This is a genomic window from Pseudonocardia endophytica (genome assembly GCF_004339565.1).
Lineage (GTDB): Bacteria > Actinomycetota > Actinomycetes > Mycobacteriales > Pseudonocardiaceae > Pseudonocardia > Pseudonocardia endophytica.
This window is the reverse complement of record NZ_SMFZ01000002.1, coordinates 682258-739928: the sequence shown is the minus strand read 5'-3', so window position 1 is coordinate 739928 and position 57671 is coordinate 682258. Positions and strand designations below refer to the sequence as shown.

Annotated in this window: 57 protein-coding genes; 34 read left to right on the top strand and 23 right to left on the bottom strand. The window is 73.9% G+C overall.

The features are described 5' to 3' along the window. Positions 1-12: 12 nt before the first annotated feature. Positions 13-366: a DUF3499 domain-containing protein gene (locus EV378_RS22350; protein WP_132429328.1), complete on the bottom strand. Its 354-nt coding sequence runs from the start codon at positions 364-366 to the stop codon at positions 13-15. A gap of 110 nt (positions 367-476) precedes the next feature. Between EV378_RS22350 and EV378_RS22345 the strand changes: the two genes are divergently transcribed. After that, positions 477-953 carry a metallopeptidase family protein gene (locus tag EV378_RS22345; RefSeq protein ID WP_243653712.1) on the top strand — a complete coding sequence of 159 codons (477 nt, stop codon included), beginning with the start codon at positions 477-479 and terminating at the stop codon, positions 951-953. A gap of 78 nt (positions 954-1031) precedes the next feature. Here the strand turns inward: EV378_RS22345 and EV378_RS22340 are convergent, their stop codons facing one another. After that, complete coding sequence (locus tag EV378_RS22340) at positions 1032-1292, bottom strand: WhiB family transcriptional regulator (RefSeq protein ID WP_165922637.1); 261 nt, start codon at positions 1290-1292, stop codon at positions 1032-1034. 236 nt (positions 1293-1528) lie between these two features. Here EV378_RS22340 and EV378_RS22335 point away from each other — a divergent pair, with 236 nt between their 5' ends. Then, positions 1529-2293 (top strand): site-2 protease family protein, encoded by a 765-nt coding sequence (locus EV378_RS22335; protein WP_132429326.1) that lies wholly within the window; start codon positions 1529-1531, stop codon positions 2291-2293. Positions 2294-2297: 4 nt separating this feature from the next. Here the strand turns inward: EV378_RS22335 and EV378_RS22330 are convergent, their stop codons facing one another. From EV378_RS22330 to EV378_RS22295, 9 genes are all read right to left on the bottom strand, one after another. Further along, positions 2298-2810 (bottom strand): NUDIX hydrolase, encoded by a 513-nt coding sequence (locus EV378_RS22330; RefSeq protein WP_132432552.1) that lies wholly within the window; start codon positions 2808-2810, stop codon positions 2298-2300. A gap of 14 nt (positions 2811-2824) precedes the next feature. Continuing rightward, on the bottom strand, positions 2825-4219 hold the full coding sequence (locus EV378_RS22325) for a coenzyme F420-0:L-glutamate ligase (protein WP_243653711.1): 1395 nt from the start codon (positions 4217-4219) through the stop codon (positions 2825-2827). After that, positions 4216-5223: a 2-phospho-L-lactate transferase gene (cofD, locus tag EV378_RS22320; protein WP_132429324.1), complete on the bottom strand. Its 1008-nt coding sequence runs from the start codon at positions 5221-5223 to the stop codon at positions 4216-4218. The genes EV378_RS22325 and cofD overlap by 4 nt, the downstream gene beginning before the upstream one ends. A 105-nt stretch (positions 5224-5328) precedes the next feature. After that, positions 5329-5493, bottom strand: coding sequence for a hypothetical protein (locus EV378_RS36450; RefSeq protein ID WP_243653710.1), 165 nt, complete (start codon positions 5491-5493; stop codon positions 5329-5331). A 66-nt stretch (positions 5494-5559) separates the two neighbouring features. After that, the gene (locus tag EV378_RS36445) at positions 5560-5883 is read right to left on the bottom strand and encodes a PIN domain-containing protein (protein ID WP_243653709.1); all 324 of its coding nucleotides are present in this window, start codon (positions 5881-5883) and stop codon (positions 5560-5562) included. Then, complete coding sequence (locus EV378_RS22310; protein WP_132429322.1) at positions 5880-7022, bottom strand: helix-turn-helix domain-containing protein; 1143 nt, start codon at positions 7020-7022, stop codon at positions 5880-5882. The genes EV378_RS36445 and EV378_RS22310 overlap by 4 nt, the downstream gene beginning before the upstream one ends. A gap of 41 nt (positions 7023-7063) precedes the next feature. Then, on the bottom strand, positions 7064-8005 hold the full coding sequence (locus EV378_RS22305) for a DNA-3-methyladenine glycosylase family protein (protein WP_243653708.1): 942 nt from the start codon (positions 8003-8005) through the stop codon (positions 7064-7066). Then, positions 8006-9076, bottom strand: a complete 1071-nt coding sequence (gene manB / locus EV378_RS22300; RefSeq protein WP_243653707.1) for a mannose-1-phosphate guanylyltransferase — start codon at positions 9074-9076, stop codon at positions 8006-8008. 62 nt (positions 9077-9138) lie between these two features. Continuing rightward, a complete protein-coding gene (locus EV378_RS22295) occupies positions 9139-10017 on the bottom strand; it encodes a glycosyltransferase family 2 protein (RefSeq protein WP_243653706.1) in 879 nt (292 codons plus the stop codon). Positions 10018-10351: 334 nt separating this feature from the next. Here EV378_RS22295 and EV378_RS22290 point away from each other — a divergent pair, with 334 nt between their 5' ends. The 5 genes from EV378_RS22290 to EV378_RS22270 all read left to right on the top strand — a co-directional run bounded on the left by EV378_RS22290 (position 10352) and on the right by EV378_RS22270 (position 15054). After that, positions 10352-11926: an LCP family protein gene (locus tag EV378_RS22290; RefSeq protein WP_243653705.1), complete on the top strand. Its 1575-nt coding sequence runs from the start codon at positions 10352-10354 to the stop codon at positions 11924-11926. 31 nt (positions 11927-11957) lie between these two features. After that, positions 11958-12665 (top strand): TIGR03089 family protein, encoded by a 708-nt coding sequence (locus EV378_RS22285; protein ID WP_132429320.1) that lies wholly within the window; start codon positions 11958-11960, stop codon positions 12663-12665. Positions 12666-12822: 157 nt separating this feature from the next. Further along, the gene (gene ilvA / locus EV378_RS22280; RefSeq protein ID WP_132432537.1) at positions 12823-14058 is read left to right on the top strand and encodes a threonine ammonia-lyase IlvA; all 1236 of its coding nucleotides are present in this window, start codon (positions 12823-12825) and stop codon (positions 14056-14058) included. A gap of 192 nt (positions 14059-14250) precedes the next feature. Further along, on the top strand, positions 14251-14775 hold the full coding sequence (locus EV378_RS22275) for a DUF1097 domain-containing protein (RefSeq protein WP_165922427.1): 525 nt from the start codon (positions 14251-14253) through the stop codon (positions 14773-14775). Between the two features lie 30 nt (positions 14776-14805). Beyond that, the gene (locus EV378_RS22270) at positions 14806-15054 is read left to right on the top strand and encodes a helix-turn-helix domain-containing protein (protein ID WP_132429316.1); all 249 of its coding nucleotides are present in this window, start codon (positions 14806-14808) and stop codon (positions 15052-15054) included. 18 nt (positions 15055-15072) lie between these two features. Here EV378_RS22270 and EV378_RS22265 read toward each other — a convergent pair whose 3' ends face one another. Continuing rightward, positions 15073-16227 (bottom strand): acyl-CoA dehydrogenase family protein, encoded by a 1155-nt coding sequence (locus EV378_RS22265; RefSeq protein WP_132429314.1) that lies wholly within the window; start codon positions 16225-16227, stop codon positions 15073-15075. Between the two features lie 84 nt (positions 16228-16311). On the opposite strand from EV378_RS22265, the gene EV378_RS22260 reads away from it, so the two are divergent. Continuing rightward, positions 16312-16977 carry a TetR family transcriptional regulator gene (locus tag EV378_RS22260; RefSeq protein ID WP_132429312.1) on the top strand — a complete coding sequence of 222 codons (666 nt, stop codon included), beginning with the start codon at positions 16312-16314 and terminating at the stop codon, positions 16975-16977. Between the two features lie 279 nt (positions 16978-17256). Here the strand turns inward: EV378_RS22260 and purE are convergent, their stop codons facing one another. Together purE and EV378_RS22250 are read right to left on the bottom strand one after the other, a co-directional pair. After that, a complete protein-coding gene (purE, locus tag EV378_RS22255) occupies positions 17257-17754 on the bottom strand; it encodes a 5-(carboxyamino)imidazole ribonucleotide mutase (protein ID WP_132429310.1) in 498 nt (165 codons plus the stop codon). After that, positions 17751-18974, bottom strand: a complete 1224-nt coding sequence (locus EV378_RS22250; RefSeq protein ID WP_132432535.1) for a 5-(carboxyamino)imidazole ribonucleotide synthase — start codon at positions 18972-18974, stop codon at positions 17751-17753. The genes purE and EV378_RS22250 overlap by 4 nt, the downstream gene beginning before the upstream one ends. A gap of 129 nt (positions 18975-19103) precedes the next feature. Here EV378_RS22250 and EV378_RS22245 point away from each other — a divergent pair, with 129 nt between their 5' ends. Beyond that, positions 19104-19613 (top strand): GtrA family protein, encoded by a 510-nt coding sequence (locus tag EV378_RS22245; RefSeq protein ID WP_132429308.1) that lies wholly within the window; start codon positions 19104-19106, stop codon positions 19611-19613. Here EV378_RS22245 and EV378_RS22240 read toward each other — a convergent pair. Then, positions 19610-20878 carry a sensor histidine kinase gene (locus tag EV378_RS22240; protein ID WP_132429306.1) on the bottom strand — a complete coding sequence of 423 codons (1269 nt, stop codon included), beginning with the start codon at positions 20876-20878 and terminating at the stop codon, positions 19610-19612. The genes EV378_RS22245 and EV378_RS22240 overlap by 4 nt on opposite strands. A 7-nt stretch (positions 20879-20885) precedes the next feature. Continuing rightward, positions 20886-21545 carry a response regulator transcription factor gene (locus tag EV378_RS22235; RefSeq protein WP_132429304.1) on the bottom strand — a complete coding sequence of 220 codons (660 nt, stop codon included), beginning with the start codon at positions 21543-21545 and terminating at the stop codon, positions 20886-20888. Positions 21546-21590: 45 nt separating this feature from the next. Between EV378_RS22235 and EV378_RS22230 the strand changes: the two genes are divergently transcribed. Both EV378_RS22230 and EV378_RS22225 read left to right on the top strand, forming a co-directional pair. After that, positions 21591-22403, top strand: coding sequence for an inositol monophosphatase family protein (locus EV378_RS22230; protein ID WP_243653704.1), 813 nt, complete (start codon positions 21591-21593; stop codon positions 22401-22403). 10 nt (positions 22404-22413) lie between these two features. Further along, on the top strand, positions 22414-22860 hold the full coding sequence (locus tag EV378_RS22225) for a MaoC family dehydratase (protein WP_132429300.1): 447 nt from the start codon (positions 22414-22416) through the stop codon (positions 22858-22860). Here EV378_RS22225 and EV378_RS22220 read toward each other — a convergent pair whose 3' ends face one another. Next, the gene (locus EV378_RS22220) at positions 22861-24045 is read right to left on the bottom strand and encodes a PucR family transcriptional regulator (protein ID WP_243653703.1); all 1185 of its coding nucleotides are present in this window, start codon (positions 24043-24045) and stop codon (positions 22861-22863) included. A 129-nt stretch (positions 24046-24174) separates the two neighbouring features. Here EV378_RS22220 and hpnC point away from each other — a divergent pair, with 129 nt between their 5' ends. From hpnC to EV378_RS22190, 8 genes are all read left to right on the top strand, one after another. Continuing rightward, complete coding sequence (gene hpnC / locus EV378_RS35980) at positions 24175-25089, top strand: squalene synthase HpnC (protein ID WP_207908829.1); 915 nt, start codon at positions 24175-24177, stop codon at positions 25087-25089. After that, positions 25086-25997, top strand: coding sequence for a phytoene/squalene synthase family protein (locus tag EV378_RS35975; protein WP_207908828.1), 912 nt, complete (start codon positions 25086-25088; stop codon positions 25995-25997). Before hpnC ends, EV378_RS35975 begins: the two co-directional genes overlap by 4 nt. Next, on the top strand, positions 25994-27373 hold the full coding sequence (gene hpnE / locus EV378_RS35970) for a hydroxysqualene dehydroxylase HpnE (protein WP_207908827.1): 1380 nt from the start codon (positions 25994-25996) through the stop codon (positions 27371-27373). The genes EV378_RS35975 and hpnE overlap by 4 nt, the downstream gene beginning before the upstream one ends. After that, entirely contained in the window at positions 27370-28485 is a 1116-nt protein-coding gene (locus EV378_RS22210; protein ID WP_243653702.1) for a polyprenyl synthetase family protein, read from the top strand. The genes hpnE and EV378_RS22210 overlap by 4 nt, the downstream gene beginning before the upstream one ends. A gap of 34 nt (positions 28486-28519) precedes the next feature. Continuing rightward, entirely contained in the window at positions 28520-30424 is a 1905-nt protein-coding gene (shc, locus tag EV378_RS22205) for a squalene--hopene cyclase (RefSeq protein ID WP_132429294.1), read from the top strand. Beyond that, on the top strand, positions 30421-31956 hold the full coding sequence (gene ispH, locus EV378_RS22200) for a 4-hydroxy-3-methylbut-2-enyl diphosphate reductase (protein ID WP_243653701.1): 1536 nt from the start codon (positions 30421-30423) through the stop codon (positions 31954-31956). The genes shc and ispH overlap by 4 nt, the downstream gene beginning before the upstream one ends. 2 nt (positions 31957-31958) lie before the next feature. Next, positions 31959-32963: an adenosyl-hopene transferase HpnH gene (gene hpnH / locus EV378_RS22195; protein WP_132429292.1), complete on the top strand. Its 1005-nt coding sequence runs from the start codon at positions 31959-31961 to the stop codon at positions 32961-32963. A 134-nt stretch (positions 32964-33097) separates the two neighbouring features. Continuing rightward, positions 33098-33787 carry a VC0807 family protein gene (locus EV378_RS22190; protein WP_132429290.1) on the top strand — a complete coding sequence of 230 codons (690 nt, stop codon included), beginning with the start codon at positions 33098-33100 and terminating at the stop codon, positions 33785-33787. Here EV378_RS22190 and EV378_RS22185 read toward each other — a convergent pair. Then, positions 33784-34908 carry an MGDG synthase family glycosyltransferase gene (locus EV378_RS22185; RefSeq protein ID WP_243653700.1) on the bottom strand — a complete coding sequence of 375 codons (1125 nt, stop codon included), beginning with the start codon at positions 34906-34908 and terminating at the stop codon, positions 33784-33786. The genes EV378_RS22190 and EV378_RS22185 overlap by 4 nt on opposite strands. Before the next feature lie 41 nt (positions 34909-34949). Here EV378_RS22185 and EV378_RS22180 point away from each other — a divergent pair, with 41 nt between their 5' ends. Genes EV378_RS22180 through EV378_RS22170 form a run of 3 tightly spaced genes read left to right on the top strand, consistent with a single transcriptional unit; the run spans position 34950 to position 39288 of the window. Beyond that, complete coding sequence (locus tag EV378_RS22180) at positions 34950-37319, top strand: MGDG synthase family glycosyltransferase (RefSeq protein WP_165922426.1); 2370 nt, start codon at positions 34950-34952, stop codon at positions 37317-37319. Between the two features lie 30 nt (positions 37320-37349). Continuing rightward, positions 37350-38264 (top strand): DMT family transporter, encoded by a 915-nt coding sequence (locus EV378_RS22175; RefSeq protein ID WP_132429286.1) that lies wholly within the window; start codon positions 37350-37352, stop codon positions 38262-38264. Positions 38265-38307: 43 nt separating this feature from the next. Then, complete coding sequence (locus EV378_RS22170; protein WP_132429284.1) at positions 38308-39288, top strand: aldo/keto reductase; 981 nt, start codon at positions 38308-38310, stop codon at positions 39286-39288. 10 nt (positions 39289-39298) lie between these two features. Here EV378_RS22170 and EV378_RS22165 read toward each other — a convergent pair whose 3' ends face one another. The 4 genes from EV378_RS22165 to EV378_RS22150 all read right to left on the bottom strand — a co-directional run bounded on the left by EV378_RS22165 (position 39299) and on the right by EV378_RS22150 (position 42446). Then, positions 39299-39916 carry a TetR/AcrR family transcriptional regulator gene (locus tag EV378_RS22165; protein ID WP_165922425.1) on the bottom strand — a complete coding sequence of 206 codons (618 nt, stop codon included), beginning with the start codon at positions 39914-39916 and terminating at the stop codon, positions 39299-39301. 67 nt (positions 39917-39983) lie between these two features. After that, entirely contained in the window at positions 39984-40904 is a 921-nt protein-coding gene (locus EV378_RS22160; RefSeq protein WP_132432526.1) for a hydroxymethylglutaryl-CoA lyase, read from the bottom strand. Positions 40905-40918: 14 nt separating this feature from the next. Further along, positions 40919-41461, bottom strand: coding sequence for a PH domain-containing protein (locus EV378_RS22155; RefSeq protein WP_165922424.1), 543 nt, complete (start codon positions 41459-41461; stop codon positions 40919-40921). A gap of 145 nt (positions 41462-41606) precedes the next feature. After that, positions 41607-42446 carry a biotin--[acetyl-CoA-carboxylase] ligase gene (locus tag EV378_RS22150; RefSeq protein WP_132429278.1) on the bottom strand — a complete coding sequence of 280 codons (840 nt, stop codon included), beginning with the start codon at positions 42444-42446 and terminating at the stop codon, positions 41607-41609. Positions 42447-42578: 132 nt separating this feature from the next. Between EV378_RS22150 and EV378_RS22145 the strand changes: the two genes are divergently transcribed. From EV378_RS22145 to EV378_RS22115, 8 genes are all read left to right on the top strand, one after another. After that, the gene (locus tag EV378_RS22145) at positions 42579-44213 is read left to right on the top strand and encodes an acyl-CoA carboxylase subunit beta (protein ID WP_132429276.1); all 1635 of its coding nucleotides are present in this window, start codon (positions 42579-42581) and stop codon (positions 44211-44213) included. Next, on the top strand, positions 44210-44467 hold the full coding sequence (locus EV378_RS36440; protein ID WP_243653699.1) for an acyl-CoA carboxylase epsilon subunit: 258 nt from the start codon (positions 44210-44212) through the stop codon (positions 44465-44467). The genes EV378_RS22145 and EV378_RS36440 overlap by 4 nt, the downstream gene beginning before the upstream one ends. Positions 44468-44666: 199 nt before the next feature. Then, positions 44667-45308, top strand: coding sequence for a DUF1326 domain-containing protein (locus EV378_RS35465; protein WP_165922423.1), 642 nt, complete (start codon positions 44667-44669; stop codon positions 45306-45308). Positions 45309-45318: 10 nt separating this feature from the next. Further along, positions 45319-46092, top strand: a complete 774-nt coding sequence (locus tag EV378_RS22135) for a DUF2182 domain-containing protein (RefSeq protein WP_132429274.1) — start codon at positions 45319-45321, stop codon at positions 46090-46092. Between the two features lie 17 nt (positions 46093-46109). Then, positions 46110-50720, top strand: coding sequence for a multicopper oxidase domain-containing protein (locus EV378_RS22130; protein ID WP_132429272.1), 4611 nt, complete (start codon positions 46110-46112; stop codon positions 50718-50720). Positions 50721-50818: 98 nt separating this feature from the next. Continuing rightward, positions 50819-51322 carry a DUF1453 family protein gene (locus tag EV378_RS22125; RefSeq protein WP_132429270.1) on the top strand — a complete coding sequence of 168 codons (504 nt, stop codon included), beginning with the start codon at positions 50819-50821 and terminating at the stop codon, positions 51320-51322. 35 nt (positions 51323-51357) lie between these two features. After that, entirely contained in the window at positions 51358-52527 is a 1170-nt protein-coding gene (locus EV378_RS22120) for a sensor histidine kinase (RefSeq protein WP_132429268.1), read from the top strand. 73 nt (positions 52528-52600) lie between these two features. Beyond that, positions 52601-53254: a response regulator gene (locus tag EV378_RS22115; RefSeq protein WP_132429266.1), complete on the top strand. Its 654-nt coding sequence runs from the start codon at positions 52601-52603 to the stop codon at positions 53252-53254. 212 nt (positions 53255-53466) lie between these two features. On the opposite strand, the gene EV378_RS22110 is transcribed toward EV378_RS22115, so the two are convergent. Then, positions 53467-54393, bottom strand: a complete 927-nt coding sequence (locus tag EV378_RS22110) for an endonuclease domain-containing protein (RefSeq protein ID WP_165922422.1) — start codon at positions 54391-54393, stop codon at positions 53467-53469. 156 nt (positions 54394-54549) lie between these two features. Between EV378_RS22110 and EV378_RS22105 the strand changes: the two genes are divergently transcribed. The 4 genes from EV378_RS22105 to EV378_RS22090 all read left to right on the top strand — a co-directional run bounded on the left by EV378_RS22105 (position 54550) and on the right by EV378_RS22090 (position 57617). After that, complete coding sequence (locus EV378_RS22105) at positions 54550-55173, top strand: Maf family protein (protein ID WP_132429262.1); 624 nt, start codon at positions 54550-54552, stop codon at positions 55171-55173. Between the two features lie 96 nt (positions 55174-55269). After that, positions 55270-56160 carry a sulfurtransferase gene (locus EV378_RS22100; RefSeq protein WP_132429260.1) on the top strand — a complete coding sequence of 297 codons (891 nt, stop codon included), beginning with the start codon at positions 55270-55272 and terminating at the stop codon, positions 56158-56160. Next, entirely contained in the window at positions 56157-56594 is a 438-nt protein-coding gene (locus EV378_RS22095) for a SufE family protein (RefSeq protein WP_132429258.1), read from the top strand. The genes EV378_RS22100 and EV378_RS22095 overlap by 4 nt, the downstream gene beginning before the upstream one ends. A gap of 108 nt (positions 56595-56702) precedes the next feature. Then, positions 56703-57617, top strand: coding sequence for a TIGR04222 domain-containing membrane protein (locus tag EV378_RS22090; protein WP_132429256.1), 915 nt, complete (start codon positions 56703-56705; stop codon positions 57615-57617). The last annotated feature ends 54 nt before the right edge of the window (positions 57618-57671 follow it).

Genomic DNA, 57671 nt, shown 5'->3' with positions numbered 1-57671 from the left:
GGCGCTGCTCGGTCAGCCCTCCGTGGGAGGCGCCGGCAGCACCCTCAGGTGACCGCGGCGACCCGTCGTCGCATTCCCGGCGACGATCTCCACCGGGCGGTCGACCCGCCCGGCCTCGCGGACGGCGTCGGCGAGCGCGGTGAGGTCCTCGGCCGCGTGCTGCGGCGGTGTGAACTCGCCCTCGAACCGGACGACCTCCCACCCGCGGGGGGCGGTCAGGTTGTGCGCGTGGCCGGTGCACAGGTCGTAGGAGTGCGGCTCCGCCTGCGTGGCAAGCGGTCCGACGACGGCCGTCGAGTCCGCGTAGACGTACGTGAGCGTGGCGACGGCGAGCTCGGTGCAGCCCGTCCGTGAACATCTCCGCACACTCAGCACGGGGGCGACGATAGCCCCTCGGTGCCCGCGTCCCGTGCTGCGACGCGCACGCGTCCGTGGCACGGAGCCCTCCGGGCGGGCCCCGGTCGTAGACTGCCCGGGTGTCGACTGCACACCGCGTGCTGCGCCGTGCCCCTCGCCGCCGGGACCGCCGGGGCCGGGGCCTGCGCGGGATGATGTTCCCGGTCACCACGCCCGCGTTCCGGACAAGGGCCGAGCGGTTCGACGCGAAGGTCCTCGAGGCGCTGGAGCCCATCGAGTCGCGCTGGGGCCCGGAGCTCACCGAGCTGGACCTCGCCGTCGACGACGTGCCCGCCGTGGACCGGACGTCGCCGGACGACGTCGTGTGGGGCCAGGGCGTGCTGGCCGACGCGCGGGTGCCGCTCGCCCAGCTGGTACCGGCCGGGGTCGACCAGTCCGGGATGCCGACGCGGGCGCGGATCGTGCTCTACCGCCGCCCGCTCGAGGCGCGGGCGCGGGACGGCGAGGATCTGGCGGACCTGGTCCACGAAGTGCTGGTCGAGCAGGTCGCGGAGTACCTCAACATCGAGCCGGACGCGGTCGACGGCGGCGACTGAGCCGCTGCCGCGACCGCCCGGCCGCCGGGTACGGAGGCGTCCCGGACCGCGCGGCGGCCCGGGACGTCGGAGAAGAACTCAGACCGCGGCGCGGCGCAGGCGGCGGCGCTCCCGCTCGGAGAGCCCGCCCCAGATACCGAACCGCTCGTCCTGGGCCAGCGCGTACTCCAGGCACTCGGCCCGGACCTCGCAGCCGGAGCAGATGCGCTTCGCCTCCCGCGTGGAGCCGCCCTTCTCCGGGAAGAACGCCTCCGGATCGGTCTGGGCGCAGAGCGCACGCTCCTGCCAGTCCGGGACCTCCTCACCGGAGTCCTCCAGGAGGAGACGCAGGTCGAGCACGTCACCTCCGGTCGTACCCGGTTCCTCGACAGCCACCCCGGTGTGACCCGTCGAACCGATCGGCTCCAGCACCTGCACGAGCCCCTCGACGTCGTTCACTCGCCCACCTCCCCGCAACGCATTGGCGAATGACACCTCTGTAAGTACAGCGCTGAGGTTCGCTTTGCGCAAGCTCGCTCGGCCGATGGGGTGACGGCTCCGACAGCGATGTTTGAGGAATACGTCAAACTGGGTACGTGCCGACCCTCGCAAGCCGGATCAGCCCGTGGTTCCTACTCCTCGTAGCCGTCACGGCGGTCGGAGGCGTGCTGGCCGCACTCGGCGGATCGACCGACGAACCGCTCGCGAAGGGCGGCATCTTCGTGATGGCGCTCGCCGGCTGGGCGGTGTCGCTGTGCCTGCACGAGTTCGGACATGCGGTCGTCGCCTACCGCGGCGGCGACACGTCGGTGGCGATGAAGGGCTACCTGACGCTGGACATCCGCCGCTACACCGACGTCGGCTACTCGTTCGTGCTGCCGCTGATCATCCTGCTGATCGGCGGCCTCCCGCTGCCCGGCGGCGCGGTCTGGATCAACCAGTGGGCACTGCGCTCGCGGGCGCGTCGCTCGGCCGTGTCGTTCGCCGGTCCCGCCGCCAACCTCGTGCTCGGCGTCGTGCTGACCGTCCTGGTGGGGTTCGTGCCGATGCCGGACGCGCTCGTGGCCGGCCTGTCGGTGCTCGCGCTGCTGCAGGTCGTCGCGTTCGTGCTGAACCTGCTCCCGGTCCCGGGTCTCGACGGGTGGGGCGTGCTCGAGCCGTATCTGCCGCGCTCGGCACAGCAGCTCGGCGCGCGCGTCCGCCCGTGGGCGCCGTTCGCGCTCCTCGCGGTGCTGCTGTTCGTGCCGGGCGCCAGCTCGGCGTTCTTCACCGTCATGCTGATCGTCTACAGCCTGATCGGCGGCAACCCGCTGGACGCCGCCAACGGGTACGACGCGCTGTTCTTCTGGCAGTCCCTGTAGTCGCTCAGCCCCGGCGCGCCACGGCGACCATCGTCGCGACGGTGTCGCTGTCGTCGGGCAGGGCGTCCACCGGCCACCAGGCGAGGTCGTCGGACTCGTCGCTGATCACCGGCTGCGCGCCGGCCGGTGCCCGCACCAGGAAGCGGACGTCGAGGTGCCGGGTCGGCACTCCACCCGAACAGGTGACCGGGTGGACGTCGACGTGCAGCGGGTGCTCCGCGATCTCCAGACCGTCCATCCCGGACTCCTCGGTCGCCTCCCGCAGCGCGGCCGCGCGCAGCGACGCGTCGTCCGGCTCGCAGTGCCCGCCGAGCTGGATCCAGCGCCCGACGCGCGGATGCAGGGTCAGCAACGTGTGCTCACCGGTGGCGTCCATGACGAGCGCCGAGGCCGTCAGGTGCCCGGCCGCGCACGAGCGGTCCAGGGCGTCCGGGCGGGCGTGCAGGTAGGCCAGCAGGGCTTCGCGCAGCGCGCGCTGGGCCTCGTCGCCCGGCTCCCACGCCGCCAGCTCCCCCATGGCGACGACCGGGCTCACCACTCGAGCAGCCCCTCTGCGGGGTCGCGGGGCGGGCGCGGGGTCAGCGGCTCGACGGGCGTCCCCGCGGCGACGGCCCCGAGCGGCTGCCAGTCGTCACCGACGCCGAGGACCTCCCGCACGACGTCCGGGGCGAAGATCGTCGAACCGACCCAGCACGAGCCGATCCCCTCGGCCGCGAGCGCGACGAGCAGCGACTGGACGGCTGCCCCGCCCGCGACCGTGAACATGTCCCGCTCGGCCGCGTTGCGCGTGGCGTCCGGGTAGGTGTGCGCACCGTCCCCGGTGCGGAACGCCAGCACCAGCTCCGGTGCGCGACGCAGCAGGTCGCCGCGCGCGAGCCTGCGCTCGATCTCGTCGTCCGGACGGTCGTCGGCGGCCAGGTCGGCCCGCCAGCGGTCGCGCATCGCGTCCAGCAGCGCGGTCCGCCGCGCCGGGTCGCGCAGCCACACGAACCGGAACGGCGTCGAGTGGTGCGGCGCGGGTGCGGTCAGGGCGGTCCGGACGGCGCGCCGCATCGCCTCCGGGTCGACGGGCACGTCCGGGTCGAAGGCGCGGGTGCTGCGCCGCAACAGGACCGCTTCGCGACGGCCACGCTCGACCGCGTCGTCGGCGCCGAGCCAGAACATGTCCTCGTCGAGCGAGCGGACCAGCTCACGGGCGGTCGACCCGTCGTCGGCCGGGGTCATGCCACGGACGACGGCCACCGGCGTCGCACCGAGCTTGCCCTTCACCAGATCGGCGGCCGCGGCCAGCTCGTCCGCCAGCGCGATCTCGGTGACCAGCAGGTCGTTGCCCTGGGCGTCGGTCATGCCGCCGTAGCGGTGCAGCACCGGCACGCCCGCCGAGCCGATGGCCACGTCGGTCTGCCCGATCCGCCAGGCCCGGCCCATCGTGTCGGTGACGACGACCGCGACATCGACCCCGAGCCGCTCCCGCAGCGCGGACCGCAGCGCGACGGCGCTCGCGTCCGGGTCCACCGGCAGCAGGGCCAGCTCGTCGGGGCGCACGTTCGAGCCGTCGATCCCGGCCGCGGCCTGCACGATGCCGAGCTTCCCGGTGACGATCAGCGTCCTGCCGCGCCGCGCCAGTACCCGGTCGGTCTCGGCGTCGATCAGCTCGCGCCGCACCCGGTCGCGCTCCTCCGGGTCCGCCGGCACCGGGACGAGACGTCCCTCCACCTTGGACACGATCTTGCTGGTCACGACGAGCACGTCGCCGTCGGCCAGCCACGGTGCGGCACCGGCGAGCGCGGCCGCGAGGTCGTCGCCCGGACGGAACTCCGGCAGTCCGGTGACCGGCAGGACGGACAGGCCGGCGCTGGCGTGGTCGGTGCCGGCGGCCGCGCCGGACCCGCCGGTCACGTGGCCGCCGACGGGCTGTTCGGTCACGTGCGCACTCCGGCCAGCTCGAACGCGCGGCGCGCCATCTCGGCGGTCGCGTCCACATCGGTCATCAGCAGCGGCACCTCGCGGACCTGGGCACCGGGCACCTCGGCGTGGTCACCGGTGTGCACCAGGTAGCCGTCGAGCAGGCCGCCCTCGCCGCGGCCGCCGTAGTGCCGCCCCACGCCCTGCGCCGACGTCTCCACGCCGATCGCCTCCAGACACGCGTCGGCGTGACCACGCACCGGGCGGCCGCCGACGATCGGGGACAGCCCGACGATCGGCGCGGGCGTCGCGACGAGCGCCTGCGCGACACCGGGCACGCCGATCACCGTGCCGATGGACACGACCGGGTTGGACGGCGCCACGAGCACGACGTCGGCATCCGCGATCGCGGCCCGCGCGTCCGGCAGCACGGACGCCTGGTCGGCGCCGATCGAGGCGAACCGGTGCGCGCGCGGACCGGCCTTGTGCCGGATCCACCACTCCTGGAAGTGCACGGCGATCTGCGGCGGCGCGTCGTCGGTCGCGGCCGCCTCCGGGTTGTCGATCACGACGTGGGTCTCGACGCGGTCGTCGCTGGCCGGGAGCAGGTGAACGCCCGGCGCCCACCGGTGGCAGAGCGCCTCGGTGACCTGCGAGAGCGGGTATCCGGCGCGCAGCATCCGGGTCCGCACGAGGTGCGTGGCGATGTCCCGGTCGCCGAGGCCGAACCACGTCGCGTCGGCCTCGTAGGCGGCCAGCTCCTCGGCGATCGACCACGTCTCGGCCGCGCGGCCCCAGCCCTTCTCGGAGTCGATGCCACCGCCGAGCGTGTACATGCACGTGTCGAGATCCGGGCAGACGCGCAGGCCGTGCAGCCAGATGTCGTCGCCGATGTTCACCACGGCGGTCACGTCGTGCGGATGGTCGTCCGGGCCCCTTCCGACCGCGGGCAGGCCGAGCGCGGCCTTCACCCCCATCAGGAACCGGGCGCCACCGACGCCGCCGACCAGAACGGTGACCTTCACCCGGCCGACCTTACGTCGAGACCGGCGTTCGGCGGCCGGGGAGCCTCACGGTGGGCGGGTGTGTCGGTAACGCGTGCGGTCGGACAGAGCGAGTCGAGCATCCGCTCACAGCTCGTCGTAGTCCAGAAGGCCGTTCTCCATCACATGCCGCCGAAATCCGCCAGGGCCGAAAGGCAGGAAGTACTCACCTTCAAGGAGGTCATCGGCCACTGTCTCGACCATGACGGTTGTCAGCTTGTTTGCGCGAATCGCATCGCAGAGCAACGCCACCGTCGACGTGAGCTGGAGTTTCTTCTCCTCAGCGATCTGGCGCGCCGTTGCGTCATCGACTACGATCTAGCAGCCGTAGATCTCACCCATGGCGAGGACTCCACACTCGCCCCGGTTCTTGTTGTCGACGACCAGTCGGTCGTAGTAGCGCGCAAACGCCTCGACGTAGTCGAGATCAGTCGACCGGTACACCTCGATCCAGTCGGCATCGAGGACGGCACGCACCGATGCGGAGTTCTGGCCAGCGTCGATCAGTTCGCCCTCGACACTATCCGGGATGTACACGGGACGGGCGTCCGCGAGGAACCGCAGGACCCCCAGCCAACCCTGCGTCGAGAAGTGACGCAACGGTCCGGTGTCGAACACCCAGGCGTTGTCGGGCAGCCTCACGAAACGTACTTCCAGATCTCGTCCGGTCGCCGTTCGCGAACGTCTGGCAGGTCCGCCTCGTCGAAGGTCGACTGGAGCAGGTCGAGTGCACGCGCACGACTGATCCGTTCGTCACGCACCAGCCGCAATACCGCGCGCTCGAATGGTCGGGGCACGGTCGTACCGTCCAGCTCGTCGACGGGGCTGTTGAGGTTGAGGTCAACGATGTCGGTCTTCGTGGTGCGGTAGCTGCGGACGGCGGCGACGGTGTCGCCATCGGTCAGCCCGAGGTCTTTGAGCCGCGTCGCGAGAGTGGCCATGTCGACCCGGAAGTCACTGGCCAGCAGGATTGCTGCGCTTCGGGCTCCGACTCGTTCCACCGAATCGGACCAGCGCCGCGCGAGCGCAGTCTCGGGAAGGAGCAAAGCGCGCGCGAAACGATCGAGACGCGACTCCGTCGGGACGGACTGATCAGGATGACCGGCGACTCTCCAGTCGATGACGTAGTCGTCAGCCACCAGGTAGTGACCCAGATCGTGTGCCAATGCGAGCCGTCTGCGGCCGACCTTCATGTGGCTGTTCACCAGAGTGACGCCGCCGCGACGCAACAGGATCGTCCCGGCGTCAGCTGTGTCGTTGCCGAGATCCCGGGAGAACGCGAGCAGCCCGACACGTGTCACGCTATCGGACAGGCGGGATATCGGCTCGTCGACCGACTGCCCCATCAACTCGCGCGCCGTCGCTGCGAGCGCTTCGGCCTCTGCATTCGTCGAGGGCGGCGTGATACGAGCTCGGACGACGGCGTCGGCGGCATCGAGCCCGAGCTCGTCCACACCCAGCGAGGCGATGAACTCGACCTCGTCAGCGAACTTGGCGAGCATTGCGTCGATCTGCGAGTCCGCTACGTCCAAGCCCTGGCTCGACCGGTGCGAGACGAGCGACGGCAGCGGTTCCTCGAAGAAGATGGACATACGGACGGCGGTCGCGGCAGCGATGTCGGCCAGTTCGAGAGCCGAGACCTTGCGAACGCCCCCCTCGATCTTGTTGACGACTGTCCGATCGAGACCGATCGCCCGCCCGAGCTGGTCCTGACTCATGTCGGCCCGCTGGCGGGCTCCTCGGATGCGGGCACCCAGTGTCTGCGCATCAACGTCCGCCACAGGTGCGTTTCTCGCACATTGCCGGATCCAGGAACGTACTTTCACATCGAGCGGTAGTCCCGTGGCGAGAAGCGCGGTCCGAACCGCGGGCGGCGGAAGCCGGACGCCTCGATGTAGCGCACGGCCCGCTGGCGCTGCGGCGCGTACGGCGCGAGCACGTCGAGCAGTCCCGCGTCGTCCAGGTCGTGCCCGAGCAGGGCGTGGCCGACCGTGCTCGGGATGTGGAAGTCACCGAAGCTGACCGCGTCCGGGTCGCCCCACACGCGCTGCGCGACCTCGGCGGCCGTCCACACGCCGACGCCGGGCACCCGTCGCAACAGCACCCGGCCCTGTTCACCCCGCAGCTCGGCGGCACGCTCCAGCCGGTGCGCGACGACGGCGCAGTGCAGGATCGCCCTCCTGCGCGCGTGGTCGACGCCCGCGCGGTGCCACTCCCAGTCCGGGATCGCCCGCACCCTGGCCGGCGTCGGCGGCACCCGCATGCCGGGCGGGACGACGCCCTCCGGGCCGGGCGGAGGTGCCCCGAAGCGGCGGCACAGCTCGCGGAACGAACGCCGGGCCTCGACGCCGGTGACCTTCTGTTCCAGGATCGCCGGGAAGACCTGGTCCCACACCCGCCGGGCCGAGCCGAGCCGCATGCCGGGCATCCGCCGCTGCGCGTCCGACACGACCGGGTGGTGCGCCACGAACGACGACGGGTCGTCGTCCGCACCGAGCAGCGACGGCAGCCCGTCCAGCTCCCAGGTGGCTCCCGGCCCCCACCCGGTGGCCAGCACCGTGCCGTCGGGCCTGCGGCGCAACGCGACCGTGGCCGGGCCCTCCGGCGTCGTCGTCACCCGCCAGATCGCGGCGCCGTCGGCGACCGTGCGCCATGTCGGGTCGCCGCGGCCGCGGCGCAGCGGGGCGAGCACGCCGTAGAGGTCGAGCGTGAACGCCGGCCTCCACTCGCACTCGACCATCCGCGCGTCCGCAGCGAGCGTCATCTACACGTCCGGGGAGAACCGGACGCCGTGCGGCGGCAGCTGCACGTCCGGCCAGATGCGCATGCCGTGCCGCAGCTCGCAGTGCGCACCCACCACGGCACGGTCGCCGACGACGGTGTCACGCAGGTGGGCGCCCTCCTCGACGATCGCGCCCGCACCGACGACGCTGTTCTCGATGATCGCGCCGTCGGCGACCACGGCGCCGTCGAACAGCATCGAGCCCTCGACCTTCGCCCCGGCGCCGACCGACGCCCCGGCGCCGACGGTGCTGCCGCCGAACACGAACGCGTCGTGCGCGACCTTCGCGCCGTCGAGCTCCAGGTGCTCCCCGACCGGTCCGGGCAGCGCGGCCGACGGAGCGACACCGCGGACCAGGTCGGCGGAACCGTGCACCAGGTCGGCCGGGGTGCCCATGTCCCGCCAGTACGCGACGTCCACGTGCCCCTGGACGCGCGCGCCGGACTCCAGCAGCCCCGGGAACGTCTCACGCTCGACCGACACCGGACGCCCGTCCGGGATCGACTCGATCACCGAGCGGCGGAACACGTAGCAACCGGCGTTGATCTGGTCGGTCGGCGGGTCCTCGGTCTTCTCCAGGAACGCCTGCACCCGGCCGTCGCGGTCGGTCGGCACGCAACCGAACGCGCGCGGGTTCTGCGCACGCACCAGGTGCAGCGTCACGTCCGCCTCCGCCGCGCGGTGCGTGGCCGCGACGGCGGTGAGGTCGGTGCCGGCGAGCACGTCGCCGTTGAAGATCATCACGTGCTCCGCGGACAGGTGCTCCGCGACGTTCCGGATCCCGCCACCGGTGCCGAGCGGCTGGTCCTCCACGACGTAGGTCAGGTCCAGGCCGAGCGCGCTGCCGTCGCCGAAGTGCTTCTCGAACGTCTCCGCCAGGTACGACGTGCCGAGCACGGCGTGCCGGATCCCGGCCTCACGGATCCGGGACAGCAGGTGCGCCAGGAACGGCACCCCCGCCGTCGGCAGCATCGGTTTCGGCGCGGACAGGGTCAGGGGCCGCAGGCGGGTGCCCTTGCCCCCGACCAGCACCACCGCTTCGACATCCTGCACTCGGTACTCCCCCTCGGTTTCTCGCTCTCGTTCCCCCGTGTACCCGGCGCCCCGGTGGACGCTCAGGCCGCCGACCGGGTGACCAGCCGGTGCCGGACCCCGAGCCCGGCCTTCAACGCCGCCCGCACCGGAGCCCAGCGCGCGCCCGGGTACTTCCCGGACAGGTAGCGGTACGCGCTCGCGTGGTGCGCCGCCTGCATCCGGGCCGAGACCTCCGGCTTGCCCGTCGACGCGCCGCCCACGTGGACGACCTCGGCCGACGGCACGTAGACGTTGCGCCAGCCCGCCAGGCCGAGCCGCTCGCCCAGGTCGACGTCCTCGAAGTACATGAAGTACCGCGCGTCGAACCCGTCCACCGAGTCGAACGCCTCCCGGCGCAGCAGCAGGCAGGAACCGGACAGCCAGCCCGCCTCCCGCTCGACCGGCTCGAGGTTCTGCCTGCGGTAGGCCTTCGTCCACGGGTTGTCCGGCCACACGGTGCCCAGCGCGGCATGGCCCGCGCCGTGCGACAGCGACGGCACCTCCCGCGCGGACGGGTAGACCTCACCGGACGGCTCGCGGATCAGCGGCCCGAGCGAGCCGGCCCGCGGCCAGCGCTTCCCGGCGTCCAGGAGGGCGTCCAGGGACCCGGGCCGCCACTCGAGATCGGGATTCGCCACGACGACCCAGCCGACATCGGGACCCAGCTCGGCCACCCCGCGGTTCGCGCCGCCGCCGTAGCCGAGGTTCTCGCCGATCCGCAGCAGCGAGACGTCCTCCCGCTCGCGGGCGGCCTTCTCGGGGGCGCCGTCCACCGACCCGTTGTCGGCCAGCACGACGCGCGCCCTCCGGCTCGTCGCCTCGCGCAGCGAGTCGAGGAACGTGTCCAGCAGGGCGCCCGGCGAGTACGTCACGGTGACGACGCCGATCTCCTCGCCGTAACTGCGCACGGAGGGGTCCACGGCCGCGAACGATAGCGAGGGCTACCGACAGGACGGCCGGGCGCATACTCCCCGGTCCGGTGGATCACGTTCGCGAGGATCACGCAGCGTGGCCGGACGCGGCCGGCCGGACCGCCCGAAAGCACCCGAAAGCGCCCGCCGACGGACCCCGACCTGCGATGATGACCCCGGTCGCCGGACGGTCACGTAACACTCTCAAGGTCCGGGCGACTCCTGCGTCCGGGCGAGCCTGCACGACACGCGGGTCGTGTGGCCCGCGGGACGACGGCGGATGTTGCACGCTGACCGACGACCGGAGTCCGGGACGTCCGGCGAGGAGCCGAGAGGGGGTGTCGTGAGCAGCGATCTGGACGCCCCGTGGCTGCGCTCGTCGGAGCGCCCGCGACACCCCGGCAGGCAGGCCGTCCGCCCACCGGCGCAGCGCGGCCCGTCGCGCCCCGCCCCCGTCCGTACCCGGCCCGTGGCGCCTCGCGGGACGGCGTGGGACCGCTGGTCGCGGCGGTTCCGGACCGGTCTGGCCGTGCTGTCGGTCCTGGTCGTCGGCGCGACCGGTGCCGTGTGGTCGGTCTACCACGACGTCACCAGCGGCATGACCACCACGAACGTGATCACCGGCGGTTCGTCGGGCGGCGACCAGAACATCCTGCTCGTCGGTGTGGACAGCCGGACCGACGCGCAGGGCAACCCGCTGCCGAAGCAGGTGCTCGAGCAGCTGCGCAGCGGCGCAGAGTCCGGGGTGCTGAACTCGGACACGATCATCCTCGTGCACGTCCCTGCGGACGGCGGCAGCGCGACGGCGTTCTCCATCCCGCGCGACAGCTACGTGGACATCCCCGGCTACCGGCGCGACAAGATCAACGCTGCGTACCCGGCGACGAAGGCGACCTCGAGCACGGAGCTCGTCGCGAGCGGCGTCAAGGACCCGAAGGAGCTGGACCGGCAGTCGTCGCAGGCCGGGCGCAGCGCGCTGATCCAGACCGTGCAGAACCTGACCGGCCTGACCGTCGACCACTACGCCGAGGTCAACCTGCTCGGCTTCTACAACCTGACGAACGCGGTCGGCGGCGTCGACGTCTGTCTGAAGGCCCCGACGAACGACCCGCTGTCCGGCGCGAACTTCCGGGCGGGCCCGCAGACGATCTCCGGCGGCGATGCGCTGGCGTTCGTGCGCCAGCGGCACGGCCTGGCGGGCGGCGACCTGTCCCGGATCAACCGGCAGCAGGTGTTCATGGCCGCGGTGGCCAAGAAGATCCTCGACGCTGGCACGCTGACCGATTCGGACAAGCTGTCGTCGCTGGTCGGCGTGATCCAGCAGTCGGTGGTGATCGACTCCGGGTGGGACCTGCTGGCGTTCGCGCGGCAGGCCTCCGAGCTGGCCGCCGGCAAGGTCGACTTCCTGACGATCCCGACCGACGGCACCGAGAACAACGCGCGCGGCGACGTCGTGTCGGTGGACCCGTCGCAGGTGCGTGACTTCGTCACACGGCACACCGAGACGACCGACGACGAGAAGGCCCCCGCGGACGCCCCGGCGCAGGCTCCGGTGACGGCCGACGTCGGGAACGGTGCCGGGACGAACGGCCTCGGCAACAAGGTCGCGCAGACGCTGGCGCAGAACGGGGTCCCGACCGGATCGGTGTCCAACGCACCGAGCCAGACGACGTCGGTCGTGCGCTACTCGCCCGCCGACGGCGACGCGGGCGCCAGGAAGGTCTCCGCAGCGCTGGGAGGCATCGGCGTCGAGCAGTCCGACGCCGTCGAGCCCGGACGGGTGCAGGTCCTGATCGGCAGTGACTTCGACGGCGCGGGCGGGGGCTCGAACGCGGGCGCGAGTGCTCCGGCGGCCTCGGCGCCTGCCGCGCCCGTCACGCCGCCGATCACGGCCGGCGGCGTACCGTGCATCGACTGACCCCGACGCATCGCACGACCCCGGGAGCACCGTGTCGCTGACCGACGCCCTGCTGGGTCCCGCCCCGGACGCGGGACCGCTGATCACCCACTACGACGACGCCACCGGAGAGCGGATCGAGCTCTCCGGCGTCACGACGGCGAACTGGGCGGCCAAGGCCGCGAACCTGCTGCGCGACGAGTGCGACGTCGAGCCCGGCACACCGGTCGCGGTGCTGCTGCCCGCGCACTGGCAGACGGCGGCGGTGCTGCTGGCCGTGTGGTCCTGCGGCGGGGAGCTGGTGTCCGACCCGTCGACCGCCCAGTGGGTCCTCGCCGACGCCGACCACCTGGATGCGGCACTGGCCGCGGAGCCGGGCGGAGGGGTCGTCGCGCTGTCGCTGGACGCGTTCGGCAAGGGACTGTCCGGCCTGCCCGCCGGGGTGATCGACTTCGCGACCGAGGTGCGGGTGCACGGCGACGAGTTCGTGCCGTGGGAGCCGGTGCCAGGAGACGCTCCGGCCTGGGACGGTGCCTCGGTGGACGACGTGCTGGCCGCAGCCCGCGCCGCCGCCTCCGACCTCGGTCTCTCGTCCGGGGACCGGGTGCTGTCCACCCGGTCCTGGTCGGACTCCACCGGGATCCGGGAGGGGCTCCTGGCCGTCCTCGCCGCGGGCGCCTCGCTGGTGCAGGTGGTGAACCCGGACGAGGCGGCGCTCGACCGCCGTTCGGAGACGGAGCGCTGCACCCGCAGGCTGTGACCCCGGGTCGGACGAGAGCAGCGCTCTCGCGCGCCGGGGCCGGACCGGAGCAGCTCCCGCGCCACCCCGGGTGAGCTGCGGCGCCGGCGCGAGCCCCTGCTCGTGGGCACGGCGCGGGCGCGTGCGATCCTGGACGATCGTGAGCGCGACGCAACCGGTGAGCCCCCAGGACGTGGACGACGCTGCCGAACGGCTGCGTGCGGTGATCGGCCCGAGCCCGTTGCAGCTCAACCCCCGCCTGTCCGACACCCTGCGCGGCGAAGTCTGGCTCAAGCGCGAGGACCTGCAGCCGGTCCGCTCGTACAAGATCCGCGGCGCGTACAACCTGATCGCCCAGCTGTCGGCCGCCGACCGGGACGCCGGTGTGGTCTGCGCCAGCGCGGGCAACCACGCGCAGGGCCTGGCGTTCGCCTGCCAGCGGCTCGGCGTCCGCGGCCGGGTGTACCTGCCCGGCACCACGCCGCGGCAGAAGCGCGACCGGGTCGCCCGGCTGGGCGGCGACGCCGTCGAGATCCGGGTGGTCGGCAACACCTACGACGAGGCGGCCGCCGCGGCCCGCACGCACTCCGCGGAGACCGGCGCGACGCTCGTCCCGGCGTTCGACGACCCGCGCACGGTGGCCGGCCAGGGCACGATCGCCCGGGAGATACTGGCCCAGCTCGCCGACCCGCCGGACGTGCTCGTCGTGCCGATCGGCGGCGGCGGGCTGTTCGCGGGTGCGCTGACCTACCTGCACGAGCACGCGCCGTCGGTGCGCGTGGTCGGCGTGGAGCCCGCAGGGGCGGCCAGCATGACCGCCGCGCTCGCCGCCGGTGAGCCGGTCGAGCTGCCCGAGGTGGACCCGTTCGTCGACGGCGCCGCCGTGCGCAAGGTGGGCGCGACGACGTTCGACATCGCCCGCCGGTTCGACGCGCAGGTGGTCACCGTCGCGGAGGGCCGGGTCTGCGTGGAGATGCTGGACCTCTACCAGTCCGACGGGATCATCGCCGAGCCCGCGGGAGCGCTCTCGTCCGCCGTGGTCGACGCCGTCGACATCCCCCGGGACGCCACGACGGTCTGCCTGCTCTCCGGCGGCAACAACGACGTGTCCCGCTACGCCGACATCGTCGAACGCGCGCTCGTCCACGAGGGACGCAAGCACTACTTCCTCGTCGAGTTCCCGCAGGAGCCCGGCGCGCTGCGCTCGTTCCTGGACGACGTGCTCGGCCCGGACGACGACATCACGCTGTTCGAGTACGTGAAGCGCTCGAACCGGGAGACCGGACCGGCACTCGTCGGGATCGAGCTGGGGTCGCCGGACGACCTGCCCGCACTGCTCAAGCGCATGGACGAGGCGCCCCCGCACATCGAGCCGATCTCGCCGGACAGCCCGCTGTTCGGGTTCCTGCTCTGAGCCGCGCCGACCTCCGGACGTTAGCGGCGCGTTATGCCGCAGATACTTGCAGCTGGTCCGGGCCGGTCATACATGTCCGGACGGTTATCTCCGGAAAACATGCAGTCACCAACGTCCGGTGCCGCTTGGGCCGGTCCACCTCCGACGATCATCCTTCCGGAGTCCACGTCCTCGGTTCCCGGAAGGTCATCCGTGAAGCTTCCCGTTGCTCTCGCTCTGGTCATCGGACTCGCCGGAGTCCTCATCAGCTACCTCTACCTGGGCCCGCTCGCCGGTCTGGGCCTGTTCGTGCCGGCCACGTTCATCGGCGCGGCCAGCTTCTTCGCCGCGGGCGGTGACCTCGCCGGGCTGAAGAAGTCCCTCGCCGCCAACGTGTGGGGCATCGTCTGCGGGACGGTCACCCTGATCCTGGCCGGACTGACGACGAACACGTTCCTGGTCGCCGTGGTGATCGGCGGGATGACGGCCGTCTTCATCCTGGGCGCGCTGGTCCCGCTCCTCGACTTCGTGCCCGGATCGGTCTTCGGGTTCGCCACGACGGCCGCGTTCGGCCTGCTGACCGGCGCGTCCGGCACCGACTTCTCGCTGCCGACCGGACCGTTCACCGTGATGCTGCTGTCGTTCGTGGTCGGCGGCCTCGGGCTCGGTTACGCGTGCAGCCTCCTGGTCGGCAAGCTCGTCGGGGCCGGCGCGGAGTCGACCGCGGCGGCGACCTGAGCGATCCGTCGGCGGTACCGGGAGCCGGGTGTGAAGCGACGGCTGTCCTCCACGCCGGAGGCGGCGGCCCGGCTCTCGGTCAGCCCGCGCGCGCTGAACCGCTGGGCACAGGAAGGGTTGGTCACACCCGCCTTCCGTTCCCCCGGCGGGCGCGACTACTGGGACGTCGACGACCTGCGCACGCAGGTCGCCGCGCTCCCGGCACGGTTCTCGGGCGCTGCCGGCGTGCACGACGGCGGCAGCGACCGGCGTCGAGCGGACCGGCGCCGGGTCAGGTGAACGCCCGCCGGGCGGACCTCACCTCAGCAGGTTGCGCGCCATCACCATGCGCTGGATCTGGTTCGTGCCCTCGTAGATCTGCGTGATCTTGGCGTCGCGCATCATCCGCTCGACCGGGAAGTCGCGGGTGTACCCGGCGCCGCCGAGCAGCTGCACGGCGTCGGTCGTGACGGCCATCGCCGTGTCCGAGGCCATCGTCTTGGCCGCCGAGGAGATGAACCCGAGGTCGGACTCGCCCCGCTCGGCCCGGGAGGCGGCGACGTAGACGAGCTGGCGCGCGGCCTCCACCTTCATCGCCATGTCGGCGATCATGAACTGCAGGCCCTGGAAGTCGGCCAGCCGGGTCCCGAACTGCTTGCGCTCCTTGACGTAGTCGATCGCCACGTCCAGTGCGCCCTGCGCGATGCCGATCGCCTGGGCGCCGATCGTCGGGCGGGTGTGGTCGAGCGTGCGCAGCGCCGTCTTGAAGCCGGTGCCCTCGGCGCCGATGATCCGGTCGCCCGGGATCCGGCAGCCCTCGAAGTAGATCTCGCGGGTCGGCGAGCCCTTGATGCCGAGCTTGCGCTCCTTCGGCCCGACCGAGAAGCCCGGGTCGTCGGAGTGCACGACGAACGCGGAGATCCCGTTCGCCTTCTTCTCCGGGTCGGTCACGGCCATCACCGTGTACCAGGACGACTCGCCGGCGTTCGTGATCCAGCACTTGGTGCCGTCGATGATCCAGTCGTCGCCGTCGCGACGGGCCCTGGTCTTCATCGCCGCGGCGTCGGACCCCGCCTCGCGCTCGGACAGGCCGTAGCTGATCATCGCCTCGCCGGAGGCGATCGACGGGAGCACCTGCTTCTTCACGTCGTCGGAGGCGGACAGCAGGATCGGGGTCATGCCCAGCCCGTTCACGGCCGGGATCAGCGACGACGACGCGCAGGCCCGCGCGACCTCCTCGATCACGATGCAGCCGGCGAGCTCGTCGGCACCCTGACCGCCGTACTCCTCGGGGATGATCACCGCGTGGAAGCCGGCCCTGGTCAGCGCATCCCGCGCTTCCGTCGGGTAGCGGCCCTCCTCGTCGACGTCGGCCGCGTGCGGGGCGATCTCCTTGGTCGCCAGGTCGCGCACCGCCTCGCGGAGGGCCTCGTGCTCGTCGCTGAGCCGGTAGCTGTCGAACTCGCTGTTCATCTGCCTCGTCCTCGTCGGGTGCGTCTCCCGCCACCGTAACGGCACTCCGTGCCATCAGCAAGGCGACTTGCTACCCTCCGTGCCATGACGGCGAGCACACGTCGCGGACGCTCGGCCGAGGGCCGCGCGGCGGTGCGTCGCGAGCTCGTGTCGGCGGCGGCCCACCTGTTCACCGAGCAGGGATACGACGAGACGACCGTCGACGACATCGCGACCGCCGCGGGCGTGGGCCGGCGGACGTTCTTCCGCTACTTCCGCGGCAAGGAGGACGCCTTGTCCCCGGACCACGAGCGGGGGTTGGCGCGGATCGCCGAGGTGTTCGACGCGGCGCACCCGACCGAGCCGCTGCTCTCGGTCGTGCTGCGCGCGGCGGAGACGGTGTTCGACCTCTATCTCGACGACGTCGACGTGGCCCGGATGCGGTTCGCCCTGGTCCGTGAGGTGCCGGCACTGCGGGACCGGGAGGCCGCCTCGGTGCACCTCTACCGTCGCCTGTTCACCCGGGAGCTCACCACCCGACTGTCCGATGTGGACGACGGGGAGCTGAGGGCCGCGGTGACCGGCGCCGCCGTCGTCGCGGCACACAACCAGGCGCTGCGGCGCTGGCTGGCCGACGGCGGGCGCACCGAGGACCTCGACGCCTGCCGCGAGCACTTCCGCCGGGTCGCGCCGATGCTGCCGCTGGACGACGAGCCAGGGCTGGAGGACGTCGTGCGCCGCCTCGAGGCGTTGGAGGACAGGGCCGGTTGACCGGCCCCGGACATGCGTGATCCCCGGGCCGCACCGGTGGTGCGCACGCCGAGCTGGACGGGCTCGGGCCCGGGGATCACGGTGACTGCCTTGGATTCGCCGGCACCACACCGGCTTCCACGACCGTCTCCAGCGGAACCGCTACGCGGTCCCACCATCGAGCGTGGTGCTAGCGGACAGCCACCTCACGAGTCCTGTAGCTATACAACGCTGGACCACCTCCTCTCCCGTGTGCGACCAGCCTACGACCGATCACCGGGGTCGTGCCACGGTGATTTTCTACCGTGCCTTCTCGCGCAGCGCGGCGTCCTTGTCCAGCACCGTCCGCTCCAGTTCCGCCTGGAACGCGACCATGCGTTCCCGCAGGTCCGGCTCGGTGGCGGCGAGCACGCGCACGGCCAGCAGACCCGCGTTGCGGGCACCGCCGACGGCGACCGTCGCGACCGGCACGCCCGCGGGCATCTGCACGATCGACAGCAGCGAGTCCAGACCGTCGAGCGTCGCCAGCGGCACCGGGACGCCGATCACCGGCAGTGGCGTCGCGGCCGCGACCATGCCGGGCAGGTGCGCCGCGCCACCGGCCCCGGCGACGATCACGGACAGGCCACGGTCGGCGGCGGACCCGGCGTAGTCGAGCATCCGCTGCGGGGTCCGGTGCGCGGAGTAGACGCCGACCTCGTACGCGACACCGAACTCGTCGAGCGCTTCTCCCGCGGCCGACATCACCGGCCAGTCCGAGTCACTGCCCATGATCACTCCGACGCGGGGGGTGGTCATCGCGCGGCCTCCTGCAGATCACCGTGGTGCGCCGACCAGCCGTCGGTCCACTCCGCCGTGGCGAGCCACGTCGCGGCCAGCTCGGCCCGCTCACGCACCTCGTCCATGTCGTCCCCGAGCACCGTCACGTGCCCGATCTTGCGCTTCGGCCGCTCACCCTTCGCGTAGAGGTGCACCCGCGCGCCGGGGAAGCGGGCCATGCAGTGGTGCAGGCGCTCGTCCATGGACATCGACGGCGCCTCCGCCGCCCCGAGAACGTTCGCCATCACCACGGCCGGGGCGGTCGGCGCCGTGGAGCCGAGCGGGTAGTCCAGGACGGCCCGCAGGTGCTGCTCGAACTGCGACGTCCTGGCGCCCTCGATCGTCCAGTGCCCGGAGTTGTGCGGGCGCATGGCCAGCTCGTTCACCACGAGCTCGCCGTCGGTGTCGATGCCCGCTCCGCTGTCGCTCCGCGGGGCGCACTCGAACAGCTCGACCGTCAGCAGCCCGGTGACACCCAGCTCCTCGGCCACCCGCAGCGCGATCCCCTGCGCCTCGGCGGACCGCGCGGCCGACAATCCCGGCGCCGGGGAGAACACGCGCGCGCACTGGCCGTCGACCTGCACGGTCTCGACCACCGGCCACACGGCGGCCTGCCCGAACGGGGACCGGGCGATCTGTGCGGCGAGCTCGCGGCGCATCGTCACCGCGCCCTCGGCCATCAGCGGCGTGCCGGCCTCCAGCAGGTCCGCGACCACCGCGTCGTCGGCCTCGTGCAGGAACCAGACCCCGCGCCCGTCGTAGCCGCCACGGACGGCCTTGAGGACCACCGGCCAGCCGTGCTCCGCGCCGAACCCGCGGACGTCGTCCGGCGAGGTCACCTCCGTGAACGGCGGGACCGGAAGGCCCAGGCCGGACAGCCGCCGTCGCATCACCAGCTTGTCCTGCGCGTGGATCTGCGCCGACGGCGCGGGGTGCAGCGGCACGCCGTCGGCCTCGAGCGACGCCAGCACGTCCTGCGGCACGCCCTCGTGGTCGAACGTGACCGCGGAACAGCCCCGCGCCAGCTCACGCAGCGCCTCGACGTCGTCCGGGTCACCGGCCACGACGTCCGGTGTGACGCGCGCGGCCGGATCCTGCGGCGACGCGGCCAACACCCGCAGGGTCTGGCCCAGCGCGATCGCCGCCTGGTGGGTCATCCGGGCCAGCTGACCGCCGCCGACCATCCCGACCACCGGCATCGCGTCCGGTGCCCCGCGCTCGCGGGCGGGCGGCGGGCCGGTGTTCACGGTGTCCACAGTCCGGGCAGCCTAGTCGGGCGCGATCGGGTGCCCGGCGTCCCGGCGGCCGGGTCTGGCACGATCCTCTGAGTGACGGTGGTGGACTCAGCGCTCGCGCGGATCCCGCAGCCGTACCGGGACTATGCGATCAAGCACCGCGAGCTGATCAAGTTCGGGTTCGTCGGCGGCATCACGTGGGTGATCGACACGGCCGTGTTCCTGCTGCTCAAGACGACGGTCCTGGACACCAAGCCGCTGACCGCGAAGATCATGGCCGTGCTCGTGGCGACGATCGTGAGCTACGTGCTGAACCGCGAGTGGTCGTTCCGCACCCGCGGCGGACGGGAGCGCAGGCACGAGGCCCTGCTGTTCTTCCTGATCAGCGGGGTGGGCATCGCGATGTACTCGGCGCCGCTGGCCGCGTCGCGCTACCTGTTCGACCTCCAGGTGCCGGTCGTCAGCCTGATGACGCAGGAGATCGCGGACTTCCTGTCCGGCCAGATCCTGGGCACGATCGTCGGGATGGCGTTCCGCTGGTGGGCGTTCCGCCGGTTCGTGTTCCCGGACCAGAACGTCCGCCGCCAGGTGCCGCCAGCCTAACGCGGACCGCTGGCCTGGTGCGCGGGTCCGACGACGTCGTCGGCCCGGGCGGCGGGGAGGTAGAGCCGGAACGTCGGGGGGCGGGCCCGGGACAGCTCCAGGCGCCCGCCGTCGGCCTCGACGAGCGCGCGGGCCAGCGCGAGCCCCAGCCCGGTCGACGACTGCGCGGACACGCCGCGCTCGAACACGTGCGGCACCAGATCCTCCGGCACGCCGGGCCCGGTGTCGCTGACCTCGAGCAGCAGCGCGTTCTCGCCGGGCCGGGCGGTGATCGTCACCGGCCCGTCGCCGTGCCGCAGCGCGTTCTCGACGAGTGCCCCCACGGCCTCGCGCACGCGCGCCGCGGTGACCCGGGCGAGCATTCCCTCCGGCACCCGGACGCGCAGCGAGCGGCCCGCCGACGCGAACCCGCCCCGCCACTCGGCGGCGACCTCCTCCATCGCCTCCCGGACGTCGGTCGGCTCCGCGCCCGCGGCCCGCGCGGCGCGGGCGGCCTCCAGCAGCTCGTCGAGGACCTGGGAGAGGCGTTCGGTCTGCTCCAGCGCGGCCAGGGCCTCGCGGCGGGCGTCCTCGTCCGGGTGGGTGGACAGCTCGTCGAGCCGCAACTGCAGGGCCGTGATCCGGCTCCGCAGCTGGTGCGACACGTCCCCGACGAGCACCCGCTCGCGCTGCATGAGCTGGGCCAGTGCCGTCGCCGACGAGTCCAGCACCTCGGAGACGCGGTCCAGCTCGGCGATGTTGTGCCGCCCCGGCGCGCGGCGGAAGTCCCCGGCACCGAGCCGCGCGGCGCGGGCCGCCACGTCGCGCAGCGGCTCCGCGAGCCTGCGCGCGGTCAGCGTCGCGACGATCGCACCGCTCGTCACCGAGATGATCACCAGGAGCGCGACGACGGCGACCACCTGCGACTGCTGGCCGCGCATGACCGAGCGGGGCTGGGCCAGCGTGATCGTGCCGCCCGGCCCGAACGGCAGCGACTCGACGACCGGGTCCGGCACCTCGGACACGCCGAACACCTGCGGTGGCTGGTCCACGCGGTCGATCACCAGCCTGCTGTTCGCCGGGATCGCCAGCTCGATCGACGCCGGGTCGGGGACGCGCCCGTCGCTGTCCTCGAGGCTCTCGGTCAGCTGCTCGAGGCGCTGGGTCAGCTCGGCCCGGGTGAAGTCCTCGACGAGCTGCCAGGTCGCGACGACCAGCGGCCCGCCGAGCGCCAGCGCCGTGATCGCGACGACCAGCAGCGTGGAGAGCAGGATCCGCCGGCGCACTCCGTACTCAGTCCTGGTTGTACCGGAAGCCGACCCCGCGCACGGTGGCGATCCGCTTCTCGCCGCCGATCTTGCGACGCAGCCAGGACATGTGCATGTCCAGCGTCTTCGACGACTTCATGTCCGCGTCGCCCCACACCGTGTGCAGGATCTCCTCGCGCGTCACGACCTGCCCGGAGTGCAGCATCAGCACCCGCAGCAGCTCGAACTCCTTGTTCGCGAGCGTGACCTCGTCGCCGTCGAGCAGCACGCGGCGTCCGGAGAGCTCCATCCGCAGGCCACCGACCTCGACGACGTCCTGGGTGCGGCGCCGCAGCAGCGCCCGCACCCTGGCCAGCAGCTCGGCCAGCCGGAACGGCTTGGACACGTAGTCGTCGGCGCCCGCGTCCAGGCCGACGACGAAGTCCACCTCGTCGGTGCGCGCGGTGAGCATCAGCACCGGCAGGTCGGCCTGGTTGTCGGCGCGGATCCGTCGGCACACCTCGAGGCCGTCCATCCCGGGCAGCCCGAGATCGAGGACGAGGAGGTCGACGGGGGTTCCCTGCACGTGGTCGAGTGCGGCGAGCCCGTCGCCGACCACATGCACGTCGTAGCCCTCCCTCTGCAGGGCGCGGGACAGCGGCTCCGCGATCGCGGAGTCGTCCTCGGCGAGCACGACTGTCGTCACGCCAGCGAGCGTAGACCTCGACGGGTACTGGCATGCTGCTGCGGCGTGGACTCCACCGACGATCTCGCGCCCGACCTGGCGCTCGCACTGCGGCTGGCCGACCTCGCCGACGCCGTGACGCTCCCCCGCTTCCGAGCAGCCGATCTGCGTGTCACACGCAAACCGGACAGGACGCCGGTCACCGACGCCGACACGGCCGCCGAGGACGCGCTGCGGGCGGCGCTCGGCGGCGAGCGGCCGGACGACGCCGTGCTCGGCGAGGAGCGCGGCGACTCCGGGACCGGCGTCGCCGGACGCGGCTGGGTGATCGACCCGATCGACGGCACGAAGAACTTCTCCCGCGGCGTGCCGGTCTGGGCGACGCTGATCGGGCTGACCGTGCACGGTCGGCCGGAGGTCGGTGTGGTCACCGCACCCGCGCTGGGCCGCCGGTGGTGGGCGGCCCGCGGCCACGGGGCCTGGACGGCCGACGCGCCGGGTGCCGCGCCGCGCGCGATCAGCGTGTCCGGGGTCGCCGACCTGGCCGACGCCTACGTGTCGACCACGAACCCGAACACGTTCCGCGAGACCGGCCGGATGGACGGCTGGCTGGGCCTGTCCCTGGCGTGCTGGGAGACCAGGGCGTTCGGCGACTTCTGGCAGTACTGCCTCGTCGCGGAAGGTGCGATCGATCTCGTCGCGGAACCGGCCGCGAACCCGTGGGACCTGGCCGGGCCCGCCGCGGTCCTCGCCGAGGCGGGCGGCAGGCTGACCGCCCTGGACGGGACGGGCTCGTACTCCGGAGGGGACGCGCTCGGCAGCAACGGCCTGCTGCACGACGCCGCCCTGGCCGCGCTGGGCTCCGACGTGCCGGGCTAACGTGACGTCCGTGCCGGAGATCGCTTTCGAGGACCTCACCCCGGGAACAGTGTTCGACCTGGGTACGACCGTGATCGACCGCGACGAGATGGTCGCGTTCGCTCGCCGGTTCGACCCGCAGCCGTTCCACCTGGACGAGGACGCCGCCCAGAAGTCGATCTTCGGTGGGCTGGCCGCATCCGGCTGGTTCACGTCGTCGCTCTGGATGCGCGCGTACGTCGACGGGCTGCTGTGCCGCTCCACGGCGCTCGGCTCGCCCGGCGGCGACGAGATCTACTGGCCTGCGCCGGTGTTCGCCGGCGACGAGCTGCGCTGCGCGATGGAGATCCTCGATGCCCGCGTGTCCCGCAAGCGCCCGGAGATGGGCGTCGTGACGCTGCGGGCGACCATGCACCGGGGCGACGAGCTCGTCATGCGGGGCCGGTTCACCGGCATGTTCGGGCTGCGCGGGGAGTAGTCAGCCGGTCGTCGCCCGGGGATCGAGCGGCGCTCCCCACGCCAGCGCCAGCGCCAGGCGTGCGCGGATGTCCGGGGTGTCGAGCGAGTCGCCGAACAGCTCGTGCAACCGGTTCATCCGGTACCGGACGGTCTGCGGGTGCACGTGCAGCTCGGCGGCCATCGCCTGCCGGTCGCCCATGTGCCGGACCCAGGACGTGAGCGTCTCCACCAGCCGTTCCCGCGACGACGGGACCGCGCCCTCCAGCGGGCGCAGCACCTGGGCCCGCAGCACCTGCAGCAGCCGCGCGTCCCGGTGCACGATGATCGCGTCGAGGTGCTCGTCGGCGAACACCGGATCGTCGGCCAGCACGCCGTTGTGCTGCAGGCGGGCGGCGATCTCGGCGATGCGCAGGCTGGCCGGCAGGAGCTGCGGGGGGACCGACGCCCCGACGACCGCCCGCAGCCCCCGCAGCGCCGTCGCCAGCCGCTGGCGCCTGCCCCCGCGCGAGGGGTTCGGCACGATCAGCCCGGTCAGGTCGTCCCGGTGCACCGGCAGCGACGTCGGGTCGAACCAGCCGAGCAGGCCGCGGTCGAGCGAGTCGGCGTCCTGCACGAGCACGATGCCGACCTCGTCGGGCACAGGCCAGCCGGCCCGGCTACCCGCGGAGTGCACGGCGGCGATCGTCGCCCGGTCGGACAGCAGCAGGTCGACCAGCTCCTCCCGGGCCCGTTCCCGTGCCGCGCCGGACTCGGACTGCTCGCGCACGTAGCCACGGGTGGTGGCAGAGGACAGCCGGTCGACGAACAGGAACACGCCCTCGGCGAGCTCGGCCAGCTCCCTGGCGCCGACGCCGTGCTCCACGGCGAGCGTCGACACGTGGTGCCAGAACGCGCGGGCCCCGACCTGGAACGCGGTGAGCAGGCTGGAGATCTCCCGGCCCTCGCGCCACTGGATGCGGCCGATCTGCTCGAACAGGTCCCGCTCCATCGCGCCGGGGAAGTCCTCGCCCGCGTCCTCCACCCGCAGCTGCAGCAGCCGCTCCACGACCGGCCCGGCCGCGCCCGCCACCTCGGCACGGTGCTCGACGACGAAGCGGGCGTAGTCGGGCCAGTCCGCCCGCAACGCCCCCGCGACCTCGTCGAGCACGTCCGGCAGCCGCGACCCCAGCGCGACCGCCCACGTCCGCGCCTCGCCGCCGTGCACCGTCACCCTCCTTGACTACGCCTTCTCCGCCGCGGGATCCAGCTTTGTCGGTGAATGACAATTCGATGCGTCCCGAATTGAGCGCAGCGGTGCAGAGATCGTCCGGGCGACGAGCGGAGGATCCTCCGCATGCCGGCCGAACGCACGGAACCGCCCCTGTCGCAGCAGGACCGCCTGCTCGGGGCCGAGCGTGCGGAGAACTTCCCGGTCGCGATGCGGGTGCTCCCGGCGCGGGTGCGGGAACGGCTGCACGCGGTGTACGCCGTGCTGCGGGTGATCGACGACCTCGCCGACGAGCCGGTCCCGGTCGGCGGTTCCGGGACCGAACCCTGCCCAGGGACGACGCCCGCGCAGCGGCTCCGGCGTCTGGAGGCGTTCCGCACGGATCTCGACGGCGTGTGGTCCGGAGCCCCGGTGCGCGCCCCGGTGCTGGCGGCACTCGCGCCCGTCGCACGGGACACCGGGCTGACCCGCGAACCGTTCGACCGGCTGCTGGACGCGGGCGTGGCCGACCAGCGGATCACCCGCTACCGGACGTGGGACGAGCTGCTCGGCTACTGCGCGCTGTCCGCGGAGCCGGTCGGGCGGATCGTGCTCACGCTGTTCGGCGTGTCCGCAGGACCGGAGCTGCTGCGCGACTGCGACGCCGTCTGCACCGCGCTGCAGCTGCTCGAGCACTGCGCCGACGTCGGGGAGGACCACCGTCGCGGGCGGACCTATCTGCCCGCAGAGGACCTGCGCGCGTTCGGCGTCGCCGAGGCCGACCTGGATGCGGACCGGGCCGGTCCGGCGCTGCGCGGTCTCCTCCGGTACGAGACGGCCCGGGCCCGCGCGTTGCTCGACGGCGGCGCGGTCGCGGTGGCCGGGCTGCGTGGCTGGGCGCGGGTCGCCGTGGCCGGGTACGTCGCGGGCGGGCGCGCCGCCGCCGACGCGCTGGTCCGGGCGGACGGTGACGTGCTGTCCGGCGACGGCCGGGCGGTGCGACGGCGTGCCGACGTCGTCCGGCACCTGCCGGGCGCCCTGCTGGCCGGGGGCTCGCGATGACCAGGGCCGCCGACGTCCCGCGGGAGGCCTACGCCGCGTGCGAGGCGATCACCCGCCGCGAGGCGCGCAACTTCTCCTACGGCATCCGGCTGCTGCCGCCGGACAGGCGGGCGGCGCTGTCCGCGGTGTACGCACTGGCCCGGCGGATCGACGACATCGGCGACGACGGCACGCTCGCGCACGCGGACAAGGTCACCGCGCTGAGGGCCGTGCGCACCGCGCTCCGCGAGCCGCCCGATCCGGCCGATCCGGTGCTCACCGCCGTGGCCGACGCGTGCGCCCGCCACCCGATCCCGCTGGACGCGTTCGACGAGCTCGTGGACGGGGTGGAGGCCGACGTGGCGATGGACCGGGCGAGCGGCGGGCCGACCGCGCCGGCCCGGCCGTACCGGACGGTCGACGACACGATCGGCTACTGCCGCCAGGTCGCGGGGTCCGTCGGGCGGCTGTGCCTCGGCGTGTTCGGGTCCCGGCCGCATCCGGACGCCGCCGGTTGGGCCGACGCGCTCGGGATAGCGCTGCAGCAGACGAACATCCTGCGCGACATCCGGGAGGACCTGCTGGCCGGCCGGGTGTACCTGCCCGCCGACGAGCTGGACGCGTTCGGCGTCGACCTCGTGCTGGACCGGGACGGTCGTCTCGCCGACCCGGGCGGCGGGCTGGACGAGCTGATCCGGTCCGCGGCGTCACGCGCCCGCCGCTGGTACGACGACGGGCTGCGGCTCGTGCCGCTGCTGGACCGGCGCAGCGCCGCCTGCGCGGTCGCCATGTCCGGCATCTACTCCCGGCTGCTCGACGACATCGCCGCCGACCCGTCGTCGGTGTACGGGCGGAGGGTGTCGCTGTCCGGGCGGCGCAAGGTCGGGATCGCGGTCCGCGCGCTGGCCGGGCGGGGAGCACGGCGGTGACGGCGCGGGTCGCGGTCGTCGGCGGCGGGCTCGCCGGGGTCACCGCCGCCCTGCACTGCGCGGACGCCGGGGCCGACGTGCTGCTGCTCGAGTCGCGTCCCCGCCTCGGTGGCCTGGCCGGGTCCACCCGGCGCGGCGGGCTCGCCGTCGACACCGGCCAGCACGTGTTCCTGCGCTGCTGCACGGCCTACCGCGGGCTGCTGGACCGGCTCGGCGCGACCGGCGACGTCACGCTGCAGGACCGGCTCGACATCCCGGTGCACCGCCCCGGCGCCCGGCCGACCCGGCTGCGCCGCACCGGCCTGCCCGCACCGCTGCACCTCGCCGGCGCGCTCGGGAGCTACCGCCCGCTGACCGTGCCGGACCGGCTGCGGGTGGCCGCCGCCGCGCTCGCGCTCCGCCGTGTGGACCGCGACGACCCGGCCACCGACCGTCGCAGCTTCGCGAGCTGGCTGCGCGCACACGGCCAGGGCGAGCCCGCCGTCACGGCGCTGTGGGACCTGGTCGGCGTCGCGACGCTGAACGCGCCCGCGTCCGGCGCGTCGCTCGCGCTGGCCGCCACCGTGTTCCAGGACGGCCTGCTCGCCGACGCCGCGGCGGGCGACATCGGCTGGTCGCGGGTCCCGCTCGGCGACCTGCACGACGTCGCGGCGCGACGGGCGCTGTCCGCGGCGGGCGTGGCCGTGCGGACCGGCACCCGGGTGCGGGCGCTGCACCCGGTCGCAGGCGGCTGGGCCGTGGACGTCCTGGACCGCCACCCGGGGACGCAGCGAGAGGAGACGCTGACCGTGGACCGGATCGTCTGCGCGGTGCCGCCCGGCGCCGCGGACCGGCTGCTGCCGGCCGGCGCCGTCGGGCTCCCGTCGGGGTGGGCGGAGCGGCTGGGCTCGGTGCCGATCGTCAACCTGCACGTGGTCTACGACCGGCGGGTGCTGGACACGCCGTTCGCGGCGGCCGTCGGGTCGCCGGTGCAGTGGGTGTTCGACCGCACCGGGCCGTCCGGAGCCGGGCGGTCGCACCCGGACGGCGCGCAGTACCTGGCCGTGTCCCAGTCCGCGGCGGACGACCTGGTCGGCGAGCCGCTGGCCGCGCTGCGGGAGCGTTTCCTGCCTGCGTTGGCCGCGCTGTTCCCGGCCGCGCGCACCGCGCGCGTGCTGGACTTCTTCGTCACCCGGGAGCCGCACGCCACGTTCCGCGCGGCGCCCGGCAGCGCGTCCCTGCGCCCTGGACCGGTGACGTCCGCGCCCGGGCTCGCGCTCGCCGGGGCCTGGACCGCCACCGGATGGCCCGCGACGCTGGAGGGCGCCGTGCGCAGCGGAGCGGCCGCCGCGCAGGTCGTGCTGGACGTGCCGGCCCGGCCGGGGGTGGCCGCGTGACCGCCACGCTGCCCGGCTCCGCATCGCCCGCCGCCTCCGCCGTCTCCGCCGACTCCGTGGCCTCCGCCGTCGGCGGCCCGGACGCGGCGCTCGGCGACCCCGCACGGCCACTGTCCGACGTGCTCGAGCTCTGCCGCCGCGCCGTCACCCCGCCGCTGCGCGCGGCGCTGGACCGGCTCGACCCGGACAGCCGCGAGCAGTCGGCCTACCACCTCGGTCTGACCGAGCTGGACGGCTCGCCGGGCCGCGGAGCCGGCAAGGCGCTGCGCCCGGCGCTCGCCCAGCTCTCCGCCGCCGCGGCTGCGGTGCCCACCGCGGACGCGCTGCCCGCGGCGGTCGCCGTGGAGCTGGTGCACAACTTCTCGCTCGTGCACGACGACCTGATGGACGGCGACACGGAGCGCAGGCACCGGCCGACGGTGTGGGCACGCTGGGGCGCCGCGGCCGCCGTCCTCACCGGCGACGCCCTGCTCGCGCTCGCCTCCGAGGTGCTGCTCGAGTCCGGCTCGCCGCACGCGCCGGAGGCGACCCGGCTGCTCGCGGCCACCACGCGGGAGCTGATCCGCGGCCAGGTCGACGACCTGGCGTTCGAGCGCCGCGACGACGTCGGCGTCGACGAGTGCCTGTCGATGGCCGCCGGCAAGACCGGCGCGCTGCTGGCCACCGCCGCCTCGATCGGGGCCGTGCTCGCCGGCGCACCCGACGGCCTCGTGCGAGGGCTCGCGACCTACGGGTCGGAGATCGGGATGGCGTTCCAGCTCGTCGACGACCTGCTCGGGATCTGGGGCGATCCGTCGGTCACCGGCAAGCCGGTGCGCTCGGACCTGCGCTCGCGCAAGAAGTCGTTGCCGGTCACGTGGTCGCTCACGCACGGCGGCGGGCCGGGCCGGGAGCTGGCCGCGTGGCTGGCCGACCGGACCGAGCCCGACGAGGACGGCCTGCGACACGCGGCCGCGCTCGTCGAGGCCGGTGGGGGACGCGCGTGGGCCGCAGCCGAGGCGGCCCGCCGGGTCCGGCTCGCGGAGAGCGCGCTCGACGACGCCGGCCCGGTACCCGCCGCCGGCGCCCGCCTCGTCGAGCTCGCCCGCCATCTCGTGCACCGCCGGTCCTGACCACAACGACCCCGATCGGAGAGGACCCGCACCGATGACCCTCAGCGCCGTCGAGACCACCACCGCCCGCACCCCCGCCGAGGCGCTGGACGCCGCCGTCGACCATCTGCGCGGTCTGCAGGACCGGGCCGGGTACTGGCAGGGCGAGCTCGAGACGAACGTGACCATGGACGCCGAGGACCTGCTGCTGCGCGAGTTCCTCGGCATCCGCACCGGGGAGGAGACGGCCGCCGCCGCGCGGTGGATCCGTTCCCGGCAGCGCCCCGACGGGACGTGGGCGGTGTTCACCGGCGGCCCGCCCGACCTGTCCACGACGGTCGAGGCGTGGGTCGCGCTGCGGCTGGCCGGTGACCACCCGGACGCGCCGCACATGCGGTCCGCCCAGCGCTACGTCAGGGCGTGGGGCGGGGTGGAGCGCAGCCGGGTGTTCACCCGGATCTGGCTGGCGCTGTTCGGGCTCTGGTCGTGGGACGACCTGCCGGACATGCCGCCCGAGCTGGTGTTCCTGCCGCGCTGGTTCCCCCTCAACGTCTACGACTGGGCGTGCTGGGCACGCCAGACCGTGGTGCCGCTGACCATCGTGGCGACCCTGCGCCCGGTGCGCCCGCTGCCGTTCGGGATCGACGAGCTGCGCTCCGGCTCCCCGGCACCGCCCCCGTCGTCGATCCTGACGTGGGCCGGGGTGTTCGAGCGCCTGGACACGGTGCTGCACCGCTACTCGCGACGGCCGGTGCGGGCGCTGCGCAGGCTCGCGATGCGCCGCGGCGCCGAGTGGATCCTCGCCCGGCAGGAGGCCGACGGGTCGTGGGGCGGCATCCAGCCACCGTGGGTGTACTCGCTGCTGGCGCTGCACCTGCTCGGCTACCCGCCGGACCACCCGGCGCTCCGGACCGGGTTGGCCGGGCTGGACCGGTTCCTCGTCCGCGAGCCCGGCCCGGACGGCGAGGTCCGGCGGCTGGAGGCCTGCCAGTCACCGGTGTGGGACACCTGCCTGGCGGTCACCGCGCTCCTCGACGCGGGCGCCGCACCGGACGACCCTGCCGTGCTGCGCGGCACCGACTGGCTGCTCGACGAGCAGGTCACCGGCGTGCGCGGCGACTGGGCCGTGCGCCGCCCGGACCTGGCGCCCGGCGGCTGGGCGTTCGAGTTCGACAACGACGGCTACCCGGACACCGACGACACCGCGGAGGTGGTGCTCGCACTCGGCCGGGTCGCGCACCCCGACGCCGCACGGGTGCGCCGCGCCGTGGACCTCGGCGTCGACTGGGCGACCGGGATGGCCTCCGCCGACGGCGGGTGGGGCGCGTTCGACGCGGACAACACCCGCGCGCTGGTCACCCGGCTGCCGTTCTGCGACTTCGGCGCCGTGATCGATCCGCCGTCCGCGGACGTGACCGCGCACGTCGTCGAGATGCTCGCCGCCCAGGGGCACGGCGACCGCACCGCCTGCCGGCGCGGCGTGGACTGGCTGCTCGCGCACCAGGAACGCGACGGGTCGTGGTTCGGGCGCTGGGGCGCGAACCACCTGTACGGCACCGGCGGCGTCGTCCCGGCGCTGATCGCCGCCGGCGTGCCGGAGTCCGGCCCGTCGATCCGGGCCGCGGTGCGCTGGCTGGAGCTGCACCAGAACGACGACGGCGGCTGGGGAGAGGACCTGCGCTCCTACGACGACCCGTCGTGGGTCGGGCGCGGCACCTCCACCCCGTCGCAGACGGCGTGGGCGCTGCTGGCCCTGCTCGCCGCGGGCGAGCGGGACGGGGACGCGGCCCGCCGCGGCGTCGGCTTCCTCGTGGACACGCAGCGACCGGACGGCTCGTGGGACGAGCAGCTCTACACCGGCACCGGATTCCCCGGCGCGTTCTACATCCGCTACCACCTCTACCGGATGGTCTTCCCGATCTCCGCGCTCGGGCGCTACCTCGGGCGGGCCGCCTCGTGACCGCGCCGGTGGCGCTGACCCCGCTGCGCGTCGAACGGCGCGCGCTGCTCGGCCGGCTCGGACCGGTCGCACCGCGGCGGACCGGGTCCGGGTTCGTCCGGTCCGTGCTCACCGCCGCCCGGGTGGGGGCGGACGGTCCCCGCCCGGTGCTGGTGGCCGGGCTGGCCGGTGCGCTCACCGACGGGATCGAGCCGGGCGACGTCGTCGTCGCGGACGCGGTGCGCGGCGGGCCGGGGGTCACCGGGAGCCCCGCCCCGTCCACCACGCCGGTCCCCGGCGCAGCGCCGCTCGCCGCCGCGCTGCGCGCACTCGGGCTCCGGGTCCACGTCGGACCGGTACTGAGCGTCCCGTCCCCTGTGGACGGTGCTCGTCGGGCCGCGCTGGCCGCGGCGGACCCGGCCGCGCTCGCCGTCGACACCGAGTCGGCGTGGCTCGCCGCGGCCGCAGCGGGCGGGCCGCTCGCCGTCGTGCGGGTCGTCGTGGACACGCCGGACCGGCCGTTGCTGCGGCCCGGCACGGTGGCCCGCGGGATCGCCGCCCTGCGCGTGCTGCGCCGCAGCGCGCCCGCACTGCGGTCCTGGCTGGACGCGGTGCACCACACCCACCCACCCCGGGAGATCACGCTCGCCGAGCCGCGTTCGTTCTGCGCCGGCGTCGAGCGCGCCGTCGAGACCGTCGAGCGGGCGCTGGAGCGCCACGGCGCGCCGGTCTACGTGCGCCGCCAGATCGTGCACAACGCGCACGTCGTCGCGGACCTGCGCCGCCGCGGCGCCGTGTTCGTCGACGAGGTCTCCGACGCCCCGCCCGGCGCGGTCGTCGTCCTGGCCGCGCACGGGGTGGCGCCCGCGGTGCGCGAGCAGGCGGCCGCCCGCGACCTGCGGGTGATCGACGCGACGTGCCCGCTGGTCGCGAAGGTGCACGCCGAGGTGCGACGGCACGTCGCGCGCGGCGACACCGTGCTGCTGATCGGGCACGCCGACCACGAGGAGGTCGAGGGCACCGTCGGAGAGGCTCCGGACGACGTGATCGTGGTCGACGGCCCGGACGAGGCCGCGACGGTCGCGCCGCCGGACCCCGCGCGGGTCGCCTACGCGATGCAGACCACGCTCGCCGTGGACGAGGCCGCCCGGACCACGGACGTGCTGCGCGGGCGCTTCGGATCGATCGGTGGCCCGCGTCGCGAGGACGTCTGCTACGCCACGACGAACCGGCAGCAGGCCGTGCGGGCCGTCGCGTCCGGTGCCGACCTGGTGCTCGTGCTGGGCTCGTCGAACTCGTCGAACTCGCGCCGTCTCGCCGAGGTCGCCGCACGGGAGGGCGCGGCCGCCCACCTGATCGACGACGCCGGGGAGATCGACCTGCGCTGGTTGCGCGGCGCCCGGCGGATCGGCGTCACCGCGGGCGCCTCCGCACCGGACTCGCTCGTCGACGACGTCGTGTCCGTCCTGTCCGCCCTCGGCCCGGTCACCGTCGGCACGGCCGCCGCAGTCACCGAGGACGTGTCCTTCGCACTCCCCAAGGAAGTGATCTGACCATGGCCATGCCGTTGCGGCAGTCGATCCGGCTCGGCACCTACCTGCTCACCCAGAAGCTCCGCGGCGTCGAGCGCTACCCGCTGCTCGTCGAGCTCGAGCCGCTGTTCGCCTGCAACCTCACGTGCGCGGGCTGCGGCAAGATCCAGCAGCCGGCGCACCTGCTCAAGCAGCGGATGCCGGTCGAGCAGGCCGTCGGCGCGATCGTCGAGAGCGGCGCCCCGATGGTCTCCATCGCCGGGGGCGAGCCGTTGATGCACAAGGAGATCGACGAGATCGTCCGCAGGCTGCTGGCGCTGGGCAAGATCGTCTTCCTGTGCACGAACGCGGTGCTGATGCCCAGGCACCTGCACCGCTTCACGCCGCACCGCAACTTCGCCTGGATGGTGCACATCGACGGCCTGCGCGAGCGCCACGACGAGTCGGTGGCCAAGGAGGGCGTGTTCGACCAGGCCGTCGCCGCGATCCGCGAGGCCAAGGCGGCCGGGTTCCGGGTCAACACGAACACCACGTTCTTCGACACGGACACCCCGCAGGACGTGATCGACGTCCTGGACTACCTCAACGACGAGCTCGGCGTGGACAACATGCAGATCTCGCCGGGGTTCGCCTACGAGAAGGCGCCGGACCAGGAGCACTGGCTCGGCGTCGAGCAGACCCGCGAGCTGTTCCGCAAGGCGTTCGGCGGCGGGAGGCGTCGGCGCTGGCGGCTCAACCACTCCCCGATGTTCCTGGACTTCCTGGAGGGGAAGGTCGACCTGGCCTGCACCGCGTGGGCGATCCCGTCCTACTCGCTGCTGGGCTGGCAGAAGCCCTGCTACCTGCTCGACGACGGCTACGCGGCCACCTACCGGGAGCTGCTGGAGGAGACGGACTGGTCGGCGTACGGGCGCGGCAACGACCCGCGGTGCGCGAACTGCATGGCCCACTGCGGCTACGAGCCGTCCGCGGTGTTCGCGACGACCGGGTCGCTGCGCGAGTCCATCCGTGCCGCCGCCGGTCGCTGACCGTCGGGTGGCCGGCACGGGCGCACCGGCGGTCCCGCCGGCCACGAACCGGGCATCGACGCCGTTATCTCCTCGTTACCCGCGTCGCTACACTCCGCCTGCGCCGACCGCCGCCGGAGAGGTACCCCCACCGCATGCACCTGCCGTCCCGCCGTCCCCGTCGCACGACCGGGCAGGCGATCCAGCTGCCCTCGATCGGGGCGATGCTGCGGCGGGCCGCGGAGCCGCTGCTGGAGTCGACGCTGATCCCGCTCGGCCTGTTCTGGGTGTTCCTCACGCACATCGGTTTCGACGCGGGCCTGCTCGCCGCGCTCGCCTGGTCGCTGGCCGCGATCGGGCGCCGGATGCTGCTGCGCCGCCGGATCCCGGCCGTGCTGGCGGTGAGCACGACGCTGCTGGTGGCCCGCACCGCCGTCGGGCTGTGGACCGGGAGCGCGTTCCTGTACTTCCTGCAACCGACGGTCCAGAACTTCCTGTTCGCCCTCATGCTGCTCGTCACGATCGGCCTGGAGCGACCGCTGCTGGCCACGCTGGCCGACGACTTCTGCGCGTTCCCGGACACGCTCACCCGGCACCCGCGGATCCGACGTTTCTTCAAGCAGGTCTCGCTGCTGTGGGCTGCGGTGTTCCTGCTCAACGGCGTCACGACGCTCGCGGTGCTGGCCACCCGCACGGTCGGCGACTTCCTGATGGTGTCGACGGCGGGCTCGTACACGCTCGTCGCGGCCGGGATCGGGCTCTCGCTGTGGTGGTTCCACCGCACCCTGGCCGGCGAGGGGATCCGGCTTCGCCTCGGTGCGCCGCGCCCGGTGCGGGTCGGCTAGCCGGTCCGGCGCAGGGCGATCCGCCCGGCCAGCGCGTCCAGCTCGGCGTCCGGGTCGCGGGCGGCGAACTCCGCGGCCGCGCCGGCCAGCGCGGCGCGGGTGTCGCGGTCGTCGCGCAGCAGGCGCACGGCGGCGGCCACCTCGTCCGTCGTCCCGCACACGAGCGCGAGCCCGGCCTCCGCCGTCATCCGCGCCCCGGCCCGTCCGTGCCCCGGTACCGGTGCGGCGAACAGCACCGGTGTGCCCGCGGCCAGCGACTCGGTGGCGATCATGCCGCCTGCCGTGGTGAGCGTCAGGTCCACGGCCGAGAGGAGCTCCGGAACCCGGTCGGTCCAGCCCAGTGCGCGCAGCCGGCCCTGCCCGCGGGCAGCCAGCCGGGTCCGCAGCCGCTCGTCGCGACCGCACAGCACGACGGCACCGACGCCGTCACCGGCGTCGAGCACGGCGTCGGCCAGCGTCTCCAGGCCGCCGAACGCCAGCGACCCGCCGCTGAGCAGCACCAGGAACGCGTCCGGGTCCAGGCCCGTCGCGCGACGGGCGGCGGCCCGGTCACGGCGGTGCACGTCCGGCCCGACGGCCGGTGCCGCGACGCGGACGTCGGCGCCCCGCTCGGTGGCGACGGCCTGCCTGCGGGAGGACTCGAGCAGCGTCCAGGTCTCGTCGACGTCCGCCCACACCCAGAAGGGGTGCACCGCCACGTCGGTGACGACGGCGACGGTGTACGCGTCGAGCCGGCCGCGCCCGCGCAACCGGGCGAGCCCGCCGGTGGTCATCGGATAGGTGGACACGACCAGGTCCGGGCGCTCGGCCCGCAGCAGCGGATCCAGCGTGCGGGCGAGCCGCCGTCCGGCCACCGACTTGCAGAGCCGGGCGAACCACGGGGCGCCGACGAGCGCGTCGTAGCCGATGCCGTAGAGCGCGGGCGCGTGCCGCATCACGGTCGCCCACGCGGCGGCCAGCAGCCGGTCGCGACCGGCACCACCGGTGCTCTCCACCTCGCGCACGTGCGTGTCCGGCCACCGGGCCCGCATCCGGGCGGCGAGCGCCCGCGCGGCCGCGACGTGCCCCTCACCGACCGGTGCGGAGAGCACCAGGACCCGGTGCGGCGCCGATGAGGCCACGCACGCAGGCTAGTCCCGCCCCGGTCCGGACCCCGGCTGCGGTGCCCGCGGCCGGTCCCGGACGGCTGCTGCTGGTCACCGGCAGCATCGGCGAGGGCCACCACGCGGCGGCCCGGGCCGTCGAGGAGCGGGCCCGCGCGCTCTGGGACGGTGTCGAGGTCGTCTGGACGGACACGCTGGCCGACATGGGCCGCGGCACGGCGCCGGCGTTCCGGTCGATCTACGCGGGCTGCGTCCGGTACCTGCCGTGGCTGTACGGGCTGTACCACCGGCTGCTCCGCCGGGTGCCGCCGTTCCGCGCCGCCACCCGGGCGGTGATCGGGGCCTGGAGCGCGCCGGGGCTGGCCGCGGCCGTGGATCGGCACCGGCCGGACCTCGTGGTCGCCACGTTCCCGGAGGGCGTGACCGGACTGGACCGGCTGCGGCGCAGGGGCCGCCTGCCGGTGGCCGCGGCCGCCGTCGTCGCCGACCCGGCGCCGCACCCGTTGTGGATCGGACCGTCCCTGGACCTGCATCTCGTGAGCACGGCGGCCGGCGCGGAGATGCTCCGGCGATGGGCGCCCGAGGCGCGGGTGCGGGTCGGCGCCCCGCCGGTCGCGCGCCGCTTCCACCCGCCGGACGGCGACCGGGCCGCCGGGCCACCACGGGTACTGGTGTCCTGCGGGTCGATGGCGTTCGGCGACGTCGCGGGCATCTGCCGCGCCGTGCTCGACACGGGCGCCGACGTGCTCGTCGGCACCGGGAGGGACCCGGCACTGCGTCGCAGGCTGGAGCGCATGGCGGCCGGACCGGCGCTCGACGTCCGGGACTGGATCGACGACCCGGCCGCGGCCGTGCGCGGCTGCGACGTCGTCGTCACCAACGCCGGTGGGGCGACCGCGCTGGAGGCGATCGCCTGCACCCGGCCGCTCCTGCTGGTCGATCCGGTACCGGGACACGGGGAGGCGAACGCCCTGCTCCTCGCCCGCGCGGGACTGGCCCGGCTCTGCCGTGGCCCGGACGAGCTCGGGGCAGCGGTGCGGGAGCTGTCGCGTCCGGACCGGCACGCCGCGGCCGTCGCGGCGCTGCGGGCCCACCTGCGGAGCACCGACCCGGACGCCGACGTCGCCGCCCTCGGACGGCTGCGCGCGCCGGACGGGGGCCGGATGCGGGCTCAGGACGCGTTCTTCCTGGACGCGGCGACCCGGCGGGTGCCGCAGCAGGTCGGGGCCGTCGTCGTGCTCGATCCGGGCGGGGTGGAGGCGCGCCGCCTGCCCCGGCTGCTCGCCGACCTGGTGCGCGAGCGCGCGCCGGGCATCGACCTGCTCTGCCGCTCCCTGACCGACGGCCGGTCGCCCCGCTGGGTGCGCGACCCCGCACCCGACCCGGGCCGCCACGTCCGGGCCGCCCCGCTGACCGTCGGACCGGACGGCCGGTACCGCTCGGTCGACGACGCCGCGACGGCGTTCTTCGGCTCCGCGCTCGACCCCGCGGTGGCCTGGGAGCTGGCCGTCGCGCCGGAGCCGGCGACCGACCGGGTCGCCGTCCTCGCCAGGGCGCACCACGCGCTCGGCGACGGCCTGGTGATCACCGACGCGCTCGTCGCGCTGCTCACCGACGAGAGCGCGGAGCGGCCGCACGGCCGGGCCCGCGGTGTCGAGCGCCCGCCTCGGCCCCTGCGGTGGCGGCGCGCCGCCCGCACGCTGCGCGGGCTCTGGCACCTGGCCGCGATGCCGCCCGCCGGGCGCTCGCCGCTGACCGGCACCGTGCGCGGACCGGTCCACCGGCGGATCGGCGTCGACCTGGACGGGCCGGCCGTGCGCGCCGCCGCCCGCGCGCACGGCGTCGGGACCACGGCACTGGTGCTGGCCGTGCTGGCCGAGGCGCTGCACCGCACGTTCGCCGAGGCGGGCGTGCCCGCGTCCCGGGTCCGCGCGATGGTCCCGATCACGACCCGCACCCGCGCCGGTGCGGACGCCCGCGCGACGGGCAACCGGATGGCCGTCGTCCCCGCCGACCTGCCGACCGGACCGATGCCGCCGCACCTCCGCGTCGCGGCCGTCGCACGGGCCGTGCACCGCGCGGGCACCGGTGGACGGCCCGAGGCGGCGTCCGCGGCCGTCGACGCGGCGGGCCGTCTCCCCCGTCCGCTGCGCGGGCCCGTGGTGCGTCTGGTGCACGGCAGGCGCTTCTTCCATCTGGTGGCCTCGGTGATGCCGGGCGTGCGGCGGACCGTGCACGTCGGCGGCAGACGGGTGGACGCGATCCGTCCCGTGCTGCCGCTGGCCGGAGGCGTCGGGCTCGCGGTCGGCGCGCTGCACTGCGGGTCCCGCACCTGCGTCGGGATCACCGCCGACCCGGATCTCGTCCCGCTGCTCGACGGGCTCGCCGACCGCGTGCGGGCATCGTTGCGGGACATGGGTCGGTCGTGACCCGGACCGGACCGGGGACGGAGGTGGCGCATGGGCGGTGACGGCGGGGCGATGCTGCTCGTCGCCGTACCGGCCGCGGTGCTGGGAGCCGCGGGTTTCGGCCTGGCCACGGCCGCGCAGCAGCGTGCGACGAAGGAGGTCGTGGCCACCCGGACGCTGAGCCCCCGGCTGTTCACCCGGCTGATCGTCCGGCCGCTCTGGGTGCTGAGCCTGTTCGCGACGGTGGTCGCGCTCGCGTTGCAGCTCGTCGCGCTCACGTTCGGCCCGATCACGATCGTCCAGCCGCTGCTGGTGACCGGCGTGGTGTTCGCGGCGGGGTTCTCCGCCCTGATGGCCCGCCGGACCCCCGACCCGCCGATCCTGTTCGCCGCGCTGTGCTGCGCGGGTGGCCTGGCCGTGTTCCTGCTGCTGGCCCGCCCGCTGCCGGCCGCGGACGAGGAGGACGCCGACCTGATCGGCGGCGTGCCGCTGGCGATCGTGCTGGCCGTGGTCGTCCTGGTCTGCCTCGCCTACGCGGCCGCCGTGGAGCACCACTCCCGGGTGCTCGCCCTGGCGCTGGCCACCGGCGTGCTCTACGGCGTGACCGCCGGGCTGATGAAGGTCGTCACGGGGCAGCTGCGGACCGGGTGGGACGAGCCGTTCCGGCACCCGGTGCTCTACGTCGTCTGCGTGGTCGGCCCGATCGGGTTCCTGCTCAGCCAGAACACGTTCCAGCAGGGCAGGCTCGTCTCGCCGGCCGTCGCCGTGATCACCAGCGTGGACCCGGTCGTCGCCGTGTTCATCGGGATCTGGTGGCTGGGCGAGCGACTCGAGTCCACCCCGGCGCTGCTGGCCGGGGAATGTGCCGCCGCCATGGCGGTGATCGCGGCGATCGCGTTCATCACGGTCCGCGGACAGCATCTCCTCGCACGCGCCGACGCCGACGGGCGCGACCGGCCGGGGTGACCGCGCCCGCACACCGCCCTCCGTTCGAGAAGATGGGACGACCATGCGCTACCTGGACGGTCTCGGCACGACCCGCCGGTACTCCGTGATCGGGCTCGGGACCTGGCAGTTCGGCTCGGTCGAGTGGGGCTACGGAGCCGACTACGCCGCGGGCGAGGCGGCCGCGATCGTGCGCCGTGCCCGCGAGCTCGGGATCACGGTGTTCGACACGGCGGAAGCCTACGGCTTCGGGCGCAGCGAGCGGATCCTCGGCGACGCACTCGCGAGCTCCGGCGGCACCGGCGACGTCGTCGTCGCCACCAAGATCTTCCCGATGCTGCCGGTGGCCCCGGTCGTCGCGCAGCGCGGCGTCGCCTCGGCGCACCGGCTCGGCGTGCGCACGATCGATCTCTACCAGGTGCACCAGCCGAACCCGCTGGTCCGGGACCCGACGACGATGCGGGGCATGCGGTCGCTGCACGACGTCGGGCTCGTCGACCAGGTCGGCGTCTCGAACTACTCGCTGAGACGCTGGCAGGCCGCCGAGCGGACCTACGGGTCGCGGGTGCTCTCGAACCAGGTGCAGTTCAGCCTCCTGCACCGGGATCCGGCCTGCGACCTCGTCCCCTGGGCTCGGCGGACCGGCCACGTCGTGATGGCCTGGAGCCCGCTGGCACAGGGGCTGCTGACAGCCCGGTACGACGCGACGCACCGGCCGTCGGGCCTGCTCCGGCAGGGTCCGGCCTGGCTGCCGGGGAACCTGGACGCGGCCCGGCCGCTGTTCGACGTACTGCGCGACGTCGCGACCGGGCACGACGCGACGCCCGCCCAGGTCGCGCTCGCCTGGGTGGTCCACCACCCCGGAGTGGTCGCCATCCCCGGCGCGTCGAGTGTCGCCCAGGTGGAGAGCAACGCCGCGGCGGCCGACATCCGGCTCACCGATGACGAGCAGGTGGCCCTGACCGAGGCGGCCCGCGCCTACCGACCGCGCACCGGCGTGTCCGCGCTGCCGGGCCTGGTCCGGGACAAGCTCCCCGGCGCCTGACCGACATCGCTCAGCCCGGGGCCCGCATCCCGGCCAGGAACGCGGCGAACGTCGCGTGCAGCTCGTCGCGCACCCGGGGAGCCTCCGCGTCCGGGGTCGCGGCGAGCAGCTGGCCGGCCGTGCCGAGCATGCCGAACACCATCGAGACGAGGGTGCCGCCGACCGGGCCGGCGATCACCCGGTCGTCGGCCAGCCGGCCGAGCACCTCCTCGATCACGGCGACCGCGTACTTCTCCTCGCAGGCCTGCCAGTCCGTCCAGCCCAGCGCGAGCGGTGCCTCGCGGAACACGAGCGCGCCGTAGACGGGCTCCGAGCACTGCACGAGGAACTCGTCGATCGCCGCCATCGCACCGGCCGCCGCCCCGTCGCGTGCGGCCACGTCCTCGAACGCGGCCCGCGTGCGCCGCGTGGCGTCCAGTTCCTCGCGCTCGATCAGGGCGGTCATCAGCGCGGCCTTGTTCGCGAAGTGGTGGTAGATCGCGCCCTTCGTCACGCGCGCGGCGGCGGCCACCTCGTCCAGCGACGTCCGCGGGTACCCGCGGCCGACGAACAGCTCGGCGGCGGCGTCGAGCACGGCGTCCCGCGTGGACTCGGTGTACTCCGCACGCCGGGACTTGACGGGTGGCATGCCGCCGAGCATGACATACCCGGAGTATGTGGTCAGTGCCGCTGCTTCGGCCCTCGACCGCCGGGCCTCAGTCCGACGGAGCGAGCGCGGCGACGACGCGCGACGGGGACGGGCGGCCGAGCTCGCCTGCCATCCAGACGCTCGTCGCGACCAGGGCGTCGAGGTCCACGCCGTGGGCGATGCCGAGGCCGTCGAGCATCCAGACCAGGTCCTCGGTCGCGAGGTTGCCGGTGGCCGAGCCGGCGAACGGGCAGCCGCCGAGGCCACCCGCGCTCGCGTCCACCGTGGTCACACCGTGGCGCAGGGCGGCGAGCGTGTTGGACAGCGCCTGGCCGTACGTGTCGTGGAAGTGCACGGCGATCGACTCCATCGGCACCCCGGCCGCGACGCACGCGTCGAGCAGAGCCCCGACGTGCCCCGGCGTCGCGACGCCGATCGTGTCGCCGAGCGAGAGCTCGTCGCAGCCCATGTCCATCAGCCGCTTGCCGACGGACGCGGCCTGCGCCGGGTCCACGGCGCCCTCCCACGGCTCACCGAACGCCATCGACACGTACGCCCGCACGCGCATGCCGTTCTCCGTGGCCCGCGTGACGACCTGGGAGAACATCTCGAACTGGGTCTCCAGCGAGCGGTTGAGGTTGCGCTGGGCGAACGTCTCGGTCGCGCTGGCGAACACGGCGGCGTGCCGGACTCCGGCCTCGATCGCCCGGTCCAGGCCGCGCGCGTTCGGCACCAGGAACGGGTACGCGACGTCGTCGTGCCAGTTCATGCGCTCGACGAGCTCCTCGGAGTCGGCGAGCTGGGGCACCCACTTCGGGTGCACGAAGCTGGACGCCTCGATCGTGCGCAGCCCGGCGTTCGCCAGCCGCTCCAGGAACTCCGCCTTGACCGCGACCGGGACCGTGTTCGACTCGTTCTGCAGCCCGTCACGCGGCCCGACCTCGTAGATCTCGACGCGCTCCGGCAACCCCGCGTCCGGCACCAGCATGGGAAGGGCTCTGTTCACGACGCCGACCTCTCCGGCACGGCCCCTGCCGTGCCCGTCTCGTTCCGCTGCCGGGCACTCGCCCGGCTGATCTCCCGGTGCAGCCTGGCCTGCACCCGCTCGACGCGCCCGACGTCGCGGAACCGCATGGGCTCCCCGTCACCGGTGTCGACGATCAGCGTGCCCGACCCGACCATCCGCCCGAACGGCGTGGCGCGTACGCGGACGGACGTGACGCGGTCGACGGGCACGTCCAGACCCTGCCGTGAGACCAGCCCTTCGCGCACCATCAGGCGGCGATCGGTGACGACGATGTGCGTGGCCCGCCAGCGCGCGAGCGGCAGCACCGTGCCGCGCAGCACGACCACGAGACCGGCCAGGCCGAGCACGGCCCACGCGAGCGGCGCCCAGGTCTGGAGCCGCAGCGCGGCCGATGCGAACCCGACGACCGCAGCGGTGACCGGGAACACCGCGGCCGGGCGCAGCTGGGTCGCCCAGTGCGGATGGGCGTGCCACGCGACCCGCTCGCCCTCGACGAGCAGGTCATCGGGGTAGGCCACGGTCGCCACGGTAGTCCGCGCGTGGCGTGTGACGAGGCGACGCGCGGTGCTCGACCGGGTCAGTGCAGGCGATCGGACGGGGCCACGGGACATCGAGGGGGGTGGCAGCCGGCGGAGCTTGCGGAGCCGGCGGGGTGGGAACGATTCAGCGGTCCGGGTGGTCCGCGGGGCGCAGATGGATGACGTCGCCCGCGACGACCGCCTGCCGCTCCCCGACGGCGGGCAGGACGAGCAGCCGTCCCTGCGGGTCGACGTCCTCGGCCATCCCGACGAGCGTCTCGCCGCCGGGGCGCTCCACCCGGACCTCGGAGCCGAGGCTCGCGCACCACGCGCGGTAGTCGCTGCGCAGGCCGCTGCGGTCGGCGTCGCCGCCCGCGTCCCGCCAGGCGGCCTCGCGCTCGTACAGGTGCCGCAGCAGCGTCGTCACGATCTCCGCGCGCCCGGCCGTCAGCCCCTGCGCGGCCAGCGACGTCGCACCCCACGGCAGCCCGGTCGGGGCGGAGGACACGTTCAGTCCGATCCCGAGCACGACGCCCGGCCCACCCCCCGCGACCGGCGTCATCTCGGCCAGGATGCCGGCGACCTTGCCGCGCGCCGGACCGGCCAGCATGTCGTTCGGCCACTTCAGGCCCAGCGCCATGTCCGGTGCGAGCTCGCGGATCGCGTCCGCCAGCGCGACGCCGCCCAGCATCGGGAGCCAGCCGAGCCGCTCGGCGGCCACGCCCTCGGGACGCCACAGCACGGACAGCGTCAGTCCGGTCCGCGTCGCCGAGGTCCACGTGCGGTCCAGCCGTCCGCGGCCCTGCGTCTGCTCCTCGGCGATCAGGACCGAGCGGTCCTCGGCGCCTTTCGCCGCGGCGGCGAGCAGATCCGCGTTCGTGGAGCCGGTGGACTCGACGACGTCGAGCGCGTTCCATCCGCCTGCCGGACGGACCAGCACCGTGCGGAGCGCGTACGGGTCCAACGACTCGGGCTCGGCGCTCATGACGGCGCACGGTAGCGGGGCGAGCCCGATCGGTGTCCTCCCGGTGCCCCTTCCGGAGCAACCTTGTTGTGCGTCCGATATCACCACCTCCGCACCGGAACCGTGGTTACCAGCGGGTTAGGCTCCCCGTCCATGAGCGCCGCAACGGAGCCCGCCGAGCCGGAGAAGGTCGGGGACGCCGACATCCACACCACGGCAGGCAAGCTCGCCGACCTCCACGAGCGCATCGAGCACGCCACCAGCGCCGGCACCGAGGCGGCGGTCGAGCGCCAGCACGCCAAGGGTCGCCAGACCGCCCGCGAGCGGATCGACCAGCTGCTCGACCCGGGCTCGTTCGTCGAGCTCGACGCGCTGACCCGGCACCGGTCGACGAACTTCGGGATGCAGGACAAGCGCCCGTTCGGCGACGGCGTGGTGACCGGCACCGGCACCGTCGACGGCCGCCCGGTCGCCGTGTTCTCCCAGGACGCGACCGTGTTCGGCGGCGCGCTCGGCGAGGTCTACGGCGAGAAGATCGTCAAGGTCATGGACGTGGCCGAGAAGATCGGCTGCCCGATGATCGGGATCAACGACGGCGGCGGCGCGCGCATCCAGGAGGGTGTCGTCGCACTGGGTCTCTACGGCGAGATCTTCCTGCGCAACGTGCGCAGCTCCGGCGTCGTCCCGCAGATCTCCCTGATCATGGGCCCGTGCGCGGGCGGCGCCGTGTACTCGCCGGCGATCACCGACTTCACGGTCATGGTCGACGAGACCAGCCACATGTTCATCACCGGCCCCGACGTGATCAAGACCGTCACCGGCGAGGACGTGGACATGGAGGAGCTGGGCGGCGGGCGCTCGCACAACTCGAAGTCCGGCGTGGCGCACTACCTGGCCTCCGACGAGAGCGACGCGCTCGACTACGTGAAGCAGCTGCTGAGCTTCCTGCCGTCGAACAACCTGTCCGAGGCGCCGACCTACCCGGCCCCGGAGCCGACCGCGGGGTCGATCGAGGACGGGATCACCGACTCCGACACCGAGCTCGACACGATCATCCCGGACTCGCCGAACACTCCGTACGACATCCGCGAGGTGATCAACCGGGTGGTCGACGACGAGGACTTCCTCGAGGTGCAGGAGCTCTGGGCGCCGAACATCGTGATCGGCTACGCCCGGGTCGAGGGCCGCAGCGTCGGGATCGTCGCGAACCAGCCCACACAGTTCGCGGGCTGCCTGGACATCGACGCATCGGAGAAGGCGGCACGGTTCGTCCGCACCTGCGACGCGTTCAACATCCCGGTGCTCACGTTCGTCGACGTCCCGGGCTTCCTGCCGGGCACCGACCAGGAGTGGAACGGGATCATCCGCCGCGGCGCGAAGCTGATCTACGCCTACGCCGAGGCGACCGTCCCGAAGGTCACGGTGATCACGCGCAAGGCCTACGGCGGCGCGTACGACGTGATGGGCTCCAAGCACCTCGGTGCGGACGTGAACATCGCCTGGCCGACGGCCCAGATCGCGGTCACCGGAGCGCAGGGCGCGGTGAGCATCCTGTACCGCAAGGATCTCAAGGACCTCGAGGGCGACGAGCTCGCGGCCAGGCGCGCCGAGCTGCAGCAGGAGTACGAGGACACGCTCTGCAACCCCTACATCGCCGCCGACCGGGGCTACATCGACGCGGTGGTGCCGCCGTCGCACACCCGCGGGTACGTCGGGCGGGCGCTGCGGATGCTGTCCACCAAGCGGGAGCAGGGACCGACCCGCAAGCACGGGAACATCCCGCTGTGAGCGCCGACGAGCAGGACGCCGAGGCGACCGGGCAGACCCCGGAGGAGCGCCGCGCGCTGTTCCGGGTTCTCTCCGGCACGCCCGACGACGCGGAGATGGCCGCGCTGACGGCCGTCGTCGCGGCCGCGGCGAGTGCGGGCGGTGACGACGCGCCGTCGTCGGAACCCGATCTCTGGTCGCATCCGGCGTCGCAGCTGCGGGCGCCGCTGCACGCCGGTCCGGGTGCCTGGCGCGCGTCCGGATTGCCGCGCTGACCCCCGAACCGGGCGTCTCGTCCTCAATTGTCGGTACGCCCGTCGTCGTCACGATTGCCTAAATCGTTCCGCTCCGTCGCGCTCCGCCGCTGGTCAGGGGCGTGCCGACACCCTGCTGCGCCGATCGGTCGCTACGACTCCGGTCGGTGGCCGACCGACACTTGCCGCTCCCACCCGTGCGCCGGCGGACGGAGCAAGCGTGCAGTACGACTTCTCGGGTCAGTTCATCGAGGCCTGTGACTGCTTCCAACTCTGTCCCTGTTGGGTCGACGACGACCCGGATGAAGGCCACTGCGTCGGCCTCGTCGCCTGGCTGATCGAACGGGGCGAGATCGGCGGGGTCGAGGTCGACGGCCGCAAGGTCGTCGCGGTGACCGTCCACGGTGGAGGCCGCCGGACGTCGCCCGCCCGGACGGTCGTCCATCTGGAACCGAGACTGCCCCCGGGCCAGAAGTCCGTTCTGACGTGGGCGTTCGGCACTCCGGCCGCCGGCCGGACCGATCCACTGGCCGGTCTGATGCGCGTCACCGGTGACATCGCCGTCGTCGTCGACGACGAGAGGATCACCATCGACACGCTCTCCGAGCCGTGGACGGTGACCGTCGGAGACGGTGCCTCGGCGCCCGTGCGGGCCACGGGTGAGGGACTGCGGTTCGACGGCGGGCCCGACCCGCTCACCGTCGACCACTCCGCGCTGCACCACGAGCTCGGAATCGGCGAACCGGCGCAGGCACAACGGACGACCGACCTCCGCCTCACCGTCCCGGCCCTGGCCGGCGGCACCCTGGAGGTGCGTGCCCGTTCCGGCATGCGCGGGTCGTTCACGTACAGCAGCTCCTGAGGACACCGCGGTGACGACGACGCGGGTTCCCGGCACGTCCCGCGCCCCCGGCCCCGTGGTGGTGACGGTTCTCGCACTCGCCGCGGCGGCCTGGATCGCACTGGTGGCGACCCACGGCTCGTCGGAGTCCGGGCACGCGGCGCACGGTGGGCGCGGTGCGGCGACGGAGCTGGCCGGCTGGGCGCTGATGGTCGTCGCGATGATGCTGCCGCCCGCGCTGCCGCTGGCCGGCGTCCTGTCCAGGCTGGTCGCGGGCCGGGCCGGCGCGTGGCGGTATCCGGTGGTCGCGCTCTGCGCGTTCGTCGGGGTGTGGGTCGCGGCGGGCGCCGTCCTGGTGTCCGGAGCCGCGGGCGTCGGCCTGCTCGTGAGCCGGGTCCTGCCCGGCGCCGAGGTCCGGGCGGCCGGGGTCGTCGTCGTGCTCGCGGGTCTGTACCAGTTCACGCCGCTGAGGAACGCCTGCCTGACCGCGTGCCGGTCGCCGCGCTGGTTCGCGATGCGGTTCTGGGGCGGTCGCGGTCCGGCCTGCGACTCCGCCGCACTCGGGGTCGCCTACGGCGTGTCCTGCGTGGGCTGCTGCTGGGCGTTGATGGCGCTCTGCCTCACGACCGGTGCGTTCGCGCTGCCGGTGATGGTCGCGCTGGCCGTGGTGATGGCGGCCGAGCGGCTCGTGCAGGGCGGCGCGTCCGTCGCCCGCGGCACCGGCGTCGTCCTCGTCGTGCTCGGTGTCCTGCTGCTCACCGACCTGTTCCCGTTCGCCCTCGTCCGTCCGCTGATCGGTGCCTGACGCGCCAGGAGGTTCCCGTGCCCGAACGCCGTCGCTACGAGATCACGGCACTGGAGTTCCCGATCGTCTACACCGGCGACGGTGACCACGACCGCAACGGCCTGCTGTACACCCCGGACGCGTTCGTACCGCTGCTGAAGTGGGCGCGCGACCGCTGGCGCGCCGACGACGAGTGGCTGCCCGAGGCGCACCGGCGCGACCAGCTGATCGGCCTGCTGCTCGACGGTCGACGGCGCTACGACGTGATGGCGGCGATCCTCCGGTCCCGGGCGGCCGAGGACTTCACCGAGGTCCTGGCCTACCGGGGGCCTGCTCCCGGACCGGAGGCCGGGGAGGAGGAGCCCGACCTCGGCGTCGACCCGCGCAGACGGGAGGTCGAGCAGAACTTCCGGGCGACCGTGAACGAGCTGGCCGCCGTACTCGACGAGCTGACGAACGGCGCGATCCGCACGGTGCCCGCTCTGTTTCCCCCGGGCTGGACAGAACGTTGGAGGTCCGCACGGGCCGTTCTCCGGGATGCGATCGACCGCCGCCTCCGCGAGATCGACAAGGAATGGGTCCGCGACCGCCCCGGGCTCGCCCGCCGTAGCGGCCTGACCGAGTCCGATGTGGACCGCCTGCTGCTCAACGACGTCGTCGATCCGGACGGGGTCGGCGTTCGGTACGACCGGGTCAACCCGCTCCGGCCGTTGCCGTTGGTCCGCCCGCTGGTGCTGCGCGCCCGCCTCGGCGAGCACGTGGAGGTGCGGCTGCGCAACGAGACCGGACGGCCGCGGGTCGGTCTGCACCGCCAGGGCGCCGGCCTGATGCGCGGTATCCGGAAGGACGACGGGGCACGGGTCGGGCGCAACCCGGACTCCACCGCGACCCGCGAGAACCCCTACACCTACCAGTGGGCCGCCGACACCGAGGGTGTCTGGCCGATCAACGATCTCGCGGACGTCCGCGGCACCGAGGACGGCACGAACGTGCACGGCCTGTTCGGCGCGTTCGTCGTCGAGCCGGCGGCCACGTGGTGGCGGGACCCGGAGACCGGGCGCGACGTCACCGACAGCCCGCTCGGCACCGCGTCCGACGTGGACGTGATCCCGCGGACCCTCCCGTCGGAGCTCGGCGACTTCGTCGACTTCGCCTCGGACGGCGACCTCGTCCGGCCGCACCGCGAGTTCACGATCTTCATCCACGACGAGCCGGAGGTACACAGCGCGCTGCACATCGGCGGCGGCGAGCACACGGTCATGCCGCTGAACTACCGCGCCGAGCCGATGCCGAACCGGCTGCCGCACAAGATGCGCGAGTTCGACGCACGTACGCGGAACCGGCCGGTCGGGCACGCGGGCATCGACGACCGTCACGCGGACACCCCCATCGAGCTGCGCGCCGTCCAGCGCCGGATCGACCGCGCGACGCTCGCGGAGGAGTTCTGGGTCGGACGCCGGGATGACGGATCCTTCGTCGAGCGCGTCGCGGGCGAGGAGCAGCACCACAGCTCGTGGCTGTTCGGCGACCCGGTCACCCCGATCCTGCGCGCCTATCGCGGTGACCCGTGCCGCGTCCGGCTCGTGCACGCGGGCATCAAGGAGACGCACGTGTTCCACCTGCACGTGCACCAGTGGCGGGCCGTCGCGACCGATACGGCGCCGCCGAGCACGTGGAACCCGCGGCGCGGCTCCCAGCTGCTCGACTCGATCACGATCGGCCCGCAGACCGGGTTCACGATCGATCCGCTCTACGGTTCCGGCAGCCGCCAGCACCTGTTCGGCGACGTGATCTGGCACTGCCACCTCTACCCGCACTTCCACCACGGCATGTGGGGCCTGTGGCGCAGCCTGGACGAGGTGGTCGACGAGCCGACCCGACTCCCGGACGGCACGCCGTGCGCGCCGCTGGTCCCACTCCCCGGCCGGGCGCCGGAGAACGCGCCCGAGCCGGGACACCCGTCGTTCCCCTCCCGCGGTGAACGCGTCGGTTTCCCGTGGTTCATCGACGCCGGGTTCCCGCAGAAGTCACCGCCGCCACCCGCGGCGACGCCGGACCAGGTGGGCGGGCGGCGGAGGTTGCTCGACCTGCCGGACGCATCGCGCAGCGAGGTCGCTGCCTTCGCACCCGGCGCGGAAGCCCGTCCCGGTGCGCCGTTCATCGACCTCGACGGACTGTCGGCACGGTGGAACGCGGACGCGGCACTGCCCGTCGCAGGCCGCCTGCTCAGCTACGACGTCGTCGTCCGGCACCGCCGCGTCGACTACAACACCATCGGGTGGCACGACCGCAGGGGCCACTTCTACGAGCTCTTCGGCGTGAGCGTCACCGAGGACGGGCGGACCCGCCGACGTCCCCTCGCCGGCTCCGCGGAGCGGCGCGAGCCGTTCTTCGTGCGCGCGAACCACGGCGACGTCGTCGAACTCCGGTTGCACAACGACCTCGGCACGGTCGGCCCCGATCACTTCGACCCCACCCAGCTTCCCGTCGAATGTGGACTGCACGTCCACCTCGTCAAGTTCGACGTGCTCGCCGCCGACGGGTCCGCGACCGGATGGAACTACCTGTCCGGAGCGAGCTGCCGGGAAGCGGTGCGCGAGGCCCGTCCCGGCGCGCTGCCCGCCAGGGTCGGCCTGCACCGCTGGGTCGTCGACGAGGAGTTCGGGCCCTGCTTCTTCCACGACCACCTGCTCGCGAACTACCGGCAGAAGCACGGTCTGTTCGCCGCGCTCATCGCGGAACCGCCCGGTTCGACGTGGACGTCACCTCGGTCGGCGGCGACGGCGTGGTCCGGTTCGGAAGCGGTCGTGGCCGGCGCCGCGAACGGCGTGGAACCGTTCCGGGAAGCCGGGCTGGGCGTCGGGGACTTCGTTCCGCTGTACGACGGCGACGACGAGCCGTTGAACCCACCCGGCGAGCTGGGCGGCGACGACGATCCCGGCGTGATGGCCGTCAACTACCGCAACGCGCCACTGACCGCTCGGGGCCCCGACCCGTCGCAGTGGTTCGCCACCGACGACCGGCGCCGGGATCGCGACCGGGTGGAGCGCGACGACGAGGCGTCCTGGCTGCGCGATCCGGACACCCCGATCATCGAGGCGCACCCCGGCGAACGGCTGCGGATCCGGCTGATCCAGGGATCACACGAGGAGCAGCACAGCTTCGTCACGCACGGGCTGCGCTGGCGGCGCGACTGGGGCAATCCGCGATCGACGCTGGTCAACCAGCAGACGCTCGGCATCTCCGAGGCGTTCACGCTGCACATGGGCGAGGCCGACACGCCGTTCGGCCTCGGGGACCACCTCTGGCGGTTCAGCGCGATGGACGACCTCTGGCTGGGCTGCTGGGGGCTCGTGCGCGTGCTGCCCGACGGCCAGGGTCCGCCTCGGATCGAGGGCACCGTCGCGCCGAGGCCCCGCAAGCGGCCAGCGACGCCGGACCGGGACTGGGTGGTGCGCGCGCGGCGAGTCGAGCACGAGTACGACGGCCACCGGCTCACCGACCCGTTCGGCCTCGTCTACGAGGTGGTCCGCGGCGACATCGCGTCGCCGTATCGGGACGATCCCTCGGGAGGCTGGCTCGTCTCCGGCGGCGACCGCCCCGGCAGGCCGGAGCCGCTCGTGCTGCGCTGCGCGCCCGGCGAATGGGTGCGGATCCGGCTGCTGAACGAGGTCCTGCTGCCCCGCGCCGAGCAGCGCCCCGACAACAGCGACGAGTGGGTCGGTCCGTTCGAGGACCCGCTCCTGCCGCGCTTCGGGCCCGAACCGGATCCGCCGCCCCTGCCGCTGAACCCGGAGCGCCGGACCGTGTCCCCGCGGGTCTCGCTGCACCCGTCGCTGCTGCTCTACGACGTGACCACGGACGACGGCGCGTACGTCGGTTCCAACCGGAACTCGACGGTGCGACCGTTACCGGTCGGCGACGACCACGGGCACGGAGCCGACGACGGCGCCGTGGTCGACGGCGCGGGCCACGGCCACGAGCGTGGCAACTGGCGGGAGTACTGGTGGTACGCCGACGAGGCTCTCGGCGAGGGCGACGGTCAGGTCTGCTACCTGCACGACATGGCGGACGTCCGCAACCACCGCCACCACGGTCTGGTCGGCGCGATCGTCGTCGAACCGCGGGGCTGGGTGCCGGAGCACGACAGCGGCGCCCACACGACCATCCGGTGGTGGGGCCGGACCCGCGACGAGCATGTCCTGTTCTGGCAGGACGGCCTGCGGCACTACGTGTACGGCGATCTGACCGCACCGGTGCGGGACGTCGAACCGGGCGACGATCCGGAGGACGCCGGGCAGAAGGGCGTTTCGTACCGGACCGCGCCGGTCCATCCCCGCGACCAGCTCTCCGACCCGGGCCCGTCGACGCCGGCCTGGACCGCACCGCGTGGCGATCTCGTGCTGCGCCTGGTCGGCGCCTGCGACAAGCCGCGCAACCACACGTTCACCGTGCACGGTGCGCAGTGGACAGCGGCGCCGTGGGTCGACGGATCGCCGCAGGTGGGAGCACTGTCCGGGCTGACGGCGGACGTCGTGCACGACATCGTGCCGATCCTCGCGGACCCACCCGGTGACCACGCGTACCGCAGCGGAGCGTTCCGCTGGTCGGTGTCGCACGGCATGCGCGGGATCATCCGGCGGAGCTGACGGCCTGCTCTCCACCCCCGGGTGGAGGGCGCGGTTCCACCCGGGATCGCCGTCCGGGCCGACGCCGCTGAGGGGGTCGGCGGGCGATCGTCGTCGCCATGGACATCGCCACCATCCTCATCACCGTCGCCGTCGTCGGTTTCGTGCTCTACAAGCAGTTCACCGGCCAGTTCGTCCGGACCGGCGGCCGCGAGACCGTCCTCCCGTTCGTGCTGATCGGGGTCGGCGTGCTGACCGTCGCCTCCGTGCACCCGCCGGTCACGGCGCTCGGGGTCGCGCTGCTCGCCGTCGAGCTGGTGCTGGCCGTCGGGCTCGGCGTGGCGCGCGGTCTCGCGTTCCGCCTGGAGACGCGCGACGGCTGGCTGTACCGCCGCGGCTCGGTCGCGCTGCTGGTCGCGTGGGTCGCGACGATCGTGGTCCGCGTCGGCGCCGAGGTGCTCGGCGGCGGCACCGGGGCGGCCGCCCTGATCGCGACGTCGTCGGCGCTCGTCCTCGGGGCCAGCCTGGCCGTGCAGGGCATGGTGCTGCGGCGCCGGGTCGCCGCCGACGGTCGCCCCCTGCGCCCGACGGACGGCCGCCGCACCGCCCGGGCCTCGGCCTGATCGGCCCGGCCCCCGATCTGTGTCATCGTGAAACCGTGAGCACCGAGCAGCCGACGAGCCGGGTGGCACCGGTCGGCGACCGCTCGGTGCTGTTCGGCGTGCCGAGGCGGATCATCGGGCTGCTCTGGCTCCCGATCGTGCTGGCCCTGATCTTCCTCGGGCAGGGCCAGCAGGTCAGTCCGTGGTGGCTCTACCTCGGACTCGTGCCCGCCGTCGCCGGCTGGCTGGTGTTCTCGCTGCGCCCCGACCCGTCGCCCCGGCTGGCCGGGATCACCGTCGCCGCACTGGCCGCGGGCGGGCTGGCCCTGCTGTCCGGGTCCGACGGGTGGACGACGGCCGCGGCGTTCCCGCTGCTGGCGGCGTTCGTGTCCGGGATCCGGCTCCCGACCCGGGTGGCAGGCGTGTTCGCCGCGGTGATCGCCGTCGCGACCGTGCTGGTCGTCGGGCCGTACTCCTCGCTATGGGATCCGGTGCTCGTCGCGGGCAGCGTCGTGATCCTGCTGATGTTCGGGGTGGCCCGCCGCGACGCGATGCGGCGTACCGAGGAGCACGAGCAGTCGCTCGTCGCGGACGCGCGGGCCCGCGAGGAGCACGCCAGGGCCGACGCGATCGCGGACCGCGCCCGGGTCGCCCGGGACGTGCACGACGTGCTGGCACACTCGCTGTCCGCGCTCGCCGTGCAGCTCCAGGGCGCGCGCCTGATGGCGATCCGGGACGGCGCGGCCGAGGACACGGTCGCCCAGATCGAGCGGGCACAGCGGTTGACCAGCGACGGGATCGCCGAGGCCCGACGGGCGGTGCGTGCGCTGCGCGAGGGTCCTGCCCCGGTCGACGTCGCGGGGGAGCTGCGGGAGCTGGCCGGGGCGCACCCGGACGCGACCGTCGACGTGGACCCGGCGCTGCGGCTCGGCGCCCGGGAGGGCGAGACGGTGCTGCGCACCGCGCAGGAGGCGCTGAGCAACGCCCGCAAGCACGCGCCGGGCGCCCCGGTGACCGTGCGCCTGCACCGGGACGGCGACGTGGTCGCGCTGGAGGTCGTCGACGTCACGCACGAACCGCCTGCGACGTCCGACGGGTCCGGATCCGGCCTGACCGGCATGGCGGAGCGGGCGGCGCTGGTCGGTGCGGCGCTGGACGTCGGTCCGACCGACGACGGGTGGCGGGTCGCGCTGCGGGTACCGGACCGGGAGAGGATCGAACCGTGAGCGAGCGTGCGAGCTCACCATCGGACACAGCCGTGCCGCGACCGCGGCCGACGAGCGCCGGCGAGGAGGGCCCGTGAGCGACCTTCGCGTCGTGCTGGCCGACGACCAGCGCATCGTCCGCGACGGGCTGGCGACCGTGCTGGGACTGCTGCCCGACATCGAGGTCGTCGGCACCGCCTCCGGCGGCGACCAGGCCGTCGCGCTCGTCGCCGAGCTGGCCCCGGACGTGCTGCTCACGGACCTGCGCATGCCCGACGGTGACGGCGTGTCGGCCACCGCGAGGGTGCGCTCCGCGCATCCCGGCACCGCCGTCGTCGTCCTCACGACGTACGTCGACGACGAGTCCGTGGTGGACGCGCTGCGCGCGGGTGCAGCCGGCTGGCTGTCCAAGGACGCCGACGCGGAGGCGATCGGCCGGGCACTGCGCTCGGCAGCCGACGGAGTGTCCACGGTGGACGCCGGGGTGCTGGCCCGGCTCGTCGAGCAGCGGTCGTCCGGCGCGGCGGGCCCGGCCGGACCACCACCGGACGGACTGACCCAGCGCGAGGTCGAGGTGCTGGCGCTGATCGCCGACGGGCTGTCCAACACCGAGATCGCCCGACGGCTGGTGGTCGGCGAGGCGACCGTGAAGACGCACGTCAACCACCTGTTCGCCAAGGCGGGCCTGCGCGACCGCGCCCAGGCCGTCGGGTACGCCTACCGCCACGGCCTGACCGGGCGCGGCTGAGCACACCCCGCCCCGCCCCGCACGCCGACGCGCCGCTCCGGATCGAGTGGTGGGTTCGGGCGCTTCCGGGCGCCCGAACGTCACGCTCGACCGTTCCGCGGGATCGAGTGGCGGGTTCGGGCGGCGCGGACCGCCGGAACGTCACACTCGGCGCTCCGCGCGGGATCGGGTGACGGGTCCGGGGCGCTCGGCCCGGGACGGGCGGGCCCGGCTCAGCAACCGGGGCGGCGCGACGCGAGCGCGTGCCGGACCCGATCGGCGACCGCCTCCGGGTCCGCGAGCACCTCGTGGGCGGACGGGCGGAGCACCGTCCACCCGCGACGGGCGATGTGGGCCTGGCGCTCGAGGTCGTAGCGGGCCTGCGCCGGCTCGCGGTGGTGCTCGCCGTCGTACTCCACCGCCAGCATGGCTGCGGGGTAGGCCAGGTCGAGGCGGTAACGCCCGAGCGGGAACTGCAGCTCGGTGCACGGCAGTCCGCCGTCGAGCAGGGCCAGGCGGATGCGGGTCTCCATCGGCGACTCGGCGCGCCCGTCCGCGAGCGCGACGAGACCGGGAAGGCGGGAGAGCCCGCGCACGCCCGGATGGCGCTCCGCGAGCGCGAGGACGTCGGCCGGGCTGATCCGGCAGTGGCACGCCAGCGCGTCGAGCGCCACGACGGCCTCGATCCGCGGCTCGCGGCGGGCGAGGTCGAAGGCCGTCCGGACCGGGGAGGTCGTGTCGACGGTGCGTCCGGGCAGAGGCCGCCACCGTCCGCGCCGGTCGCGAACCCGGACCGGGACGTCGCGCACGATCTCGGCCTCGGGGACGGCGTCGCGATGCACGATCAGGCCGGCGCGCGTCCGACGCTGCCGCTCCGGCAGGACGACCTCGGCGGGTGCACTGGCCGGGGCGCAGTCCGCGCCGAGCATCTCGGCGGCCGAGTACCCGGCGAGGGCACCGGTTCCGCGGACGACCAGGAACGCGGCCTCGCTGCGCAGCGCGAACGAGTCCGGGACGTCCGCCGCCACGGCGATGCCCCGGAACGGCGACCGGTATCCCGGCCCTTTCAGAACCGCCGGGGTGACGGCGCCGGCCGCGATCGCCTCGGAACCCACGAACGGTCGTCGGGAGATGTCCATGCCCTTGGACGTGACAGACACCCCATTCGGTTCCATCGAATTTCGGCCGCCTCGCCCGAACGACGCACTCGACGGATCGAGTGGTCGGTTCCGGCGACGCGGACCGCCGGAACGTCACACTCGGTTCCCCCGGACGCGTCGGGTGTGACGTGGGGGCGGCGTCGATAGGGTCCGCCCGTGCGTCTCGTGCTCGCCTCCGCCTCCCCCGCCCGTCTCGGCGTCCTGCGCTCGGCCGGGATCGATCCGCTCGTCGCGGTGTCCGAGGTGGACGAGGACGCGCTGCTGGCGGCGCACGCGGACGAGGCGCCCGAGAAGAAGGTGACGCTGCTGGCGTCGGCGAAGGCGACGACCGTGGCCCGCCGCGTCGGCGACACACATCCGGACGCGCTCGTCGTCGGCTGCGACTCGATGCTGTTCCTCGACGGCGCGCTGGCCGGCAAGCCCGGCGACCCGGACACCGCGCGGGAGCGCTGGACGGCGATGGCCGGGCGGACCGGCGAGCTGGTCACCGGGCACGCGGTGCTGCGACTGGCGGGTGGCGAGATCGACCGGGTCGCGGAGGGGCACGCGGTCACCGGGGTGCGCTTCGCCGAGCCGACCCCGGACGAGCTGGAGGCGTACATCGCCACCGGGGAGCCGCTGAACGTCGCGGGGGCGTTCACGCTGGACGGGCGCGGTGGATGGTTCGTCGAGGGGATCGACGGCGACCCGTCGAACGTGATCGGGATCAGCCTGCCGTTGCTGCGACGGCTGCTCGGCGGTGTCGGTGTGTCCCCAGTCGAGCTGTGGACGGGCGGATGATCCGATGAGCTCCGGACCGTCGGCCCCGCCCCGAGGGTGACACGTCCGACATCCCGATCCGAGCGACCGTCCGGGGCCGGGACTACCCTCGCGCGCATGGCTGTCGCCCCCGATCCGGACCCGAAGCTGGCCGAGTACGCGCACCCGGAGCGCCTGGTCACCACGGCGTGGCTGGCCGAGCGCCTCGACGAGCGGGACATCGCCGTCGTCGAGTCCGATGAGGACGTGCTGCTCTACGAGACCGGCCACATCCCGGGCGCTGTGAAGGTCGACTGGCACACCGAGCTGAACGACCCGGTCACCCGTGACTACGTGGATCCGAAGCGCTTCGCCGAGATCATGGGCGAGCGCGGCATCGGCCGGGACACGACGATCGTGGTCTACGGGGACAGGAACAACTGGTGGGCCGCCTACGCCCTGTGGGTGTTCTCGCTGTTCGGCCACCCCGACGTCCGGCTGCTCGACGGTGGTCGCGCCAAGTGGGAGGCGGAGGGCCGGGAGATGACGACCGGCACGCCGTCGCCCGCCGCCGTCGACTACCCGGTCGTCGAGCGCGACGACACGACGATCCGCGCGTTCAAGGACGACGTGCTCGCGCACCTCGGCAAGCCGCTGGTCGACGTGCGCTCGCCGCAGGAGTACACGGGCGAGAAGCTGCACATGCCGGACTACCCGCAGGAGGGCGCCGTGCGCGGCGGCCACATCCCGGGTGCGGCGAGCGTGCCGTGGGCCCGCGCGGCCGCCGAGGACGGCACGTTCAAACCGCGCGCCGAGCTCTCGGCCATCTACGAGCAGGAGCAGGGGCTCTCGCCGTCCGACGACGTCGTCGCCTACTGCCGGATCGGTGAGCGCTCCAGCCACACGTGGTTCGTGCTGACGCACCTGCTCGGCTTCGACACCGTCCGGAACTACGACGGCTCGTGGACGGAGTGGGGCAACGCCGTGCGCGTGCCGATCGTGCAGGGCGAGGAGCGCGGGTCCGCGTGAGTCTCCCTCCGCAGCTCGCCGAGATCGTCGACGACTTCTCGTCGGTCGGGCCCAAGGACCGGCTGCAGCTGCTGCTCGAGCTGTCCCAGGAGCTGCCCGACCTGCCGGAGCGCTACGCCGACGCGGCGGACTCGATGGAGCAGGTGCACGAGTGCCAGTCCCCGCTGTTCCTCAAGGTCGAGGTCGGCGACGGGGACGGGCGCCCGGTGCACCTGTTCTTCTCGGCACCGAAGGAGGCGCCGACGACCCGCGGGTTCGCCGGGATCATGTGGACCGGGCTGGACGGCGAGCCCGCGCAGACCGTGCTCGACGTGCCGGACGACTTCTACACCGACCTCGGGCTCGCCGAGGCCGTGAGCCCGCTGCGGCTGCGCGGCATCGCGGCGATGCTCGCCCGGATCAAGAACCAGGTCCGGCGCGAGATCGCGGCCTGAGACCGGGTACCGCGAACCCTAAGGTTGCCTCAAGCACGGGAGCCCTCCCGTCGCGGACGCCGCACACTGTGATCTGTCGAACACACGACACGAAACGGGGTGGTGGGGATGGGTCCGAACGAGACCTGGGGGATCTCCGGTTCCACGTTCCTGGTGATCTACATCGTGCTGGCGGTCGTCGTACTGGGGGTGGCGATCTCCATCCGGCGTTCGTTGCGGTCCGGACGCCCGGTGAGCGCCGACGGTCTGCAGTCGCGCCCGGAGGACGTCGCGTACCTGAACGGCGGGCCGGACCTCGCCGTGTACGCGGCGCTGTCGTCCATGCACGTCGAGGGCAGCATCGCGACGTCCGGGCCGTCCGCGGTCGGCATCGTGCACTCGGTCGGCACGGCGCGACAGGCCAGTCCGCTGCAGAACGCGATCCACGGTGCGGCCGCGCGGCCGACGCCGAGGCGCACACTGCCCGTCGAACCCCGGGTGGCGGCGGCACTGGCCGAGATCCGGGACCGGCTGGAGCGCGCCGGGCTGTACCTGACCGAGGAGCAGCGACGGTCCTACCGGCGGCCGGCGTTCCTGATGCTCGCGGTGCTGGCGTTCGGCATCGTCCGGGCGATCGCGGGCGTCTCCAACGGGCGCCCGGTCGGCTTCCTGTCGTTCCTGCTGTTCGTGGTGGCTGGCGCGACGCTGATCCTGTTCGCCCGGGTCCCGCTCCGGACGGCGGCCGGTGACACGGCGCTCGCGGCGCAGCGTCAGCGGCACACGGCGCTCTCGCCGTCGATGCGACCGGACTGGGGTGCGGTCGGCGCGGGCGGCGCGGCGCTGTCGGTCGGCGTGTTCGGCGTCGGCGCGCTGCTGGCCGCCCAGCCGGCGTTCGCCGAGGAACTGGAAGCGCAGAAGAGCGCGGCGATGGGTGGCGGTGGCGGCGGGTTCTTCTCCGGCGACGGCGGTGGGGGCGGCGGCGACGGAGGCGGCGGTGGCGGTTGTGGTGGCGGCGGCTGTGGTGGAGGGGGCTGCGGCGGCTGAGCCCGACCGGTACCGATGGGGGGCGGTGCTCCCGCGGTCCGCACCCGATCCGAC

Coding starts and splice junctions, on each gene's coding strand:
- EV378_RS22330 (WP_132432552.1), bottom strand. CDS start 2,810: ATGGGGGAGCTGGCGGCGTGGGAGCCGGGCGACGAGGCCCAGCGCGCG.
- EV378_RS22305 (WP_243653708.1), bottom strand. CDS start 8,005: ATGACGCTCGCTGCGGACGCGCGGATGGTCGAGTGCGAGTGGAGGCCG.
- EV378_RS22265 (WP_132429314.1), bottom strand. CDS start 16,227: ATGAACAGCGAGTTCGACAGCTACCGGCTCAGCGACGAGCACGAGGCC.
- EV378_RS22260 (WP_132429312.1), top strand. CDS start 16,312: ATGACGGCGAGCACACGTCGCGGACGCTCGGCCGAGGGCCGCGCGGCG.
- purE (WP_132429310.1), bottom strand. CDS start 17,754: ATGACCACCCCCCGCGTCGGAGTGATCATGGGCAGTGACTCGGACTGG.
- EV378_RS22250 (WP_132432535.1), bottom strand. CDS start 18,974: ATGCCGGTGGTCGGGATGGTCGGCGGCGGTCAGCTGGCCCGGATGACC.
- hpnC (WP_207908829.1), top strand. CDS start 24,175: ATGCCGGCCGAACGCACGGAACCGCCCCTGTCGCAGCAGGACCGCCTG.
- EV378_RS35975 (WP_207908828.1), top strand. CDS start 25,086: ATGACCAGGGCCGCCGACGTCCCGCGGGAGGCCTACGCCGCGTGCGAG.
- shc (WP_132429294.1), top strand. CDS start 28,520: ATGACCCTCAGCGCCGTCGAGACCACCACCGCCCGCACCCCCGCCGAG.
- hpnH (WP_132429292.1), top strand. CDS start 31,959: ATGGCCATGCCGTTGCGGCAGTCGATCCGGCTCGGCACCTACCTGCTC.
- EV378_RS22190 (WP_132429290.1), top strand. CDS start 33,098: ATGCACCTGCCGTCCCGCCGTCCCCGTCGCACGACCGGGCAGGCGATC.
- EV378_RS22175 (WP_132429286.1), top strand. CDS start 37,350: ATGGGCGGTGACGGCGGGGCGATGCTGCTCGTCGCCGTACCGGCCGCG.
- EV378_RS22170 (WP_132429284.1), top strand. CDS start 38,308: ATGCGCTACCTGGACGGTCTCGGCACGACCCGCCGGTACTCCGTGATC.
- EV378_RS22165 (WP_165922425.1), bottom strand. CDS start 39,916: ATGCCACCCGTCAAGTCCCGGCGTGCGGAGTACACCGAGTCCACGCGG.
- EV378_RS22160 (WP_132432526.1), bottom strand. CDS start 40,904: ATGCTGGTGCCGGACGCGGGGTTGCCGGAGCGCGTCGAGATCTACGAG.
- EV378_RS22150 (WP_132429278.1), bottom strand. CDS start 42,446: ATGAGCGCCGAGCCCGAGTCGTTGGACCCGTACGCGCTCCGCACGGTG.
- EV378_RS22145 (WP_132429276.1), top strand. CDS start 42,579: ATGAGCGCCGCAACGGAGCCCGCCGAGCCGGAGAAGGTCGGGGACGCC.
- EV378_RS22125 (WP_132429270.1), top strand. CDS start 50,819: ATGGACATCGCCACCATCCTCATCACCGTCGCCGTCGTCGGTTTCGTG.
- EV378_RS22100 (WP_132429260.1), top strand. CDS start 55,270: ATGGCTGTCGCCCCCGATCCGGACCCGAAGCTGGCCGAGTACGCGCAC.
- EV378_RS22090 (WP_132429256.1), top strand. CDS start 56,703: ATGGGTCCGAACGAGACCTGGGGGATCTCCGGTTCCACGTTCCTGGTG.